The sequence below is a fragment of the Streptomyces sp. NPDC002463 genome (genome assembly GCF_042889835.1).
Classification (GTDB): Bacteria; Actinomycetota; Actinomycetes; order Streptomycetales; family Streptomycetaceae; genus Streptomyces; species Streptomyces nymphaeiformis.
In genome coordinates this window covers 55,632-111,523 of record NZ_JBIARL010000010.1, presented here as the reverse complement: position 1 = coordinate 111,523, position 55,892 = coordinate 55,632, and the positions used below count along the sequence as shown (strand labels likewise).

At 72.8% G+C, this 55,892-nt stretch carries 53 protein-coding genes (1 of these 53 only partly in view); 36 read left to right on the top strand and 17 right to left on the bottom strand.

Features of this window, described 5'->3' with window-relative positions; translation table 11 throughout:
• Together mycP and ACFYX3_RS21220 are read left to right on the top strand one after the other, a co-directional pair.
• On the top strand, positions 1-181 hold the 3' portion of the coding sequence (mycP, locus tag ACFYX3_RS21225) for a type VII secretion-associated serine protease mycosin (RefSeq protein WP_389015958.1). Its footprint begins 1,001 nt before the window's first position; the window shows 181 of its 1,182 coding nt (coding positions 1,002-1,182); the start codon falls outside the window, past its left edge; its stop codon occupies positions 179-181.
• Positions 182-215: 34 nt separating this feature from the next.
• Positions 216-950, top strand: coding sequence for an SseB family protein (locus ACFYX3_RS21220; RefSeq protein WP_389015494.1), 735 nt, complete (start codon positions 216-218; stop codon positions 948-950).
• Between the two features lie 80 nt (positions 951-1,030).
• Here ACFYX3_RS21220 and ACFYX3_RS21215 read toward each other — a convergent pair whose 3' ends face one another.
• A complete protein-coding gene (locus tag ACFYX3_RS21215; protein WP_041128341.1) occupies positions 1,031-1,399 on the bottom strand; it encodes a DUF1844 domain-containing protein in 369 nt (122 codons plus the stop codon).
• A gap of 285 nt (positions 1,400-1,684) precedes the next feature.
• Between ACFYX3_RS21215 and infC the strand changes: the two genes are divergently transcribed.
• The 10 genes from infC to ACFYX3_RS21165 all read left to right on the top strand — a co-directional run bounded on the left by infC (position 1,685) and on the right by ACFYX3_RS21165 (position 12,855).
• Positions 1,685-2,410 (top strand): translation initiation factor IF-3, encoded by a 726-nt coding sequence (gene infC / locus ACFYX3_RS21210; RefSeq protein ID WP_389015490.1) that lies wholly within the window; start codon positions 1,685-1,687, stop codon positions 2,408-2,410.
• Positions 2,411-2,534: 124 nt separating this feature from the next.
• On the top strand, positions 2,535-2,729 hold the full coding sequence (rpmI, locus tag ACFYX3_RS21205) for a 50S ribosomal protein L35 (protein WP_015032399.1): 195 nt from the start codon (positions 2,535-2,537) through the stop codon (positions 2,727-2,729).
• 105 nt (positions 2,730-2,834) lie between these two features.
• Entirely contained in the window at positions 2,835-3,221 is a 387-nt protein-coding gene (rplT, locus tag ACFYX3_RS21200; RefSeq protein WP_056566486.1) for a 50S ribosomal protein L20, read from the top strand.
• A gap of 119 nt (positions 3,222-3,340) precedes the next feature.
• Complete coding sequence (locus ACFYX3_RS21195; protein ID WP_389015485.1) at positions 3,341-4,180, top strand: TrmH family RNA methyltransferase; 840 nt, start codon at positions 3,341-3,343, stop codon at positions 4,178-4,180.
• An 81-nt stretch (positions 4,181-4,261) separates the two neighbouring features.
• Positions 4,262-5,389, top strand: coding sequence for an ATP-binding protein (locus tag ACFYX3_RS21190; protein ID WP_389015482.1), 1,128 nt, complete (start codon positions 4,262-4,264; stop codon positions 5,387-5,389).
• Between the two features lie 156 nt (positions 5,390-5,545).
• Positions 5,546-6,673: a phenylalanine--tRNA ligase subunit alpha gene (gene pheS, locus ACFYX3_RS21185; protein WP_385659736.1), complete on the top strand. Its 1,128-nt coding sequence runs from the start codon at positions 5,546-5,548 to the stop codon at positions 6,671-6,673.
• On the top strand, positions 6,673-9,204 hold the full coding sequence (gene pheT, locus ACFYX3_RS21180; protein WP_382660248.1) for a phenylalanine--tRNA ligase subunit beta: 2,532 nt from the start codon (positions 6,673-6,675) through the stop codon (positions 9,202-9,204). Before pheS ends, pheT begins: the two co-directional genes overlap by 1 nt.
• 322 nt (positions 9,205-9,526) lie before the next feature.
• Positions 9,527-10,594, top strand: coding sequence for a PP2C family protein-serine/threonine phosphatase (locus tag ACFYX3_RS21175; RefSeq protein ID WP_389015477.1), 1,068 nt, complete (start codon positions 9,527-9,529; stop codon positions 10,592-10,594).
• 327 nt (positions 10,595-10,921) lie between these two features.
• Positions 10,922-12,262 (top strand): transcriptional regulator, encoded by a 1,341-nt coding sequence (locus tag ACFYX3_RS21170; RefSeq protein ID WP_389015954.1) that lies wholly within the window; start codon positions 10,922-10,924, stop codon positions 12,260-12,262.
• Between the two features lie 62 nt (positions 12,263-12,324).
• Positions 12,325-12,855 carry an NUDIX domain-containing protein gene (locus ACFYX3_RS21165; RefSeq protein ID WP_181924676.1) on the top strand — a complete coding sequence of 177 codons (531 nt, stop codon included), beginning with the start codon at positions 12,325-12,327 and terminating at the stop codon, positions 12,853-12,855.
• 115 nt (positions 12,856-12,970) lie between these two features.
• On the opposite strand, the gene ACFYX3_RS21160 is transcribed toward ACFYX3_RS21165, so the two are convergent.
• Positions 12,971-13,831 (bottom strand): 3-hydroxybutyryl-CoA dehydrogenase, encoded by an 861-nt coding sequence (locus ACFYX3_RS21160; protein ID WP_382660243.1) that lies wholly within the window; start codon positions 13,829-13,831, stop codon positions 12,971-12,973.
• A gap of 200 nt (positions 13,832-14,031) precedes the next feature.
• Between ACFYX3_RS21160 and ACFYX3_RS21155 the strand changes: the two genes are divergently transcribed.
• Entirely contained in the window at positions 14,032-15,267 is a 1,236-nt protein-coding gene (locus ACFYX3_RS21155; RefSeq protein WP_389015472.1) for a glycoside hydrolase family 10 protein, read from the top strand.
• Between the two features lies 1 nt (position 15,268).
• On the opposite strand, the gene ACFYX3_RS21150 is transcribed toward ACFYX3_RS21155, so the two are convergent.
• Positions 15,269-15,472: a DUF1918 domain-containing protein gene (locus ACFYX3_RS21150; protein ID WP_116161936.1), complete on the bottom strand. Its 204-nt coding sequence runs from the start codon at positions 15,470-15,472 to the stop codon at positions 15,269-15,271.
• 93 nt (positions 15,473-15,565) lie between these two features.
• On the bottom strand, positions 15,566-16,525 hold the full coding sequence (locus ACFYX3_RS21145) for a DMT family transporter (protein ID WP_389015468.1): 960 nt from the start codon (positions 16,523-16,525) through the stop codon (positions 15,566-15,568).
• Between ACFYX3_RS21145 and ACFYX3_RS21140 the strand changes: the two genes are divergently transcribed.
• The 4 genes from ACFYX3_RS21140 to ACFYX3_RS21125 all read left to right on the top strand — a co-directional run bounded on the left by ACFYX3_RS21140 (position 16,524) and on the right by ACFYX3_RS21125 (position 20,447).
• Positions 16,524-17,960, top strand: coding sequence for a PLP-dependent aminotransferase family protein (locus ACFYX3_RS21140; protein WP_389015465.1), 1,437 nt, complete (start codon positions 16,524-16,526; stop codon positions 17,958-17,960). The genes ACFYX3_RS21145 and ACFYX3_RS21140 overlap by 2 nt on opposite strands.
• 103 nt (positions 17,961-18,063) lie before the next feature.
• Entirely contained in the window at positions 18,064-18,525 is a 462-nt protein-coding gene (locus ACFYX3_RS21135) for a GNAT family N-acetyltransferase (protein ID WP_376586081.1), read from the top strand.
• A 69-nt stretch (positions 18,526-18,594) separates the two neighbouring features.
• Positions 18,595-19,170: a histidine phosphatase family protein gene (locus ACFYX3_RS21130; protein ID WP_116165627.1), complete on the top strand. Its 576-nt coding sequence runs from the start codon at positions 18,595-18,597 to the stop codon at positions 19,168-19,170.
• A 113-nt stretch (positions 19,171-19,283) separates the two neighbouring features.
• Positions 19,284-20,447, top strand: a complete 1,164-nt coding sequence (locus tag ACFYX3_RS21125; RefSeq protein ID WP_389015460.1) for a methyltransferase — start codon at positions 19,284-19,286, stop codon at positions 20,445-20,447.
• Between the two features lie 40 nt (positions 20,448-20,487).
• Here the strand turns inward: ACFYX3_RS21125 and ACFYX3_RS21120 are convergent, their stop codons facing one another.
• The 5 genes from ACFYX3_RS21120 to ACFYX3_RS21100 form a co-directional block, all read right to left on the bottom strand.
• Complete coding sequence (locus tag ACFYX3_RS21120) at positions 20,488-20,892, bottom strand: VOC family protein (RefSeq protein WP_382660232.1); 405 nt, start codon at positions 20,890-20,892, stop codon at positions 20,488-20,490.
• A gap of 98 nt (positions 20,893-20,990) precedes the next feature.
• Positions 20,991-21,830, bottom strand: coding sequence for a sigma factor-like helix-turn-helix DNA-binding protein (locus ACFYX3_RS21115; protein ID WP_389015457.1), 840 nt, complete (start codon positions 21,828-21,830; stop codon positions 20,991-20,993).
• A 153-nt stretch (positions 21,831-21,983) separates the two neighbouring features.
• The gene (locus tag ACFYX3_RS21110; RefSeq protein ID WP_389015454.1) at positions 21,984-23,408 is read right to left on the bottom strand and encodes a M48 family metallopeptidase; all 1,425 of its coding nucleotides are present in this window, start codon (positions 23,406-23,408) and stop codon (positions 21,984-21,986) included.
• 153 nt (positions 23,409-23,561) lie between these two features.
• Positions 23,562-25,016: an argininosuccinate synthase gene (gene argG / locus ACFYX3_RS21105; protein WP_359511648.1), complete on the bottom strand. Its 1,455-nt coding sequence runs from the start codon at positions 25,014-25,016 to the stop codon at positions 23,562-23,564.
• Positions 25,017-25,083: 67 nt separating this feature from the next.
• Positions 25,084-26,334 carry a hypothetical protein gene (locus ACFYX3_RS21100; protein WP_389015450.1) on the bottom strand — a complete coding sequence of 417 codons (1,251 nt, stop codon included), beginning with the start codon at positions 26,332-26,334 and terminating at the stop codon, positions 25,084-25,086.
• 370 nt (positions 26,335-26,704) lie between these two features.
• On the opposite strand from ACFYX3_RS21100, the gene argC reads away from it, so the two are divergent.
• Genes argC through ACFYX3_RS21075 form a run of 5 tightly spaced genes read left to right on the top strand, consistent with a single transcriptional unit; the run spans position 26,705 to position 31,532 of the window.
• On the top strand, positions 26,705-27,733 hold the full coding sequence (gene argC, locus ACFYX3_RS21095; protein ID WP_389015447.1) for an N-acetyl-gamma-glutamyl-phosphate reductase: 1,029 nt from the start codon (positions 26,705-26,707) through the stop codon (positions 27,731-27,733).
• A complete protein-coding gene (gene argJ / locus ACFYX3_RS21090) occupies positions 27,730-28,896 on the top strand; it encodes a bifunctional glutamate N-acetyltransferase/amino-acid acetyltransferase ArgJ (protein ID WP_382660222.1) in 1,167 nt (388 codons plus the stop codon). Before argC ends, argJ begins: the two co-directional genes overlap by 4 nt.
• Complete coding sequence (gene argB, locus ACFYX3_RS21085; RefSeq protein WP_116161945.1) at positions 28,893-29,795, top strand: acetylglutamate kinase; 903 nt, start codon at positions 28,893-28,895, stop codon at positions 29,793-29,795. Before argJ ends, argB begins: the two co-directional genes overlap by 4 nt.
• A complete protein-coding gene (locus ACFYX3_RS21080; protein WP_382660220.1) occupies positions 29,795-30,994 on the top strand; it encodes an acetylornithine transaminase in 1,200 nt (399 codons plus the stop codon). Before argB ends, ACFYX3_RS21080 begins: the two co-directional genes overlap by 1 nt.
• A 7-nt stretch (positions 30,995-31,001) precedes the next feature.
• Complete coding sequence (locus ACFYX3_RS21075) at positions 31,002-31,532, top strand: arginine repressor (RefSeq protein WP_030316147.1); 531 nt, start codon at positions 31,002-31,004, stop codon at positions 31,530-31,532.
• A gap of 9 nt (positions 31,533-31,541) precedes the next feature.
• Here ACFYX3_RS21075 and ACFYX3_RS21070 read toward each other — a convergent pair whose 3' ends face one another.
• The 3 genes from ACFYX3_RS21070 to ACFYX3_RS21060 are packed head-to-tail and all read right to left on the bottom strand — an operon-like array spanning position 31,542 to position 34,266.
• Positions 31,542-32,231, bottom strand: a complete 690-nt coding sequence (locus ACFYX3_RS21070) for a L,D-transpeptidase (RefSeq protein ID WP_389015442.1) — start codon at positions 32,229-32,231, stop codon at positions 31,542-31,544.
• Positions 32,232-32,277: 46 nt separating this feature from the next.
• Positions 32,278-32,886: a pyridoxamine 5'-phosphate oxidase family protein gene (locus tag ACFYX3_RS21065; RefSeq protein ID WP_389015439.1), complete on the bottom strand. Its 609-nt coding sequence runs from the start codon at positions 32,884-32,886 to the stop codon at positions 32,278-32,280.
• Positions 32,887-32,925: 39 nt separating this feature from the next.
• Positions 32,926-34,266: a hypothetical protein gene (locus ACFYX3_RS21060; RefSeq protein WP_389015436.1), complete on the bottom strand. Its 1,341-nt coding sequence runs from the start codon at positions 34,264-34,266 to the stop codon at positions 32,926-32,928.
• Positions 34,267-34,414: 148 nt separating this feature from the next.
• On the opposite strand from ACFYX3_RS21060, the gene argH reads away from it, so the two are divergent.
• On the top strand, positions 34,415-35,842 hold the full coding sequence (gene argH / locus ACFYX3_RS21055; protein WP_376586047.1) for an argininosuccinate lyase: 1,428 nt from the start codon (positions 34,415-34,417) through the stop codon (positions 35,840-35,842).
• Between the two features lie 11 nt (positions 35,843-35,853).
• Here argH and ACFYX3_RS21050 read toward each other — a convergent pair whose 3' ends face one another.
• A complete protein-coding gene (locus ACFYX3_RS21050; RefSeq protein ID WP_389015433.1) occupies positions 35,854-36,363 on the bottom strand; it encodes an HAD domain-containing protein in 510 nt (169 codons plus the stop codon).
• Between the two features lie 84 nt (positions 36,364-36,447).
• On the opposite strand from ACFYX3_RS21050, the gene ACFYX3_RS21045 reads away from it, so the two are divergent.
• Both ACFYX3_RS21045 and ACFYX3_RS21040 read left to right on the top strand, forming a co-directional pair.
• Complete coding sequence (locus tag ACFYX3_RS21045) at positions 36,448-36,999, top strand: helix-turn-helix domain-containing protein (protein WP_352024497.1); 552 nt, start codon at positions 36,448-36,450, stop codon at positions 36,997-36,999.
• Positions 36,996-38,528, top strand: a complete 1,533-nt coding sequence (locus ACFYX3_RS21040) for an MFS transporter (protein ID WP_389015429.1) — start codon at positions 36,996-36,998, stop codon at positions 38,526-38,528. The genes ACFYX3_RS21045 and ACFYX3_RS21040 overlap by 4 nt, the downstream gene beginning before the upstream one ends.
• A 66-nt stretch (positions 38,529-38,594) precedes the next feature.
• Here the strand turns inward: ACFYX3_RS21040 and ACFYX3_RS21035 are convergent, their stop codons facing one another.
• Positions 38,595-39,269, bottom strand: a complete 675-nt coding sequence (locus tag ACFYX3_RS21035; protein ID WP_376586038.1) for a lysophospholipid acyltransferase family protein — start codon at positions 39,267-39,269, stop codon at positions 38,595-38,597.
• Positions 39,270-39,511: 242 nt separating this feature from the next.
• On the opposite strand from ACFYX3_RS21035, the gene ACFYX3_RS21030 reads away from it, so the two are divergent.
• From ACFYX3_RS21030 to ACFYX3_RS21020, 3 genes are all read left to right on the top strand, one after another.
• Positions 39,512-40,696: a glycerophosphodiester phosphodiesterase gene (locus ACFYX3_RS21030; protein WP_389015426.1), complete on the top strand. Its 1,185-nt coding sequence runs from the start codon at positions 39,512-39,514 to the stop codon at positions 40,694-40,696.
• A gap of 113 nt (positions 40,697-40,809) precedes the next feature.
• Positions 40,810-41,391 carry a sigma-70 family RNA polymerase sigma factor gene (locus tag ACFYX3_RS21025; protein WP_389015423.1) on the top strand — a complete coding sequence of 194 codons (582 nt, stop codon included), beginning with the start codon at positions 40,810-40,812 and terminating at the stop codon, positions 41,389-41,391.
• A 36-nt stretch (positions 41,392-41,427) separates the two neighbouring features.
• Positions 41,428-41,919: a GNAT family N-acetyltransferase gene (locus tag ACFYX3_RS21020; RefSeq protein ID WP_389015420.1), complete on the top strand. Its 492-nt coding sequence runs from the start codon at positions 41,428-41,430 to the stop codon at positions 41,917-41,919.
• Here the strand turns inward: ACFYX3_RS21020 and ACFYX3_RS21015 are convergent.
• Both ACFYX3_RS21015 and ACFYX3_RS21010 read right to left on the bottom strand, forming a co-directional pair.
• Complete coding sequence (locus ACFYX3_RS21015; RefSeq protein ID WP_382660202.1) at positions 41,916-42,335, bottom strand: hypothetical protein; 420 nt, start codon at positions 42,333-42,335, stop codon at positions 41,916-41,918. The genes ACFYX3_RS21020 and ACFYX3_RS21015 overlap by 4 nt on opposite strands.
• Positions 42,336-42,337: 2 nt before the next feature.
• Positions 42,338-42,700 (bottom strand): hypothetical protein, encoded by a 363-nt coding sequence (locus ACFYX3_RS21010; protein ID WP_073914828.1) that lies wholly within the window; start codon positions 42,698-42,700, stop codon positions 42,338-42,340.
• Between the two features lie 539 nt (positions 42,701-43,239).
• On the opposite strand from ACFYX3_RS21010, the gene ACFYX3_RS21005 reads away from it, so the two are divergent.
• From ACFYX3_RS21005 to ACFYX3_RS20970, 8 genes are all read left to right on the top strand, one after another.
• Entirely contained in the window at positions 43,240-44,349 is a 1,110-nt protein-coding gene (locus ACFYX3_RS21005) for a methionine ABC transporter ATP-binding protein (protein WP_382660200.1), read from the top strand.
• Complete coding sequence (locus ACFYX3_RS21000) at positions 44,346-45,014, top strand: methionine ABC transporter permease (RefSeq protein ID WP_225799536.1); 669 nt, start codon at positions 44,346-44,348, stop codon at positions 45,012-45,014. Before ACFYX3_RS21005 ends, ACFYX3_RS21000 begins: the two co-directional genes overlap by 4 nt.
• 122 nt (positions 45,015-45,136) lie before the next feature.
• Positions 45,137-45,991, top strand: coding sequence for a MetQ/NlpA family ABC transporter substrate-binding protein (locus ACFYX3_RS20995; protein WP_382660197.1), 855 nt, complete (start codon positions 45,137-45,139; stop codon positions 45,989-45,991).
• Positions 45,992-46,199: 208 nt separating this feature from the next.
• Positions 46,200-46,835 carry a GNAT family N-acetyltransferase gene (locus ACFYX3_RS20990; RefSeq protein ID WP_116161959.1) on the top strand — a complete coding sequence of 212 codons (636 nt, stop codon included), beginning with the start codon at positions 46,200-46,202 and terminating at the stop codon, positions 46,833-46,835.
• Between the two features lie 72 nt (positions 46,836-46,907).
• Positions 46,908-48,152, top strand: coding sequence for a precorrin-6y C5,15-methyltransferase (decarboxylating) subunit CbiE (cbiE, locus tag ACFYX3_RS20985; RefSeq protein ID WP_389015412.1), 1,245 nt, complete (start codon positions 46,908-46,910; stop codon positions 48,150-48,152).
• Between the two features lie 307 nt (positions 48,153-48,459).
• The gene (cobT, locus tag ACFYX3_RS20980; RefSeq protein WP_389015409.1) at positions 48,460-51,864 is read left to right on the top strand and encodes a nicotinate-nucleotide--dimethylbenzimidazole phosphoribosyltransferase; all 3,405 of its coding nucleotides are present in this window, start codon (positions 48,460-48,462) and stop codon (positions 51,862-51,864) included.
• 303 nt (positions 51,865-52,167) lie between these two features.
• Entirely contained in the window at positions 52,168-53,400 is a 1,233-nt protein-coding gene (gene cobA, locus ACFYX3_RS20975; RefSeq protein ID WP_389015406.1) for a uroporphyrinogen-III C-methyltransferase, read from the top strand.
• Between the two features lie 64 nt (positions 53,401-53,464).
• Positions 53,465-54,283: a TrmH family RNA methyltransferase gene (locus ACFYX3_RS20970; protein ID WP_389015403.1), complete on the top strand. Its 819-nt coding sequence runs from the start codon at positions 53,465-53,467 to the stop codon at positions 54,281-54,283.
• A gap of 3 nt (positions 54,284-54,286) precedes the next feature.
• Here the strand turns inward: ACFYX3_RS20970 and ACFYX3_RS20965 are convergent, their stop codons facing one another.
• Positions 54,287-55,495 (bottom strand): serine/threonine-protein kinase, encoded by a 1,209-nt coding sequence (locus tag ACFYX3_RS20965; protein ID WP_376586008.1) that lies wholly within the window; start codon positions 55,493-55,495, stop codon positions 54,287-54,289.
• Positions 55,496-55,892 lie beyond the last annotated feature (397 nt).

Sequence of the window (55,892 nt, the reverse complement as noted above, 5' to 3'; positions counted from 1 at the left end):
CAAGGCCGGCGACCCCAAGGCCGTCGCCTCCGGATACCAGGGCCGCTACTTCGGGCCCGGCCCCCTCCCCGCCGCAGAGGAGAGCCGCCCCTTCGGCCTGCTCGCCCCCGTCGCCGGCGGACTCGGCGCCCTGCTGCTCCTCACCGCCGTGATACTCCGCCGCGCCCACCGGACCTCCTAGCCGGCGGCCGGGACCCGGCGGTTAGGCTCGGTGCGTGGCGCTCAAGAACATCCCTGACCCCGGTTTCTCCGAAGACGACGGCACCGCCGACCCGCGGCTCGCCGCGGCCCTCGCGGCCTGGGCGGAGGACAGAACCGCCCACGGCCCGGTCCTGGAGGCGCTCAAGGGCGCCCGCCTGCTCGTCCCCGTGGTCGCCGTCCTCGGCGAGGTCGAGATCGACCCCGAGACGGGCCTCAAGCAGGAGAAGACCAGCGACATGGCCGTCCCCACCCTCACGGCCGGCGACCGGCGGGCCCTCCCGGCCTTCACCTCGATCGCCGCGCTCGCCCTCTGGGACCCGCAGGCCAGGCCCGTCGCCGTCCCCACCCACCAGGCCCTCGCCGCGCTCGTCCACGAGAAGGCCGACACCCTGGTCCTCGACATGGCCGGCCCCGTGCCGTACCAGGTGACCGGCTCCGCGCTGCTCGCCCTCGCCGAGGGCCGCTCCAGCACCGACCCGCTCGACGACCCGGCCGTACGGGACGCCGTCCGCGCCGCCGTGGCCGCCGAGCCCGCGGTGCTCCGGGCCCACCTGGGTCCCGGCACCGCCGACGGCACCCTCGCCCTGGTCCTCGCCCCGGACGCCGCCCCGGCGGAGGCCGCCCAGCGCGTGGCCCGCGCCCTGGCCGCCGACGAAACACTGAGGGCCCGCCTGGTGCGGGGCCTCGACCTGGCACTCCTGCCGGCCTCGGCCACGCCTCCGGGCGAGCCCTTCTACGTAAAGCGGTAGCAGTCCTGGCCGTGCACTGGCCCTGTGACTGTTGTCTTCCGGGGGGGGCGCCCCCCGTACCCCCGGAAGACGATCAGGTCCTAGCCGTACACCGGCCCCGTGTACTTCTCGCCCGGTCCCTGGCCCGGCTCGTCCGGGATCAGGGAGGCCTCGCGGAAGGCGAGCTGGAGGGACTTCAGGCCGTCCCGCAGGGGAGCCGCGTGGAAGGAGGAGACCTCCGTCGCGCCGGCGTCCAGGAGGCCCGCGAGCGCGTGGATCAGCTTCCGGGCCTCGTCCAGGTCCTTGTGCTTCTCGCCCTCCTCGGTGAGCCCGAGCTTCACGGCGGCGGCGCTCATCAGGTTGACGGCGACGGTCACGATCACCTCGACCGCCGGGACCTCCGCGATGTCGCGGGTCATGCTCTCGAAGTCGGGGGTGTCCGTGGACTCGTTCTGGGGCGTCTCGCTCATGCCCACACGATAAGCGGACGTACGGTTCGCGCCGACCGCCGGGTCCTGCTAACCTTGTGTAACGACCGGCCGGACACCTGTGTGCCCGGCCCACAAGTGGAGGCTCCGTACTCCCACCTGACCACCCTCACGGGTGGCGGGTCACCGGTCAGGTGGCGCCCATCGTTCCGTACGGACGATGGAGCCGCCCGATGTGCGCCCCGCGGTTGACCGCGGCGGTGCTCCGGTATTTCCGTGGAGCCCCGCCTGTGTCCCGTCCGGGGCGTTTTTCATGTGCCGGCTCGGTTGGTCAGAAACAGACAGTGCGCGTCCGTCCGCCAGGCGGTCGCGTGGTGCTACCGAGGAGGATCCATCAGCGCCGAGCCCCGCATCAACGACAGGATTCGCGTTCCCGAGGTGCGACTTGTCGGACCCAGCGGCGAGCAGGTCGGGATTGTTCCGCTTGCCAAGGCCCTGGAGCTCGCACAGGAGTATGACCTTGACCTGGTCGAGGTCGCGGCGAACGCCCGTCCGCCCGTGTGCAAGCTCATGGACTACGGGAAGTTCAAGTACGAGTCGGCCATGAAGGCCCGTGAGGCGCGCAAGAACCAGGCGCACACGGTCATCAAGGAGATGAAGCTCCGGCCGAAGATCGACCCGCACGACTATGACACCAAGAAGGGTCACGTCGTCCGGTTCCTGAAGCAGGGCGACAAGGTCAAGATCACGATCATGTTCCGTGGTCGTGAGCAGTCCCGCCCCGAGCTCGGTTTCCGACTGCTTCAGCGGCTGGCGTCGGACGTCGAGGAGCTTGGCTTCATCGAGTCCAACCCGAAGCAGGACGGCCGGAACATGATCATGGTTCTCGGCCCGCACAAGAAGAAGACCGAGGCCATGGCCGAGGCGCGTGAGGCCCAGGCCGCACGCAAGGCCGAGCGCCAGGGCGTTGCCGCCGACGAGGCCCCCGAGGCCGCTGTCGCCGAGGCTCCGGTCGTCGAGGCCGAGGCTCCGGCCGAGACCCCCGAGGCGTGACCCGACGGGCTGCCAACCAGGCAGCCCTGGGTTCCGTCCGGAACCACCAAACGAAGAACTGACGCTCCCGGATGCCCGGTCCACACACCGGGCGGGAGCGCCACTGACGAGGAGATACGGCGCGATGCCGAAGAACAAGACGCACTCCGGTGCCAAGAAGCGCTTCAAGGTCACCGGCTCCGGCAAGATCCTGCGCGAGCGCGCCGGCAAGCGCCACCTGCTCGAGCACAAGTCGTCCAAGCTGACGCGTCGCCTCACCGGCAACGCCGAGATGGCCCCGGGTGACGCCGCCAAGATCAAGAAGATGCTGGGCATCTGATCTGATCTCCCGCCCCCGGCGACGGGGGCATCCGGCAGAGACCGGGATCCATTCGTTTTTCGGGTCGTGTGAGGACCACCACGACCCCGCTACAAGGAGTTAAAAGTGGCACGCGTCAAGCGGGCAGTCAACGCCCACAAGAAGCGCCGGGCGATCCTCGAGGCGGCCTCCGGCTACCGCGGTCAGCGTTCGCGCCTGTACCGCAAGGCCAAGGAGCAGGTCACCCACTCGCTGGTCTACAACTACAACGACCGCAAGAAGCGCAAGGGCGACTTCCGTCAGCTGTGGATCCAGCGCATCAACGCCGCTGCCCGCCAGAACGGCATGACGTACAACCGCCTCATCCAGGGTCTGAAGGCCGCCAACATCGAGGTGGACCGCAAGATCCTCGCCGAGCTGGCCGTCAACGACATCAACGCGTTCGCCGCGCTGGTCGAGGTCGCGCAGAAGGCCCTCCCGGCCGACGTCAACGCCCCGAAGGTCGCCGCCTGATCTTCCAGGCCCGCAGTACTTCCGCCCGGACCCGCAGCGCGCTCGCGCCTGCGGGTCCGGGTGCGTCGGCCCCCGAGAACCCGTAGTCCCCGGCCCCGAAGAGAGAACCGCCGCACCTCATGGTCACCCCCGAGCTGATCTCCCCGCGTTCCCCGCGCGTCGTCGCCGCCCGGCGGCTCGCCAAGCGCAACTTCCGGGGCAAGGACCGCCTCTTCATCGCCGAGGGCCCCCAGGCCGTCCGCGAGGCCGTCGAGCACCGCGGCTCGGGCGGCGAGCCCACCCTCGTCGAGCTGTTCACCACCGTCGAGGCGGCCGAGCGCTACACCGCGATCATCGACGCCGCCCGCGCCGCCGGCGCCCGCGTCCACTTCGCCTCCGACGCCGTCCTCGCCGAGGTCTCCCAGACCGTCACCCCGCAGGGCCTCGTCGGCGTCTGCCGCTTCCTCGACTCGCCGTTCGAGGACATCATCGCCGCCCGGCCCAAGCTGGTCGCCGTCCTCGCGCACGTCCGCGACCCCGGGAACGCCGGCACCGTGCTGCGCTGCGCCGACGCGGCCGGCGCCGACGCCGTCGTCCTCACCGACGCCTCCGTCGACCTCTACAACCCCAAGTCCGTCCGCGCCTCCGTCGGCTCGCTCTTCCACCTGCCGGTGGCCGTCGGCGTCCCCGTCGAGCAGGCCGTCGCCGGACTCAAGAGCGCGGGCGTACGGATCCTCGCCGCCGACGGGGCAGGTCGGGACGACCTCGACGACGAGCTCGACGCCGGCACCATGGGCGGGCCCACCGCCTGGATCTTCGGCAACGAGGCCTGGGGGCTGCCCGAGGAGACCCGGGCGCTCGCCGACGCCGTCGTCCGCGTCCCGATCCACGGCAAGGCCGAGAGCCTCAACCTCGCCACCGCCGCCGCGGTCTGCCTGTATGCCTCCGCGCGCGCCCAGCGCCCCCGAACCTCCGCCTGAGGGGTCCATTCCGCCGTCCCCGCCCAGTAGAGTGACGCACTCGGGGGCCCACTGCACTGCACGGAGGGGTGGGGTACGGGGATGACGGTCGACACGGACAGTCCCGCACAGGCACGGAGTGCCCCGCCGCACGCCCCGGAACCGCCCCTCGGCTTCGCCGGGGTCGATGCCGACGACCTGCCCGACGGTCTCGTCATCGCCGACGAGACCGGTCGCGTCGTCTGCTTCAACGCCGCCGCCGGCCGCATCACCGCCGTCCGCGGCGACCGGGCCCTCGGCCGCCCGCTCGACGAGGCGCTGCCCCTGGAGGACCTCAAGGGACGCCGCTGGTGGGCGCTGACCGATCCGTACGGCGGACTCTCCACCCGCCGCGGCCAGCCCGAGCGCAACCTGCTCCTCCCCGGCGGCCGCGAGGTCCTCGTCTCCGCCCGGTACGTCCGCGAGCACCCCACCGGGCCCGTCCGCCGCGTCGTGGTCTCCCTGCGCGGCACCGAGGCGCGCCGCCGCACCGAGCGCAGCCACGCCGAGCTCATCGCCACCGTCGCGCACGAACTGCGCTCCCCGCTCACCTCCGTGAAGGGGTTCACCGCCACCCTCCTCGACAAGTGGGAGCGGTTCAACGACGAGCAGAAGCGGCTGATGCTGGAGACGGTCGACGCCGACGCCGGCCGCATCAAGCGGCTCATCGCCGAACTCCTCGACATCTCCCGGATCGACTCCGGCCGCCTCGAAGTGCGCCGCCAGCCCGTCGACATCGCCGCCGCCGTCGGCCGGCACATCCAGGTGCACACCACCGGCGGCCAGTCCCCTGACCGTTTCTTCGTACGGATCAGGCCACAGCTGCCCGTGCTCTGGGCCGACCCCGACAAGATCGACCAGATCCTCGGGAACCTCCTCGAAAATGCCGTGCGCCACGGCGAGGGAACCGTCACCATCGAGGTGGCACCCACCACGCTGGGCGACGACGGAGAAGAGGGGACGGAGGTCACCGTGAGCGACGAGGGACCCGGCATCCCCGAAGCGTCGATGGGCCGCGTCTTCACCCGCTTCTGGCGGGGCAGTAAACGCGGCGGCACCGGCCTCGGCCTCTACATCGTCAAGGGCGTCGTCGAGGCCCACGGCGGCACCATCACCGTCGGAAGAGGTCCCCGTGGCGGGGCCGAGTTCCGATTTATCCTGCCCGTCGGCACCCCGGCCCACCTCCTCTGACGTCTCAGCAGTCGAGACCGTACGAGATCAGTGGCCGCGCGGCCTGCCCACGGGCTCATTCGCGTCCCCGCGCCCCGTTAGACTCGTCCTTTGGCACGTTTGCGCCCTTGACGTCGAGCGGGGCCGCCCAGCCAGCCAACGGAAGCACGGGAAGAGATGTCGGCACCCAATAAGTCGTACGACCCGGTCGAGGTCGAGGCCTTGAAACCGGAAGAGATCGAGCGCATGCGGGACGAGGCGCTCGCCGCCTTCGCGGCCGCAGGCGACCTCGACGCGCTCGCGCACGCGAAGACCGCCCACACCGGTGGCACCTCGCCGCTCGCGCTCGCCAACCGGGAGATCGGCGCCCTGCCCCCGCAGGCCAAGGCCGCCGCCGGAAAGATCGTGGGCCAGGCCCGCGGCATCGTCTCCAAGGCGCTCGCCGCCCGCCAGACCGAGCTGGAGGCCGAGCGCGACGCCCGCGTCCTCGTCGAGGAGGCCGTCGACGTCACCCTGCCGTACGACCGCGTCCCGGCCGGCGCCCGGCACCCGCTGACCACGCTCATGGAGCGGGTCTCCGACGTCTTCGTCGCCATGGGGTACGAGGTCGCCGAGGGTCCCGAGGTCGAGGCGGAGTGGTTCAACTTCGACGCCCTCAACTTCGTCCCGGACCACCCGGCCCGGCAGATGCAGGACACCTTCTTCGTCCAGGGCCCCGAGGGCACCACGGGCGACGAGTCCGGTGTCGTGCTCCGTACGCACACCTCGCCGGTCCAGGCCCGCACCCTCATCGACCGGGAGCCCCCGGTCTACGTGGTGTGCCCCGGCCGCGTCTACCGCACCGACGAGCTCGACGCCACGCACACCCCGGTCTTCCACCAGATCGAGCTGCTCGCCGTCGACGAGGGCCTGACCATGGCCGACCTCAAGGGCACCCTCGACCACATGGTCCAGGCGCTCTTCGGCCCGGACATGAAGACCCGGCTGCGGCCGAACTTCTTCCCCTTCACCGAGCCGTCCGCAGAGATGGACATGCTCTGCTACGTCTGCCGCGGCGAGTCCGTCGGCAACCCGGACCGTCCCTGCCGCACCTGTGGCAGCGAGGGCTGGATCGAGCTCGGCGGCTGCGGAATGGTCAACCCGAAGGTGCTCGTCGCCGCCGGTGTGGACCCCGAGAAGTACAGCGGATTCGCCTTCGGGTTCGGCATCGAGCGGATGCTGATGTTCCGCCACAACGTGGAAGACATGCGAGACATGGTCGAGGGTGACGTCCGGTTCACCCGGCCGTTCGGGATGGAGATCTGATGCGGGTCCCGCTTTCTTGGCTGCGGGAGTACGTCGACCTGCCGGCGACGGCGACCGGCCGCGACGTCCAGGCCAAGCTCATTTCGGCAGGCCTCGAGGTCGAGACCGTCGAGCAGCTCGGCGCCGGCCTGACCGGCCCGCTGGTGGTCGGCAAGGTCCTCACCATCGAGGAGCTGACGGAGTTCAAGAAGCCCATCCGCTTCTGCACCGTCGACGTCGGCCAGGCCAACGGCACCGGCGAGCCCCAGGAGATCATCTGCGGCGCCCGGAACTTCGCCGAGGGCGACAAGGTCGTCGTGGCGCTGCCCGGCGCCGTGCTCCCCGGTGACTTCCGGATCGCCGAGCGCAAGACGTACGGCCGCGTCTCCCGGGGCATGATCTGCTCCGGCGACGAGCTCGGCATGGGCGACGACGGCACGCACGGCATCATCGTGCTGCCGCCGGAGCACGAGGTCGGCACGGACGCCACGGTCCTCCTGGAGCTGTTCGACGAGGTCCTCGACATCGCCGTCACCCCGGACCGCGGCTACTGCCTCTCGATGCGCGGCGTCGCCCGCGAGACGGCCACCGCCTACGGCCTGCCGCTGCGCGACCCGGCGCTCCTCGACGTGCCCGCGCCGAACTCGTACGGCTACCCGGTCCAGATCGCCGACCCGCTCGGCTGCGACCGCTTCACCGCCCGTACGGTCGTCGGCCTCGACCCCGAGGCCCGCAGCCCGATCTGGCTCCAGCGCCGCCTGCAGAAGGCCGGCATGCGCCCGATCTCGCTCGCCGTCGACATCACCAACTACGTGATGTTCGAGCTCGGTCAGCCGCTGCACGCCTACGACCGCACCCGGATCGACGGCCCCATCGGGGTCCGCCGCGCCGCCGCCGGCGAGAAGATCACCACGCTCGACGGCGTCAAGCGCGTCCTCGACACCGGGGACCTGGTCATCACCGACAACCGCGGGCCGATCGGCCTCGCGGGCGTCATGGGCGGTGCCGACACGGAGATCGCCGACCCGGTGACCGACCCGGAGACCGGCATCGTCACCGGGACCACCGAGGTCGTCATCGAGGCCGCGCACTTCGACGCGATCTCGATCGCCCGCACGGCCCGCCGTCACAAGCTGGGCTCCGAGGCGTCCAAGCGCTTCGAGCGCGGTGTCGACCCGCAGGCCGCCGCCGCTGCCGCGCAGCGCTGCGTCGACCTGCTCGTGCTGCTCGCGGGCGGCACCGCCGAGGCCGGCGTCACCGAGATCGCCGCCCCCTCCGCGCCGCACACGATCACCATGCCGGCGAACCACCCCGACAAGGTCGCGGGCGTCGACTACGGCCGTGAGATCGTCGTCCGCCGCCTCCAGGAGGTCGGCTGCGACGTCTACGGCCAGGACGAGCTCGTCGTCACCGTGCCGTCGTGGCGTCCCGACCTCTACGTGCCGAACGACCTCGCCGAAGAGGTCATCCGCCTGGAGGGCTACGAGAACCTGCCCTCCACGCTGCCGAAGCCCCCGGCCGGCCGCGGGCTCACCGACCGCCAGCGCGTCCACCGCCGGGTGGGCCGCGCGCTGGCCGGCGCCGGCTACGTCGAGGCGCTGAACTACCCGTTCATCGGCGAGCAGGCCCTCGACCAGCTCGGTCTCGACGCGGACGACGACCGTCGCCGCCTCGTGAAGCTGGTCAACCCGCTCTCCGACGAGGAGCCCGCGCTCCGCACGACCCTGCTCCCGGGTCTGCTCGGCGCGCTCCGCCGCAACGACAGCCGCGGCAGCCACGACCTGGCGCTCTTCGAGACCGGTCTGGTCTTCCGGCCGACCGAGGGCCAGCCGGGCGTCGCCGTCCGCCTGGGCGTCGACCGCCGCCCCTCCGACGAGGAGATCGCCCGCGTCAACGCCGCGCTGCCCGCGCAGCCGCGCCGCGCCGCCGTCGTCCTCGCCGGTGCCCGCGAGCAGGCCGGCTGGTGGGGCAAGGGCCGTCCGTCCGACTGGGCGGACGCCGTCGAGGCCGGTCGGACCGTGGCCGCCGAGGCCGGGGTCGAGCTGATCATCAGCGCCGACCAGCACGCGCCCTGGCACCCGGGCCGCTGCGCCGCGTTCCACGTCGAGGTGGACGGCGAGAAGGTCCTCGTCGGCCACGCCGGCGAGCTCCACCCGCGCGTGGTGAAGGCGTACGGCCTCCCGGCCCGCGCCTGCGCGATGGAGATCGACCTGGACCTCCTGGAGAAGGCGAACCAGGGCCCCGTGAAGGCCCCCCGGATCTCCTCCTTCCCGGTCGCCACCCAGGACGTCGCCCTGGTCGTCGCCTCCGGCGTCCCGGCCGCCGACGTCGAGGCCGCCCTCACCGAGGGCGCGGGTGAACTCCTGGAGTCCATCCGGCTGTTCGACGTCTACACCGGCGACCAGCTCGGCGAGGGCAGCAAGTCCCTGGCGTACGCGCTGAAGTTCCGCGCCCCGGACCGCACCCTGACCGTCGACGAGGCCTCCGCGGCCCGCGACGCCGCGGTGGCCCTGGCCGCCGAGCGCACGGGCGCCGTCCTGCGCGGCGCCTGAGGCACCGCAGCACCACCAGGAGGGCCGCCCCGGGAATCCCCGGGGCGGCCCTCCGCCGTTTCCGGGGCCCGGAAGCCGCTCAGGGGCCCGGAAGCCGTTCGGGGGGCACGGAAACCGCACTCCCGCTCGTGGCTCGGTGATCCGTGCGCGTGGCGCGGCCCTGGCGGAGGGCGGCGCGGCGGGGGCGCTCACTCCTTCGGGTGAGATCGCCGGGGGCTGTTCCACGGCGGACCGCGCGGTCGGCACAATCGACGCGGCCACAGGGGCGGACCTGTGGGCCGCAGGGCCTCCGGGCGCTGTCGGGGCTCGGAAAGGGCCGTGCATGATCCGTACCAGGTCGTTGCTCGCCGATGGCTCCCGGCTTCGCCGGATGGCCCCGCTCGCTCTTCCCACCGCGTGGGGCGCGGTGGCCCTGGCGTGGAAGTACGGCTGTCCCCTGGCCCGGCAGCCGGGGCTGCCCATGCGGATCGCCACCGGTGTCGTCTTCGTCGGCGTCGGTCTCGGCCTGGTGTGGGGTGTCCACCGCGGGCTCGCACGGGAGCTCGCCCGGGTCCGGGCCGTCGCGGCCGCCACCCAGCGGGTCCTCCTTCGGCCCCTGCCCGCCCGACTCGACGGACTCACGCTGGCCGCCGGGCAGTTGTCCGCCTCCCGGGGCGCGTCCGTCGGCGGCGACCTGTACGAGGCGGTGGCCACCCCCTACGGGGTGAGGATCGTCATCGGGGACGTCCGGGGTCATGGGCTCGCCGCGCTCGGCGCGGTGGTCGCGGTGCTCGGCAGCTTCCGCGAGGCCGCGCACGACGAGCCCGAACTCGCCGGGGTGCTGCGGCGTCTCGAGCGGGCCCTGGAGCGCCATCTGCGGGAGCGGGGGCGGGAGGAGCACCCGGCGAGGGCCGGGGCGGAGCCCGAACACCCGGCGGCGGAGGAGTTCGTCACGCTGCTGCTCGTGGAGGTCCGCTCCGACGGGCGGCTGGCCGTCCTCAACTGCGGCCACCCCGGCCCGTACCGCCTCGGCCGGCGGGTGGAGCGGCTCCCGGTCGGGGACCCGCTGCCACCGCTCGGAGTGCTGCCGCTGCCCGCCGGGCTCGTGCCGTACACGGCGGCCCGGCTGCTGCCCGGCGAGACGCTGGTCCTGCACACCGACGGAGCGGAGGAGGCCCGGGACCGCCGGGGCCGGTTCTTCGCGCTGGACGCCGCCCTTTCCGGGGTGCCCCGCGAGGCGCCGGCCGCCCTGGTCCGCCGGGTCCACGCGGCGCTGCTGCACCACACGGGCGGCCGGCTCGCCGACGACATCGCGCTGCTCGTCGTACGCAACGACCGTGTCCGGGTGCCGGCGCAGCCCGCCGAACCCGGGCTGCGCCGCCCCCGGCCCGCCCCCTCCTCCCACTGCTGAGCGGAAGGAACCGGGGGGACCGGCGTCGCCCGCCCCGCCACGGAGTGTCGGGCAGATCAGCGGGGCGGGCGACGCGGACCGGGCGGCCGCACTGTACGAGGGGGAGCCGGCGGCCCGGTCTTCGCCTTGCGGCGAGAAGCACAGTCAACCGGGGCCGGGACGGGTGTGGCAGAGTACGCGGGCCGGGAGAACGGGTACTTCGTTCACACCCCGTGCGAAATCACCGGTACGGGGGGCTTCCGCTCGGTTCGACCCGTATGAATTCGGCCACCGCTAGGCTGAGTTCACCGAGCGAGCGGAGCGGCCATGCGAGCGACCGGAGCGGCCATGCAGCCCAACACCCTGCTCGACGCCCTGCTCGACGAAGCGGGCGTCTCGAACGCCGGCCTGGCCGCCCATGTGAACCGGGCGGGCCGGGCCAGGGGCCTTGCCCTGCGGTACGAACACACCGCCGTGGCCCGCTGGTTGAAGGGCCAGCGGCCGCGCGGCCAGGTGCCGGACCTGATCTGCGAGGTGCTCGCCGTCCGGCTGCGCCGGCAGGTGACCCTGGACGACATCGGTCTCGGGGTGCCGGGAAGTCCGGCGCCGGCCGCCGGTTCGCCGCTGTCCGGCTTCGTCGAGCGGGCGGCGGCGCTGTGGCGCTCCGACGAGCAGCAGCGGCCGCACATCGTGGCGGCCCCGGCCGTGACCGGCACCCAGGCGGTGATGCCGGTGTGGGAGTGGGAGAACCCGCCGGAGGACGTGGACGTCTCCCGTACGGGCCGGGCGACGGTCTCGGCGGCCGACATCGCGGTCCTGACCGCGGCCCGGTCGCACTACGAGCAGATGTACCGCCGGGCCGGGGGCATCGCGACCCGGGCGCGGATCGTCGGCTTCCTGAACACGCAGACGGCGCCGCTGCTGAGGGGCGCGTACGGCGACGCGCTGGGGCGGCAGCTGCACCGGGCCACCGGCGGGCTCGTCGCGGTGGCCGGAATCTGTGCGTACGACGCGGACGCGCACGGTCTCGCCCAGCGCTACTTCCACCAGGCGCTGCGGCTCGCGAAGGCGAGCGGGGACCGGGGACTCGGCGCGTACGTGATCGCGCTCCTCGTCAACCAGTCGCTGTTCACGGGGGAGCACCGGCAGGCCGTGGCGTTCGCGGAGGCGGCGCTGCGGGCGGCGGGGCGGCAGATCACCCCGGCGCTCGCCGCCGATCTGACGGCGATGCAGGCGAAGGCGTACGCGCGTCTGGGCGACGGGGTGGCCGCGCTGGCCTGCATCCGGCGGGCCGAGGCGGAGGCGGAGCGGATCAGCCCGGGGGAGGAGCCGGTCGAGACCGGCTACGTCCAGCCGGGATTCGTCAACGTCCAGGTGGCGGAGGCCCTCCTCGGTCTGGGTGAACTCGACGCGGCCCACGAGCACGCGGCGGCGGCGGTCGGGATGCCCTCGCACGACCGGGGCCGGGTGCACCGGCTCGCCATGCTGTGCCGCGTCGAGCTGCGGCAGGGGGAGGCCGACGGGGCGGCGCGCACGGCGGTGGAGATGACGGAGCGGGCGCGGGGGATGGAGTCGCGGCGGCTGCGGGACCGGCTGACGCAGGTGCGGGGGGATCTCCTCGCGAGTGGCGGCGGGGAGGCCCGGGAGGCAGCCGCTCTGATCGAAGGGGCGCTGCGCGTTCCCCTGTGAGCCGTCAACTGCTGCGATATTGCCACCAAACAAGCACCGACCGATCGGAAGGTGGCAAGAACGTGCAGTGGACGAAACTCAGCGAACGCGCTGTCTATGAGAATCGCTGGTTCCGAGTGAACCTCGCGGACGTCGAACTCCCGGACGGCCGCCGCCTCGACCACTATCTGATCCGGCTCCGCCCGGTCGCCGTCGCGACGGCCGTCAACGAGGCCGACGAAGTCCTGATGCTCTGGCGCCACCGCTTCATCACCGACAGCTGGGGCTGGGAACTGGCCGCCGGCATCGTCGAGGACGGCGAGGAGATCGAGGCCGCAGCCGCCCGCGAGATGGAGGAGGAGACCGGCTGGCGGCCGGGGCCGCTGCGCCATCTCCTCACCGTCGAACCCTCGAACGGCCTCACCGACGCCCGCCATCACCTCTACTGGGCGGAGGGGGCCACGTACACGGGACCGCCCGAGGACGCCTTCGAGTCCTCGCGGCGGGCGTGGGTCCCGCTGAAGGAGATCCCCGGGATGATCGGCCGGGGCGAGATCCCGGCCGCCAACATGGCCGCGGGACTGCTGATGCTCCACCATCTGCGCCTCGGCTGAGACGCGGGAGCGAATGTGCCGGACGGCCCGTGCCTGTGCGGGGGCGCGGGCCGTCCGGCCGGAGGACGGCGTCAGGGGTCGGACGCCGACTCCGGGTCTGGGTGGGGACCTCGGGTCAGTTGTACGGGTAGAAGCCCGAGCCCGTCTTGCGGCCGAGACGGCCCGCGTCCACCATGCGCTGGAGCAGCGGGGGAGCGGCGTACAACGGCTCCTTGAACTCGGAGTACATCGAGTCGGCGATCGACGCGATCGTGTCCAGGCCGATCAGGTCGGAGAGCTTCAGCGGGCCCATCGGGTGGGCGCAGCCGAACTCCATGCCGTTGTCGATGTCCTCACGGCTCGCGATGCCCGACTCGAACATCCGGATCGCCGAGAGCAGGTACGGCACGAGCAGCGCGTTCACCACGAAGCCGGAGCGGTCCTGGGCGCGGATCGCGTGCTTGCCGAGAACCTTCTCCGCGAAGGCCTGGGCCCGGCTGATCGTGCCCTCGGAGGTGGTGAGGGCCGGGATCAGCTCGACGAGCTTCTGCACCGGGGCCGGGTTGAAGAAGTGGATGCCGATGACCTGGTCGGGGCGGGAGGTCGCCACGGCCAGCTTCACCAGCGGGATGGAGGAGGTGTTCGAGGCCAGGATGGCGTCCGGCCGGGTGATCACCTGGTCGAGGACCTGGAAGATCTCGGTCTTGACCTGCTCGTTCTCCACGACCGCCTCGATGACGAGGTCGCGGTCGGCGAACTCGCCCAGGTCGGTGGTGAAGCTGAGGCGGGCGAGCGTCGCGTCCCGCTCCTCCTCGCTGATCTTGCCGCGTTCGGCGGCCTTCGCCAGCGAGTTGTAGAGCCGCGTGCGGCCGATCTCCAGCGCTTCGCCGGTGGTCTCGGCGACCTTCACGTCGAGCCCGCTCCGGGCACACACCTCTGCGATGCCTGCGCCCATCTGGCCGCAGCCCACCACTCCGACGCGCTCAATGTCGGCCATGGAGTCCGTCACCTCGTGCCTTTCGCTCTTCTCCGTCGGCGGAGTGCCCGTGTGATTCCGGGTGCGCCCGCCTCTACCCCCACGACGTTACCGCTCATTAACCGATGATCGATCGTCTGAGGCGGGCATGCTGTCCGGGTGCGTGTGACGTATCCGACAGAGGAGGGGTACAAGTGCGGCCTTTCGGCAGAAGAGGGTTCGTGGCCGGCGCGACAGGAGCGGCGCTCGCCGTGACGGGAACGACAGGAGCGGCACGCCCGGTTGTGGCCGACGCCACTACCGAGGCGCGCGGGAAACCGCACCGCAGGAGGGAGTTCCGCGGGATGTGGCTGGCGACGGTCGCCAACCGCGACTGGCCCTCCCGCGCCGGGCTGACCGCCGAGCAGCAACGCACCGAACTCCTCCGCCACCTGGACACGGCGGTCGACCGCCGGCTCAACACGGTGGTCCTCCAGGTCCGGCCGACCGCCGACGCGCTCTGGCCCTCGCCGTACGAGCCGTGGGCGCAGTGCCTCACCGGCACACAGGGCCGGGACCCCGGCTGGGACCCGCTGGGCACGGCCGTCGACGAGGCCCACGCCCGCGGGCTCGAACTGCACGCCTGGTTCAACCCGTACCGCGTGGCGAACCACACGGACCCGAGCAGGCTCGTCGCCGGCCATCCGGCCCGGCTTCACCCGGAATGGGTACTGCCCTACGGCGGGAAGCTCTACTACAACCCGGGGCTGCCCGAGGTGAGGAGCTTCGTCCAGGACGCGATGCTGGACGCGCTGCGCCGCTACGAGATCGACGCCGTGCACTGGGACGACTACTTCTACCCGTACCCGGTGGCGGGCCAGGTCTTCGCCGACGACGAGGCGTACGCGCGGTACGGCGGGGACTTCCCCGACAAGGCGTCCTGGCGGCGGAACAACACCGACCTGCTGGTCTCGGAGATGTCGTCGCGGATCAAGGAGATCAGGAAGCACACGGCCTTCGGCATCAGCCCCTTCGGGGTCTGGCGGAACGTCGCCACCGACCCGGAGGGCTCGGACACCCGCGCCGGTGTCCAGACGTACGACGACCTCCACGCCGACACCCGGAAGTGGATCCGGGAGGGCTGGATCGACTACGTGATCCCCCAGCTGTACTGGAACATCGGGCTGCCGGCCGCCGACTACGCCAAGCTGGTGCCCTGGTGGGACGCGGTGGTCCGGGACACCGGCGTCGGGCTCTACATCGGCGAGGCGCTCTACAAGGCGGGCGATCCCGCCCAGCCCGCGGCCTGGCAGGACCCGCGGGAGCTCTCACGCCATCTGGACCTGGCCGCCCGGTACCCCTCGGTCGGCGGCCACTGCTACTTCTCCGCGAAGGAGGTCGCCGCGGACCCGATCGGGGCGATGACCACCGTGGTGGCCGACCACTACCCGACCAGGGTCCGTCCGCCGAGGCGGTGACTCAGCCGGTCCCCGCCTCCGGGCGGTGGCGTACGACGGAATCGGGGCCCGGCGACACCAGGGCCTCGTGACCGTCGTCCTCGAACTTCACGCGGTACGGGGGATTGCCGTTCTCCCCCAGTACCTGAAGGACCTTGGCCGTGCGGTCGTGGTGACCCACGGTCCGGCCGTGTACCAGCAGCTTGTCGCCCACGCTCGCCTGCATCGAGCTGACCTCCTCGCGACCGGGCCGGTCCTGCCCTGTACTGCGCAGGGCCTCTGTCTGCCATTGTGACCCGTTCCGCCCGGATTCGTCGCGTCAGCTCTTCGCCCGCTGGGTGACCGCGATGCACACCAGGACCGCCACCGCGGCGACCGGGGCGGCCAGCGGCAGGGTCTCGCCGAGCAGGAAGACCGACCAGAAGAGGGTGAGGAGCGGCTGGGCGAGCTGGAGCTGGCTGGCCTTGGGGATGCCGATCGCGGCCATCCCGCGGTACCAGACGTACAGACCGAAGAAGGTGGAGCCGGCGGCGACCCACGCGAGGCCGATGACGCCGTGCGCGGTCAGGTGCACCGGTTCGATCGACAGCGTCACGGCCGAGGCGACCGCCATCAGCGGAAGGCAGAGGACCAGGGCCCAGCCGATGACCTGCCAGCCCGGCATGAGCGCGGCGAGCCGGCCGCCCTCGGTGTATCCGGACGCGCACACGAGCAGCGCCCCGAAGAGGTACAGGTCGCCCGTGGAGAAGGAGCCGCCGCTCTCCTTGAGCGTGAAGCCGAGCACCACCACGGCGCCGGAGACGGCCGCGATCCAGAAGGTACGGGACGGCCGGCGGCCGGTCCGCAGGGCGGCGACGGTCGCGGTGGTGAGCGGCAGGAGGCCCACGACCACGGCGGCGTGCGAGGTGGTGGAGGTCTGCAGGGCCAGCGTGGTCAGGAGCGGGAAGCCGATGACGACACCGCAGGCGACCACGGCGAGGCCCGCCCAGTGGCGGCGCTCGGGCAGTGGCACCCGGCCCGCGAGCAGGAAGGCGCCGGCGATGAGCGCGGCGAGGGTGGAGCGCACGGCCACCAGCGACCAGGGGCCGAAGCTCTCCAGACCCCAGACGGTGGAGGGGAAGGTGAGGGAGAAGGAGATCACGCCCAGCCCGGCGAGCAGGGTGCCGCGGGTCCGGGGGTCGACGCCGGTGCGGGCCTCTGTCGCGGATCCGTTCCCGGGGGTTCCCGTAGCGGTGACCGCTATCGTGGTCGGAGTAGTAGCGCTATCCTGCGTTCTCATGCATGAGCGTAGCAGTGTCGCGGAATTGGCGAAATCCCTGAGGGCGGAACTGAACCGCTACTCACCTGGTGGAAAGCTGCCGTCGAGCCGGGCGCTCGTCGAGCGCTACCGCGTCTCCCCGGTCACCGTCACCCGGGCCCTCGCGCAGCTCGCCGCCGAAGGGCTCGTCGTCACCCGTCCCGGCGCCGGCGCCTTCCGCGCGGAACCACGCACCCCCACGCCCGTCGTGGGCGACACCTCCTGGCAGGAGGTCGCCCTCAGCGCCGACAACGCCACCGAACTCGTTCCCCGGGCCGTCGACGCCTCCGGCGTCCTCGTCACCCTCTCCGCGCCCCCGCCCGGCGTGATCGAGTTCAACGGCGGCTACCTCCACCCCTCCCTCCAGCCCGAGAGCGCCCTCGCCTCCGCCCTCGCCCGGGCCGGCCGCCGCCCCGGCGCCTGGGGCAGACCCCCCACCGACGGCCTGCCCGAACTGCGCGAGTGGTTCGCCCGCGAGATCGGCGGCAGCGTCACCGCGGCCGAGGTCCTCATCACCGCCGGCGGCCAGTCCGCGATCAGCACCGCCCTGCGCGCCCTCGCCCCGCCCGGCACCCCCGTCCTCGTCGAGTCGCCCACCTACCCGGGCATGCTCGCCGTCGCCCGCGCCGCCGGACTCCGCCCCGTCCCCGTGCCGACCGACGCCGACGGAGTGCGCCCCGAACTCCTCGAAGCCGCCTTCCGGGCCACCGGCGCCCGTGTCTTCGTCTGTCAGCCGCTCTTCCAGAACCCGACCGGGACCATGCTGCGCCCCGAACGCGGCCGCGAGGTCGTCCGCATCGCCCGCGCCGCCGGGGCCTTCGTCGTCGAGGACGACTTCGCCCGCCGCCTCGTCCACGAGGACGCGGGGCCGCTCCCCGCACCGCTCGCCGCCGATGACCCCGACGGGGTCGTCGTCCACGTCCGCTCACTCACCAAGATCACCTCGGCGAGCCTCCGCGTCGGCGCCCTCGCCGCCCGAGGACCCGTCCTGGAACGGCTGCGCGCCATCCAGGTCGTCGACAGCTTCTTCGTCCCCCGGCCCCTCCAGGAGGCCGCGCTCGAACTCGTCGGCTCCCCGGCCTGGCCCCGCCACCTCCGCGCCGTCACCCAGGAGCTCCGGAACCGCCGCGAGATCATGACCGGCGCCCTCGCCCACCACCTCCCCGAACTCGCCCTCCCGCACATTCCCTCCGGCGGCTACCAGCTCTGGCTGCGCCTCCCCGACACCCTCCCGGAGGCCTCCCTCCTCGCCGCCGGCCTGCGCGCCGGGGTCACCGCCGCCCCCGGCCGCCCCTACTTCTGCGCCGAACCCCCCGCCGGCCACATCCGGCTGAGTTTCGCGGGTGTCGCGGGCCCCGCGGAGATCGTCGAGGGCGTACGCCGCCTGCGGACGGCGGTCGACGAGCTCACCGGCTGACCCCCGGGGCGTGCCGCGCCGACACCCCGCACGGCACGCCCCCGTCCCTGGCCCACGGCAAATTCACCTGACAAGCCCGCCGGCCCTCTGGAAGCCTTCGCCCATGAGCGACAGCGCCACCCCCGACACCCCCGGCACCCCCGTCATGCACGGGGCGTACGAGATCTCAGCCGACCCCACCCGGATCGACGCCGCCCGCGTCCACCACTGGCTCTCCACCGACGCCTACTGGGCCCTCGGCCGACCTCGCGAAAAGCAGGACAGTGCCATCGCGGGCTCACTGAACCTCGGCGCCTACCACCGCGAGACCGGCGAGATGAGCGCCTACGCACGCGTCGTCACCGACTACGCCACCTTCGCCTGGCTCTGCGACGTCTACGTCGACCGCCCGGCCCGCGGCACCGGCCTCGGCACCGCGCTCGTCACCGCCGTCCGCGACCACCTCGCCCCGTACGGACTGCGCCGCATCATGCTCGCCACCGCCGACGCGCACGGCGTGTACGAGAAGGTGGGTTTCACGCCACTGCAGAATCCGGACAAGTGGATGGCTCTCGGACAGCAGTGAGCCCGGCCCCCTCCGGTCCCTGCAATCGACCCCTTGACCAGCGGCGCCACCGGCCTCACGATCGCGGCCATGAGTCTTCGGGTGACGCTCGTCACGGCGGCACGCAGCTCCTCCCTGCTCGCCGAACGCTTCGACGACGACCGGCCGCTGGACGAAGCCGGCTGGTACGAGGTCCAGCAGGCCGCGCCCGCGCTCATCCCGCTCGGCGCGGCCGAACTGCGCTACTGCTCCCCGACCCCGCGCAGCCGCGCCACCGGCACCGCCCTCGGCTACGCGCCGCTCGCCCAGCCCGCGCTCCGCGACTGCGACATGGGCCGCTGGCGCGGCCTGACCCTCGCCGAGGTCGCGGCCCTCGAACCGGCCGCCGTCAACGCGTGGCTCACCGACGCCCGCTCGGCCCCGCACGGCGGCGAACCGCTCCTCGCCTTCATCACCCGCATAGGGAACTGGCTCGACACCCGCCCCGCCGAGGACGGCTCCATCGTCGCCGTCGCCGAACCCTCCGTCGTACGGGCCGCCCTCGTGTACGCCCTCAAGGCGCCACCCGCCACCTACTGGAACGTGGACGTCCGCCCCCTCTCCACCGTCACCCTCACCGGCCGCCCCGGCCTCTGGCACCTCCACCTCGACACCGCCCTGCACTGACACCGGGACACCCGCCCCACGCCGGCCCTCGACACCGCCCCGTACCGGCATCTCCACACCGACCGGCGCCGCGGCGGGAACCGGCGGTCCCGACCGGCTAGCCTGAGAGCACGATGAACCGTTTGACCACGTCATGGGGCGCCTTCACGCTGACCCGCTTCCCCGAGGACCCGCGCGACCAGCTGCGCGCCTGGGACGCGTCCGACGAGTACCTCCTCGGGCACCTCGCCGAGGCCGGGACCGACCTCTCCGGCACCGTCACCGTCCTCGGCGACCGCTGGGGAGCCCTCGTCACCGCGCTGCAGGCCGCCGGACCCCGCGAACTCGTCCAGATCACCGACTCGTATCTCGGCGAGCAGGCGACCCGGGCCAACCTCGCGCGCGCCGGGGCCGCCCCGGACGCCGTGCGGCTGCTCACCACCCAGGACACGCCGCCCGAGCGGATCGACGTGCTCCTCGTCCGGGTCCCCAAGAGCCTCGCGCTCCTGGAGGACCAGCTGCACCGGCTCGCACCCGCCGTGCACGAGGGCACGGTGATCGTCGGCGCCGGCATGGTCAAGGACATCCACACGTCCACGCTCAAGCTCTTCGAGCGGATCCTCGGCCCCACCCGCACCTCGCTCGCGGTGAAGAAGGCCCGGCTCATCCTCACCACCCCCGACCCGGCCGCCAACCCCGGGCCGAACCCGTGGCCGTACCGCTACGACCTCCCCTCGGACACCCCCGCGCCCGGCCTGCCCGGACTGACCGTCACCAACCACGCCGGGGTCTTCTGCGCCGACCGCCTCGACATCGGCACCCGCTTCTTCCTCGCGAACCTGCCCGGCGGCCTCGGCCGGGCCCGGGTCGCCGACCTGGGCTGCGGCAACGGCGTGGTCGGCCTCGCCATCGCCCTCCACGAACCCGAGGCCGAACTGGTCTTCACCGACGAGTCGTACCAGGCGGTCGCCTCGGCCGAGGAGAACTTCCGCGCCCACGTGGGCACAGACCGCAAGGCCGAGTTCCTCGTCGGCGACGGGCTCACCGAGCTCGCCCCCGGCTCGGTGGACCTCGTCCTCAACAACCCGCCGTTCCACAGCCACCAGGCCACCACCGACCGCACCGCCCGCCGGATGTTCGCGGACGCGCGGCGCGCGCTGCGGCCCGGCGGCGAGCTGTGGGTCATCGGCAACCGGCACCTCGGCTATCACGTCACGCTCCGCCGGATCTTCGGCAACAGCGAACTCGTCGCGAGCGACCGGAAGTTCGTCGTCCTGCGCGCGGTGCGCAGGGACTAGTCCGACCGACCGGTCCGGCCGGCCGGTTCGGAGGACCGGTTCATATGGACCAGCTCCGGGAGCACAGCACGAGCCGGTACCCGTCGGGGTCGGCGACGGTGACGCCGTACTCGTCCCAGTACGGGTTGTGCGAGGGCACCCGCGTCCCGCCGGCGGCGAGCAGCCGCTCCACCTGCTCCTCCTCGACGGGCGCGCCGAGGTAGACGACGAACAGGTCGTCGACGGTCGGCGTGGGTTCCATCGGGCGCTCGGGATCGAAGGTCAGCTCGAAGTGCCAGCCCCCGCCCGGGGGTCCGACCATGAGCAGGTCGTGCTTCCCGGGCACCCGCTCGGTGCTCCGCCACTGGACTGCGAGGCCGAGCCCGTCGACGTAGAACCGCTCGGCGGCGGCGAGGTCCCGCGAAGGGCGGGCGACCCGTACGTGGGTCTTCGCATCGATGATCATGCCTCCAGGCTAGAGCGAGCCGCCGGCGGCGTCCCTCGGGGATCTCCCTCTCCCGTCACGGACTTGACCCCGACGTGAGGCTCGGGGTTCCCCGTGCCTCAGATGTCGGGAAAGGCCACGTCGAGCGCGCGCACCCGGTCCTCCCCGAGGGTCAGGGACACGGTGACGATCCGGTCCCGGCGGAGGGTGGCCGCGACTGCCGACACCGGCCGGCCGGCGGCGAACCCGACCGCGCCGACCGCCCCGTCGACCAACGCGGCCCGCGACACGTCCGCGCACCGCGCGAAGGCGGCGGCCGTCTCGGCGACCGCCGCGACCCCGTGCACCGGGCCGCCCTCGGAGTACGCGACGACGTCCGGGTCGAGGACGGCCACCAGCGCTCGGGCGTCACGCGCGCGTGCGGCCGCCAGGAAGCGGTCCACCACCGCGCGCTGCCGCCCCCGCTCGCCCTCGGTGCAGGCCGTCCCGCCTCCCCGGATCCGCTCCCGGGCCCGCCGGGCCAGCCGGGCGGCCGCGTCGGGGGAGCCGCCGATGATCCGCGCGGTCTCGTGCGCGGGCAGCCCGAACAGATCGTGCAGGACATAGGCGAGCCGCTCCTCGTCCCCGAGCCGCTCCAGCATCACGAGCAACACCAGCCACAAGGAGCCGACCCCGTCCGGGAGAGACCCCCCGGACCGTCCCGCCCCCTCGGGCCCGCCGCGCCACCGCCCCTCCGCTCCCCGTCCCTGGAGACCCCGTACGCACGCCTGCCCCACGGCCGCCGTCAGCAAGGCGCGTACCGTCGCACCGTCGTCCCGCCCGAGGTCCGCCCGCGCCGCCGCGAGCGCTTCCTCGGCCTCGGCCGGCGACCCCGTGATCCGCAGGGCGACGGCCCGCAGCTGCTCCTCGTGGGCGTCGAACCGCCCGGTCAGGGCGGTCAGAAACGTGTCGTCGTGCATGGCGCCTCACTCCTCTTCGATTCCCTCACCGCGTTGACGCGAGGACCCGCCGGTATGTGACAGCGACCGGCCCGAGGAGATGCGCGGACGTGACGGCGACCGGGCCGGGGATCCGCAGGGATGCGGCAGCGGCCGACCAGGGAGCCCGCCGGATCAGCGCCGGATGAACTCCCGCGCCACGCTCCGCATGGCCCCGGCGAGCTCCGTGTCGACCTCCGAGGTCCTCGCCTCGTCCAGGACGATCAGGGCTCCGCCAGGTGTGCCCCGCGTCAGCAGGCGGCGCCGCAGACGGGTGGGCGGGTGCGTCGAGTCCACCTGGTGACCGCGCCGCTCGGCGACCCGCCGCAGCCGCTCGTACTCGCGCTCCGGAATCGACGCGGCATGCGCCGCCAGGCGCTCCCACAGGCCCGCGGCCGGATCCTCCCGGCGCGCCGCCGTGCCACCACCGATCCGGGTCTGCGCAGCCACGGACTCCCGGCGCAGCTCGCCCGCGATGTCCCCGGCGACGAGGAGCCGGTCCATCAGTCCGGCCGCCGCCTCCGTGCCCGCCGTGCGGGCGGCGGAGGCGTCGGCGAGGTACTCGGCGCGCTGCGAGTCGCGCAGGGTCAGGTGCTCCAGAAGGATGAGGATGCCCTCGACGAGCAGCCGGGGAAGCGCGGTCACCAGGTTCACGAAGTGCTCCATCAGGGTGTGCGCCGGGGCCGGGGCGAGCGTGTAACGCCAGGTGGCGAGCGAATGGAACGCACTGCCGACCAGGAGGGAGTGGCGGGTGTCCCCGTGGGCGTAGTGCCCGAACTCGTGGCCGAGAAGCGCGATCCGTTCCTGCGGGGAGAGGACCTGCCACAGGCCGAGGCCGATGCGGAGCACGCGGTGCTGCCGGATGCCGTACGTGCTGACCGACGCGTTCACGTCGGCGTCGACGACCACGGCCCGTACGCCCGTCGTGCCGACGGTTCCGGCGACCTCGTCGAGCAGGGCGAAGAGCCGGGGCGCGTCGGCACGGCTCAGGACCGGCCGGTGGCTCTCGTCCTTGGGGAGGCGGCTGAACCGGGGCCGGAGCACGACGGCGAGGGCGATCAGAAGGGCGCCGAGCACGGGCTGGACGCCTGTGCTCCATCCCGCGACGACCAGCCAGAGGCCGCCGGAGAGCAGGGCGAGGGTCACACCGTGGACCGCCACCGCAAGGGCCGCGGCGAGCCCGCCGGCCACCCCACGCCGAGGCCGGACGGTCCCGCCGCCCGCCGCGCCGGGCCCTGTCCCGCCGGCCGGATCCGCGACACCCGCCGCGTCCGCGACACCGGCCGGGTCCGAAAGGCCGCCAGAGGCTGCAGGGCTGCCAGACGCTGCGAGGTCGCCCGAGGCGGCAAGATCGGCGATGAGCTGCTCCCCGTACCGCTCCGCGAGCCGCCGGCGGAGTCTCTCGATCCGCCCCGGCGGTGTCTCGTCCCGCACCTCGGGGTCCACGTTCCAGTCGCACACGGTGCACCAGGTGACGTACCGCCCGCCGTCGGCCAGGTGCTCCCCGCACTCGGGGCAGTCTTCCCGCGCCGTCCGGACCGCGTGTGCCGTCTCCGTCATGCCGTACTCCCCACCCCGGGCCCGCCCCGACGGCGCGCCCCACGTCGTTTCGCGCAGACGGTATCGGGCCCGCAGCGACCCGTGCGAACCGCTCCGAACAGCGGAAAGGCCGGTCCGACACGAAGGTGTCGAACCGGCCTCTCACGTGGGGCGTCAGTCCGTGCCGAACTCCATCGCGGCCCGGTCCAGCATCTCCTCGTCCTCGGAGACCTCGCCGCGGGAGGCGATGGCCTCGGCGCCGCCCTCGGGCAGCTGCGGCATGGTGCCGATCAGTCCGGTCGCGGCCGCCTGGGCGGCACCGATGGTGGGGCTGCCGGTGCCGATCAGGCCGAGGCCCGCGTACTGCTCCAGCTTGGCGCGGGAGTCGGCGATGTCGAGGTTGCGCATGGTGAGCTGGCCGATCCGGTCCACCGGGCCGAAGGCCGAGTCCTCGGTGCGCTCCATGGACAGCTTGTCCGGGTGGTAGCTGAACGCCGGGCCCGTGGTGTCGAGGATCGAGTAGTCCTCGCCGCGCCGCAGCCGCAGCGTCACCTCGCCGGTGATGGCCGCGCCGACCCAGCGCTGGAGCGACTCGCGGACCATGAGGGCCTGCGGGTCCAGCCACCGGCCCTCGTACATGAGCCGGCCGAGGCGGCGGCCCTCGTTGTGGTACTGGGCGAGGGTGTCCTCGTTGTGGATCGCGTTGACCAGGCGCTCGTACGCGGCGTGCAGCAGCGCCATGCCGGGGGCCTCGTAGATGCCGCGGCTCTTGGCCTCGATGATCCGGTTCTCGATCTGGTCGGACATGCCCATGCCGTGGCGGCCGCCGATGGCGTTGGCCTCCATGACCAGGTCGACGGCGGAGTGGAACTCCTTGCCGTTGATCGACACCGGGCGGCCCTGCTCGAAGCCGATGGTGACGTCCTCGGTGGCGATCTCGACCGACGGGTCCCAGAACTTCACGCCCATGATCGGGTCGACGGTCTCGACACCCGTGTCCAGGTGCTCCAGCGTCTTCGCCTCGTGGGTGGCGCCCCAGATGTTGGCGTCGGTGGAGTACGCCTTCTCGGTGCTGTCCCGGTAGGGGAGGTCGTGGGCGAGCAGCCACTCCGACATCTCCTTGCGGCCGCCGAGCTCGGTCACGAAGTCCGCGTCCAGCCAGGGCTTGTAGATCCGCAGGTGCGGGTTGGCGAGCAGGCCGTAGCGGTAGAACCGCTCGATGTCGTTGCCCTTGAAGGTCGAGCCGTCGCCCCAGATCTGGACGTTGTCCTCGAGCATCGCCCGGACGAGGAGCGTGCCGGTGACGGCGCGGCCGAGCGGGGTGGTGTTGAAGTAGGCGCGGCCGCCCGAGCGGATGTGGAACGCGCCGCAGGTGAGCGCGGCCAGGCCTTCCTCGACCAGCGCGGCGCGGCAGTCGACCAGGCGCGCGATCTCGGCACCGTAGGTCTTCGCGCGGCCGGGCACCGAGGCGATGTCGGGCTCGTCGTACTGGCCGATGTCGGCGGTGTAGGTGCACGGGATGGCGCCCTTGTCGCGCATCCATGCGACGGCGACGGACGTGTCGAGGCCGCCGGAGAAGGCGATGCCGACGCGCTCGCCGGCGGGCAGGGAGGTGAGGACCTTGGACATGGGAAGAGTATGCATCATTGCGCATGGTCATGCAAAGGGTGGTTTTCCGGAGGCGGCTCTCGGCCGCTCAGAGACCGGGAACGCCCGCCCGGTCCAGGAGCGCCCTCATCTCCGGGACCGGCAGCAGCGGATTGCGGGCGGCCGCCCATCCCACCTTCGGATCCTCCGGCAGTTCCAGCAGTCGGGCCACCGGAAGCCGCCGATCGAGCGCGGCCGCCTCCCGCACCCGTACCGCCGGATCCCGGCTCAGCCGTTCGGCGAGTGCGGGTGTCGCGCCTGGATCGCGCAGGGCCGGCCGACGGGCCTCCGGCTCCGACGCGTCCCCGAATCGCGCGGCGAGGCCCGCGGCCGGGAACTGCGGCCGGGAGGTCAGTGAGCCGACGGCCCTGTGGGTGCCGTGCAGGAACAGGTCGAGCAGCAGCTCCGGCGGCGCCGTCGGGTGGAACTCGGCGAGCAGCAGGTGTACGGCGAAGTCCGCGTCGCCCGCCAGCGGCTCCACGCAGTCCTCCGGCAGCTTCGGGCACACCGCGGCGCTTCGCCGCAGCCAGGTGTGCGCGGATGTCGCGCGGCGGCGCAGGAGGTCCGTGTCCTCACGCGCGTCCCACACCCACCGCAGGGTGTCGAGCCGGTCCTCGGGGCGGACCGTCCAGTCGATCGCGGCCCGCTCCTCCTCCGACAGCTCGGGGCGGGCGGAGACCGCGAGCCGCACGGCGGGGGCCTCGTGGCCGGCGAGCCCCGCCGCCAGATCGGAGGGGAACGTGGGGTTCGACGCGAGTCGGGCGAGCCGCTCCCCTTCGCCGAGGAGGCGCTCGGCGAGCGGACGCCCGAGCCGGCCCCGCTCCATCACGTCCCCGAGCCGCCGGTAGTCCGCGAGCGCCTCGACGAGCTCGGCCGTGCGCTCCTCGTCCTCGTGCATGACCTGAAGGGACGCCATCGTGCGCACCGCCGGGTCCGCGTCGCCGAGGAGCGCGGCGCGTACCTCGTCGGTGAGCTCGCTCCAGACCCGACGGCAGGCGGCCACCCGGAACAGCGGGTCCTCGTGGCCGGCGAGCGGCACCAGCACGTGCGCCGGGGTGCCGGCGGACTGCACCGTCTCGTACCGGACCATTCCGCGTTCGTGGTTCAGCAGCCGTTCGTACGCCCGGTCGGGCAGCGGCGGCACCGGGGTCCGGTGGGCGATCGGGCCGACGGCGACCGCCGTGGCGTCCGACGCCGGGCCGTCGAGGAGGCGGGCACGCAGCTCGGGGGTGGCTGTTGCGCTGTCCGCGAGCGCGGTCCGTACCCGGCGGCGCGGGTGATGGAGCACGGCCTCGGCCACGCTGTCGGGCAGCGCCGCGCGCCGCGCCGGGACGGCAGGCGCGCGATCCAGTCGTCGTCCAGGGCGAGGAGCCGCAGCAGCACGTCGGCCGGAGCCGCCGGATTGCTCGCCAGTCCGTTCACCGCGTGATGTGCCGCCATGAGTTCCCCCGTCCACCGCTCCCCGCGCGTCCCGCCGCAGCGTACGTTCGGCGAGGGGTCGCGGACCCGCTCGCGCGGGGCGCCCCGTCGGGCCCCGCCACGACGGGCGCCCCGTTTCGAACGGATGTAGACCGGAGGTGCAGGCCGGCGCCGGCGGCGCGTAGATCGCGGAATCGTTGCATAAAAGTTCGGCGACACGTATAGTCATGCCATCCATGAGGAGGGTTTCGATGACGGTACGAGTAGCAGTGGCGGGTGCGAGCGGATACGCGGGCGGGGAGCTCCTGCGTCTCCTCATCGCCCACCCCCACGTGGAGATCGGGACGCTGACCGGCCACTCCAACGCCGGACAGCGACTCGGGGCCCTCCAGCCCCACCTGCTCCCGCTCGCCGACCGCGTCCTCGCGCCCACCACCGCCGAGGAGCTCGCCGGACACGACGTGGTCTTCCTCGCGCTGCCGCACGGCCAGTCCGCCGCCGTCGCCGAGCAGCTCGGGCCCGACGTGCTCGTCGTCGACATGGGCGCCGACTTCCGCCTCAAGGACCCGGCCGACTGGGAGACGTACTACGGCTCCCCGCACGCCGGGACCTGGCCCTACGGCCTCCCCGAACTGCCGGGTGCCCGCGCCGCCCTGGAGGGGTCCAAGCGCGTCGCGGTCCCCGGCTGCTACCCGACGGCCGTCTCGCTCGCCCTCTTCCCGGCGTACGCGGCCGGTCTCGCCGAGCCCGAGGCCGTGATCGTCGCCGCCTCCGGCACCTCCGGCGCCGGCAAGGCCCTCAAGCCGCACCTGCTCGGCAGCGAGGTCATGGGCAGCATGTCCCCGTACGGCGTCGGCGGCGGCCACCGCCACACGCCCGAGATGATCCAGAACCTCAGCGGACCGGCGGGGGAGCGGGTCACCGTCTCCTTCACGCCCACCCTGGCCCCGATGCCCCGCGGCATCCTCGCCACCTGCACGGCCACCGCGAAGCCCGGCGTCACCGACGAGTCCGTACGCACCGCGTACGAGAAGGCCTACGCGGACGAGCCCTTCGTCCACCTGCTGCCCGAGGGCCAGTGGCCGGCGACGTCGTCCGTCTACGGTTCCAACGCCGTTCAGGTGCAGGTCGCGTACGACGCGAACGCGAACCGGATCATCGCCATCAGCGCCATCGACAACCTCACCAAGGGCACCGCCGGCGGCGCGGTGCAGAGCATGAACATCGCCCTCGGGCTGCCCGAGGACACCGGACTCTCCACGATTGGAGTCGCTCCATGAGCGTCACCGCAGCGAAGGGATTCACGGCCGCGGGCATCGCGGCCGGGATCAAGCAGAACGGCAACCCGGACCTGGCCCTCGTGGTCAACACCGGGCCCCGCCGCGCCGCCGCGGGAGTCTTCACCTCCAACCGCGTCAAGGCCGCCCCGGTCGTCTGGTCCCAGCAGGTCCTCGCCGACGGCGAGCTGACCGCCGTCGTCCTCAACTCCGGCGGCGCCAACGCCTGCACCGGCCCCAAAGGCTTCCAGGACACCCACGCCACCGCCGAGAAGGTCGCCGAAGTCCTGAGCGAGCGGGGCACGGAGGTCGGCGCCGGCGAGGTCGCCGTCGCCTCCACCGGCCTCATCGGCGTCCTGCTCCCCATGGACAAGCTGCTCCCCGGCGTCGAGACCGCCGCCGCCGAACTCTCCGAGCACGGCGGCGAGAAGGCCGCCATCGCCATCAAGACCACCGACACCGTCCACAAGACCGCGGTCGTCACCAAGGACGGCTGGACCGTCGGCGGCATGGCCAAGGGCGCGGGCATGCTCGCCCCGGGCCTCGCCACCATGCTCGTCGTCCTCACCACCGACGCCGACGTCGACGCCAAGGGCCTCGACGCCGCCCTGCGCAGCGCCACCCGGCTCACCTTCGACCGGGTCGACTCCGACGGCTGCATGTCCACCAACGACACCGTCCTCCTCCTCGCCTCCGGCGCCGCCGGAGTCACCCCGGAGCAGGACGAGTTCGCCGAGGCCGTACGGGCCGTCTGCGACGACCTCGCCCGCCAGCTCATCGGCGACGCCGAGGGCGCCAGCAAGGACATCCGCATCGAGGTGATCAACGCCGCGAGCGAGGACGACGCCGTCGAGGTGGGCCGCTCCATCGCCCGCAACAACCTCCTCAAGTGCGCCATCCACGGCGAGGACCCCAACTGGGGCCGGGTGCTCTCCGCCATCGGCACCACGTCCGCCGCCTTCGAGCCGGACCAGCTGAACGTCGCCATCAACGGCGTCTGGGTCTGCAAGAACGGCTCCGTCGGCGAGGACCGCGACCTGGTCGACATGCGCTACCGGGAGGTCGTCGTCACCGCCGACCTCGCCGCCGGCACCGAGTCCGCCGTCATCTGGGCGAACGACCTCACCGCCGACTACGTCCACGAGAACAGCGCGTACTCGTCATGAGCAACACCGCGCGGAAGCACACCGCCCTCCCGAAGGCGCAGATCCTCATCGAGGCCCTGCCCTGGCTGACCCGCCACCACGGCAAGACCGTCGTCATCAAGTTCGGCGGCAACGCCATGATCGACGAGGACCTCAAGGCCGCCTTCGCCCAGGACGTCGTCTTCCTGCGGCACGCCGGCCTCAAGCCGGTCGTGGTGCACGGCGGCGGCCCCCAGATCAACCGCGCCCTCGACCAGGCCGGCCTGGTCAGCGAGTTCAAGGCCGGTCTGCGGGTCACCACCCCCGAGGCCATGGACGTCGTGCGGATGGTGCTCGCCGGCCAGGTCCAGCGCGAGCTCGTCGGACTGCTCAACCAGCACGGCCCCTTCGCCGTCGGCATGACCGGCGAGGACGCCCGCACCATCACCGCCACCAAGCACCAGCCGGTCATCGACGGCGAGCGGGTCGACATCGGCCGGGTCGGCGAGATCACCGCCATAGAGACCGGAGCCATCGAGGCGCTCCTGGAGGACGGCCGTATCCCGGTCATCTCCTCCATCGCCCGCTCCCAGGACGACGGACATGTCTACAACGTCAATGCTGATACGGCGGCTGCGGCACTCGCTGCGGCGCTGGGTGCCGAGACCCTGATGGTCCTGACCGACGTCGAAGGCCTCTACGAGGACTGGCCGAACAGCGACGAGGTCATCAGCAGGCTCACCGCGACCCAGCTGGAGAAGCTCCTGCCCGACCTCTCCAGCGGCATGGTCCCCAAGATGGAGGGCTGCCTGCACGCCGTACGCAACGGGGTCACCACGGCCCGCGTCATCGACGGCCGAGTCCAGCACTCCATCCTGCTGGAGATCTTCACCGACGAGGGCATCGGCACGATGGTCGTGCCGGACGGACAGGGGGACTGATGACCGGCAACACCGAGCTGACCCAGCGGTGGCAGGGCTCGCTCATGAACAACTACGGCACCCCCCGGCTGCCGCTCGTCCGCGGCGAGGGCGCCAAGGTCTGGGACGCCGACGGCAAGGAGTACCTCGACTTCGTCGGCGGCATCGCGGTCAACGCCCTCGGCCACGCCCACCCGGCGGTCGTCGACGCCGTGTCGAGGCAGATCGCGTCCCTCGGCCACGTCTCCAACCTCTTCGTCGCCGAACCGCCCGTCGCCCTCGCCGAGCGGCTCCTGGGCCTCTTCGGCCGGCCCGGCAAGGTCTTCTTCTGCAACTCCGGGGCCGAGGCCAACGAGGCCGCGTTCAAGATCGGCCGACTCACCGGCCGCTCCCACATGGTCGCCACCGACGGCGGCTTCCACGGCCGCACCATGGGCTCCCTGGCGCTCACCGGCCAGCCCGGCAAGCAGACCCCCTTCCTGCCGCTCCCCGGCGACGTCACCCACGTCCCGTACGGGGACGTGGAGGCGCTGCGGGCCGCGGTCACCGAGGACACCGCCTTCGTCATCATCGAGCCCATCCAGGGAGAGAACGGCGTCGTCGTCCCGCCCGCCGGCTACCTGAAGGCCGCCCGGGAGATCACCCGCGCCACCGGCACCCTGCTCGTCCTCGACGAGGTGCAGACCGGCATCGGCCGCTGCGGCCACTGGTTCGAGCACCAGGCCCACGACGGCGTCGAGCCGGACGTGGTGACCCTCGCCAAGGGCCTCGGCGGCGGCCTCCCGCTCGGCGCGACCGTCGCCTTCGGCGAGGCCGCGGAGCTCTTCGCGCCCGGCCACCACGGCACGACCTTCGGCGGCAACCCGGTCGCCTGCGCCGCCGGACTCGCCGTCCTGGACACCCTCGCGGCCGACGCCGCCCTCGACCACGTGAAGTCGGTGGGGGAGCGGCTGCGCCAGGGAATCGAGGGTCTGGGGCACCCGCTGGTCTCCCACGTCCGTGGTGCCGGCCTCCTGCTGGGTATCGTGCTCACCGGGCCCCTCGCACCCCAGGTGCAGCAGGCGGCCCAGGACGCGGGCCTCCTGGTGAACGCGCCCGCCCCCGACGTCGTACGGATCATGCCTCCGCTGGTCCTCACCGACGCCGAGGCGGACGCCTTCCTCCAGGCGCTGCCCGGGGTCCTGGACGAGGCGAACGGGCAAGGACGAACCGGAGAATGAGACGACGATGACCGACGCGCAGGAGAACGAGCACGGCGGGCCGTCCGTTCCGCAGACCCGCACCGCACGCCACCGCAGGATCGTCGACATCCTCAACCGGCAGCCGGTGCGGTCGCAGAGCCAGCTCGCCAAGCTCCTCGCGGACGACGGACTGAGCGTCACCCAGGCGACGCTCAGCCGCGACCTCGACGAGCTCGGCGCGGTGAAGATCCGCAACACGGGCGGCGAGCTGATCTACGCGGTGCCCAGCGAGGGCGGCTTCCGCACCCCGCAGGCGCCGCTCGGCGAGTCCGCCAAGGAGGAGCGCATGCGCCGCCTCTCCGGCGAACTGCTGATCTCCGCCGAGGCCTCCGCCAACCTGGTGGTGCTGCGGACCCCGCCGGGTGCCGCACAGTTCCTCGCCTCCGCCATCGACCAGGCCGAACTCCACGCCATCCTCGGCACCATCGCGGGCGACGACACCCTGCTCCTCATCAGCCGCGACCCGGCCGGCGGGCAGGCGCTCGCCGACCACCTCCTGAAGCTGGCCCAGAAGTAGCCTTCGGGCTCAGTACCGCGTGATCGCCGTCGGACCGCCCCGCGTTCCGACGGCGATGTGCGGTCGGCGTACGGGATCCGCCCAGGCGAGGACCGCGCGCATCGCGTCGGCCGGCACGGAGACGCAACCGGCCGTCGCGCCGCGTCCGTCGACGTGCAGGAAGATCCCGGCCCCGCGCCCGCGCACCGGACGCTCGTAGTTGAAGCCGATGACGAGCGCGTACGCGTACTGCGTGCCGTACGAGGCGAGATGCTCGGACTCGGCGGCCCGGCAGTCCCGGGGCAGCCCCTCGACCCAGCGGTTGTACGCGCGGGAGGCGTTGTCCTGGCACCACCAGGACCGCTCGGTGATCCGGGCGTACGGGAAGCGGGTCCCGGCGGGCCTCGCCCGCACCCCGAAGGCGTACGGCAGCCGGTAGAGCCCGGTGGGCGTCGTGTTCGTGCCCTGGCGGCGCGAGGCGCCCTCGGCGAGCCCGCTCGCCCCGAACCGCGCGGGCGCGGACCCCGCGGCGACCCACCGTCCGTCCTTCCGGTCCCACCAGGTCAGCGTCCCCGTGGTGGCGCCCGGCTCCGCGGCCTCGGCGGTGATCAGCTGGGAACCCCCGCCGGTGTCGGCCATCCGCTCGGGCAGCGGTACGGGGGCGGGCGCGGCGCCCAGGCAGGAGAGCAGGGCGGCGCCGAGGACGATGAGGGTGCGCATGTCGCGACGCTAGGACCGCGCACGGGTCCCCGCCCGTCGTACGGGGCTATTCGGCGGGCAGCGGGGGCAGCGGGGGCAGCGGGAGGGGCAGCCCGGGCAGCCCGTCGAGGCTGGTCGCGATGTGGTCCTTGCTCTCGCAGTAGTCGCTGAACTCCTGGTCCGTCTTCCGGTTGAAGTACTCGGCGTGCAGCGTCCGGTCCTCCCGGTACTCCATCAGCGGGACGGCGAACCCGCACGCGTCGCTGATCCGCCGCGCGTGCACGAGGACGATCGCCCGCGCGCTGCCCTGGCCCTCGACGGCCTCGGCCGGGAACCGCGCGTACAGCTCGCCCCACCGAGGATCGTCCCGCAGCACGGCCTCCCCGGTCCCGTGCACCCGCACCACGGTCGGCGGGCCGGAGAACGCGGTCCACATCAGGGTGATCCGCCCGTTCCCCGGCTCCCGCAGATGCGCGATCGTCTCGGCACCGCTGCCACCGAAGTCGATGTAGGCGAGCGTCAGTTCGTCGAGCACGACGAGCGTGCCCCTGCGGCCTTTGGGGGAGAGGTTGACGTGTCCGTCGCCGGCGAGCGGCGCGGTCGCGGTGAAGAAGACCGGCTGGTCCTCGATGAAGGTCCGGAGTCGTCCGTCGATACGCTCATACGTTTTTGCCATGGCCTGATTCTCTCCCACCCGGATCTGGTCGGTCGGACGTCAGTTCCGGAGCAGTGCCCGGGAGTTGGCGCGCAGCTTCGGCTCGGCGTCGTCGATCAGCGACCAGGCGACCTCCCGAAGGTCCGGGCCGCCGTGTGCGATCAGCAGCCGGAACGCCGCCACGCGCACGTGCCGGGGGTGTTCCGTACCGAGCCGCGCCCGCAGCCGCTCGACCGGCAGCCGGTGCGCGTACGGAGCGAGGGCGGCCGTCGTCTCCCGTACGACCCCGGGCGCCGGGTCGTCGAGGAGCGGCGTCAGACGCGCCGAGTCCGTCGCGTCCAGGACGCGCAGTCCGGCCACGGCGTGGGCGCGCACGCCGGGGTGCGGGTGCTCCGTGAGGCCCCACAGCAGGGCGACGTCGTCGCGCGCGCCGCACTCGGCGAGTCCGAGGGGCGCGGCCGGGGGCACCGGCCCGCCCGCGCACAGGGCCCGGTAGAGCGGGGCGGCCTCGGTGCCGTACTGCCGCAGCACGTACCGCGCGCACGCCCGCACCAGGGGCGACCGGTCCGCGAGGAACGCCTCGGCCTCCCCGGGGCGCCCGGCCCGGCGCAGCGCCGTCACGCCCGCCGCGCGCACCCGGGAGTACGGGGAGCGCAGCAGTGGGGCGAGGACCTCGTCCCCGCTTCCCGGGCCCACCCCGGCGACGGCGCCGTCCGCGCAGATGTCCTGGACCACCCCGTCCGGGTCGGCGGCCGCGGCCGCGGCGAACCGCTCGGAGGAGAAGTGCCGCCGCTCGGCCGCGATCCGGTACGCGAGGCGCCGGCTCGCCCGGTCCGTGCTCGCGAGGACGGCATCGAGGACGGGCCCCGGACCTTCCCTGAGTGCCGTCTCCAGCATCGTCCGGGCGGCCCCGCCGTGCCGGCGGTCCGTGATCCGCAGGACGACGGGGGCCAGGACGGCGATGGCGTCGGGGCCGACGCCCGGGAGCGCGGCTCGCAGCAGGCCGCGTGCCGGCTCGCGTACGGCCTCCGCCCAGTCCGCGCAGCGGATCGCCACGAGGGGCAGCAGCGGCCGCAGGTCGGGGGCGGGAAGGCCGGCCGCGCGCCGGAGGGTCGCCTCGCGTATCCGGCCGTCGGAGTGGCAGAGCGCGACGGCGAGTTCGGGCTCGTCGGGGCGGTGGCGCGACAGGTCGAAGGAGGGCAGGGGTGCGTCCCACGGCCACCGGAAGCGCCGGCCGGTCGCCCATGCGTGGGTGGGCAGCGCGGACGGGCGGGTGCGGGCGAGCTGTCGGACGGCGAGGTCGAGACCCGTCCAGGCGGCGGCGTCCGACGTGTCGATGGCCGAGGTGAGTGGTGTTCTCCCGGCCAGTCGGGTGGGTGCTGCGGTGTGGGTGTCGTCCATGGACGGAGCGTAGGGACAGGGTGGAGGGGGACGCCCCCGAATTTCACCGCCCACGGACGGCGATTGACAAAACATACGGCCATCCGCATAGTTATGCCTATCAACGTCGACCTTGCGTCATCCGCCCACGTTCGATCGAGGAGCAGCAGTGAGCAGCAACAACGGTGACGTCCGGCTCTGGGGCGGACGGTTCGCCGACGGCCCCGCCGAGGCCCTGGCGAAGCTCTCCGCTTCGGTGCACTTCGACTGGCGCCTCGCGCCGTACGACATCGCCGGCTCCCGGGCCCACGCGCGCGTGCTGCACAAGGCCGGCCTGCTCACCGAGGACGAGCTGACCCGCATGATCGCCGGGCTCGATCAGCTGGAGGCGGACGTCGCGGACGGCTCCTTCGTCGGCACCATCGCCGACGAGGACGTCCACACCGCCCTGGAGCGGGGCCTCCTGGAGCGCCTCGGCGCCGAGCTCGGCGGCAAGCTGCGCGCGGGCCGGTCCCGGAACGACCAGGTCGCCACCCTCTTCCGAATGTACCTGCGCGACCACGCCCGGATCATCGGCGGGCTCGTCGCCGACCTCCAGGACGCCCTCGTCGGCCTCGCCGAGGCCCACCCGGACGTCGCCATGCCCGGTCGTACGCACCTCCAGCACGCCCAGCCGGTGCTCTTCGCCCACCACGTGCTCGCCCACGCCCAGTCCCTCTCGCGGGACGCCGAGCGGCTGCGGCAGTGGGACACCCGGACGGCCGTCTCCCCGTACGGCTCCGGCGCCCTCGCGGGTTCCTCGCTCGGGCTCGACCCGGAGGCGGTGGCGAAGGACCTCGGCTTCGAGCGGGGCTCGGTCGGCAACTCGATCGACGGGACGGCGTCGCGTGACTTCGTCGCCGAGTTCGCCTTCATCACGGCGATGATCGGCGTGAACCTCTCGCGGATCGCCGAGGAGATCATCATCTGGAACACGAAGGAGTTCTCCTTCGTGACCCTCCACGACGCCTTCTCCACCGGCTCGTCGATCATGCCGCAGAAGAAGAACCCCGACATCGCCGAGCTGGCCCGTGGCAAGTCCGGCCGCCTCATCGGCAACCTCTCCGGCCTGATGGCCACCCTCAAGGCCCTCCCGCTCGCCTACAACCGGGACCTCCAGGAGGACAAGGAGCCGGTCTTCGACTCCTGCGACCAGCTGGAGATCCTGCTGCCCGCCTTCACCGGCATGATGGCCACCCTCACGGTCAACCGCGACCGCATGGAGGAGCTGGCCCCCGCCGGCTTCTCCCTCGCGACCGACATCGCCGAGTGGCTGGTCAAGCAGGGCGTCCCGTTCCGGGTGGCGCACGAGGTGGCCGGCGAGTGCGTGAAGGTCGCCGAGTCCGAGGGCAAGGAGCTGGACGGGCTCACGGACGAGCAGTTCGCCAAGATCTCCGAGCACCTCACCCCCGAGGTCCGCACCGTCCTCAACGTCCCCGGTGCCCTCGCCTCCCGCAACGGCCGCGGCGGCACCGCTCCCTCGGCGGTCGCCACCCAGCTCGTCGAGGTCAAGGCGGACCTGGTGATCCAGCACGCCTGGGCCGAGGCCAAGAAGTAGCCCTCGGTCCGTCACAGCGCCGCCGCCCACTGCGCGAGCGCGTCGAAGTCCGGTCGGATCAGTCCGATCCGGGGATCGACGTGCAGCAGCAGGGCGGCGGCGAGGTGTTTCTGCTCCACGTACTCGTGGTCGTACGGCGTGATGTCGTCGTCCACCCATGCGAACGGCCGCCCCGCCGCGTACTCCAGGATGTACTGGGTCTTCCAGAACGTCCCGCGCGGGGCGGCCCCGTGCATCTTCGGCCAGTCGACGAACGGCAGCTCGGGCAGCCCGAGGCGGGGCCCGATCCAGTCGTTCGCCTCGCCCTTCCAGGTCGTCGCCCACACCAGCTCGTACGCCTCCGCCAGCGCGAGCAGCTCGCTCCCGTGGTCCGGGTTGAGCCACACCCGCAGCGGCTTCGTCCCGAACCAGCCGCCGGGCCGCATCCGGTGCGTCGTGTACCCCGCCGGACGCCGCTCGCGCTGCGCCGCGTACGGATTCAGCGGTCCGTCGACATCGATCAGCAGCAGCGGCTTCTCCATGATCACAGCATTCCGTTCCCCGCCTGATGAGGCATTGATTTATCGAATGAGACATTGATGTCTCATCGGGTGTATGGTCGTCTCATGTCAGTCGATCGCACCCAGGTGCTCCGAGCCGCCGCCGCCCTGCTCACCCGGAAGGCGACCGCCACCATGGACGAGGTCGCGCGGGCCGCCGGGATCGGGCGGGCGACGCTGCACCGGCACTTCGCCGGGCGGGACGCCCTCGTGCGGGCGCTCGAGGAGCTCGGGCTGCAGGAGCTGGAGGCGGCCCACGACCGGGCCCGCACCGAGGAAGGGCCCGCCGACGAGGCCGTGCGGCGGCTCGTCGCCGAGGTCGAGCCCGTCGCCCCCCTGCTGTCGTTCCTCGTCACCGAGAACCAGCTCTTCGAGGGCGACCAGCAGAACGAGGGCTGGGCCCGCCTCGACGCCCGCGTCTCCGCGCTCTTCCGGCGCGGCCAGGAACAGGGCGTCTTCCGCATCGACCTGACCCCCGCCTGGCTCACCGAGGCCTTCTACGGGCTCATCGGTTCCGGCGCCTGGGCCGTGCAGGACGGCCGGGTCGCCGCCAAGGACTTCCAGTACATGATCGTCGAGCTGCTGCTCGGCGGAGCGCGCAGGAGCGTGGAGAAGTGACCACCGACAGCATCAGGACCGAGAGCCATATCGAGGGCGTGCGCCGCCCCGGCCGGTGGCTCGCCCTCTCCGTTCTCGTCCTGGCCGTCCTCCTCGTGGCGGTCGACGCCACGGTGCTCGGCCTCGCCACGCCCTTCCTCACCGAGGACCTCAAGCCCTCCGGAACCCAGCTCCTCTGGATCGGCGACGTCTACTCCTTCGTCATCGCCGGACTCCTCGTCTCCATGGGCAGCCTCGGCGACCGCATCGGCCGCAAGAAGCTCCTGCTGATCGGTGCCACCGCCTTCGGCGCCGTCTCGGTCCTGAACGCCTACGCGACCAGCCCCGAGATGATGATCGTCGCCCGCGCCCTCCTCGGCGTCGCCGGCGCGACCCTGATGCCGTCGACCCTGGCCCTCATCCGCAACCTGTTCCACGACGCGCGCGAGCGCAGCCTCGCCATCGGCATCTGGGGCGCCATGGCCTCGGCCGGCGCCGCCGTCGGCCCGGTCGTCGGCGGATTCCTCCTGGAGCACTTCTGGTGGGGCTCGGTCTTCCTCATCAACCTGCCCGTCATGGCCGTCCTCGTCCTCGTCGGCGCCAAGCTGATCCCCGAGTCGAAGAACCCGAACCCCGGCCCCTGGGACCTCCCCAGCGTCGCCCTCTCCCTCGTCGGCGTCATCGGAGTCGTCTACGCCGTCAAGGAACTGGCCTCCCACGGCCCGACCCTCGACGCCGGTGCCGGCGCCGTCATCGGTGTCGCCGCCCTGACCTGGTTCGTCCGCAGGCAGCTGACCCTGCCCGCGCCGCTCCTGGACATGCACCTCTTCCGCCACCGCGGCTTCTCCGGTGCCGTACTCGCCGACCTGCTGACCATCCTCGGCCTCTCCGGCCTGGTGTTCTTCCTGTCCCAGTTCTTCCAGCTGGTCCAGGGCCGCCAGCCCCTGGAGGCCGGACTCGCCGAACTCCCGGCCGCGATCGGCGCCGTGACGGCCGGTCTGGTCGCCGGTGTCGTGGCCCGCCGCTTCTCCGTACGGTCCGTGGTGGCCGGCGGCCTCGCCGCGGTCGGCATCTCCCTCGCCGTCCTGACGACGCTCGACCAGCACACCGGCTACCCGCTGCTCGGTGCGGCCCTGCTCGTCGTCGGCGTGGGCGCGGGCTTCTCCTTCACCGTGACCGCCGACGTGATCCTCTCCAGCGTCCCGAAGGAGCAGGCCGGAGCCGCCTCCGCCGTCTCCGAGACCGCGTACGAGCTCGGCGCCGCGCTCGGCATCGCCATCCTCGGCTCCATCGTGACCGGCGTCTACCAGAGCTTCACCACTCCGGCCGGCGTCCCCTCGGACATCGCGTCGGCCGCCCACGAATCGCTCGGCGGCGCGGTGGAGGCCTCCGGCGGCCTCGCCCCCGAGACGGCGACCGCCCTGGTCGCCTCCGCCCAGGAGGCCTTCGTCGACGGCCTGCGGATCGCGTCCGGCGTCGGCGCGGCGGTCCTCCTGGTGACGGCCGTCGCCGCCTGGTTCCTCCTCAGGGGCCAGAAGCTGGAGAAGTAGGCAGCAGCGAGCGATCGGGGGCGGCGTCCTGTCCAGGACGCCGCCCCCGTCGATGCCGCACCGCGGCTACGCCGCTTCCTTCGCCTTCGTGGCGTACATGTCCACGTACTCCTGCCCCGACAGGCGCATCACCTCGGCCATCACCGAGTCCGTCACCGCCCGCAGGACGTACCGGTCGCGGTCCATCCCGTCGTACCGCGAGAACTCCATCGCCTCGCCGAAGCGGACCGTCACCCGGCCCGGGCGCGGGAAGCCCGCACCGCCCGGCTGGATCTTGTCGGTGCCGATCATCGCGAACGGCACCACCGGCGCCCCGGTCATCAGCGTCAGCCGCGCGATGCCCGTACGGCCCCGGTACAGCCGGCCGTCGGGGGAGCGGGTGCCCTCCGGGTAGATCGAGAAGATCTTGCCCTCCTCCAGGACGCGGCGGCCCGTCATCAGCGCCGCCACACCGCCGCGGCCGCCGTCCCGGTCCACCGGGATCATGCCGACGCTGGTGAAGAACCAGGCCATCGCCCGGCCCTTGACGCCCTTGCCCGTCACGTACTCGTCCTTGCCGATGAAGTGGACCGGACGGTCCAGGCAGATCGGCATGATCATCGAGTCGATGAAGGTCAGGTGGTTGCCCGCGAGGATCACGGGACCCGTCCCGGGGATGTTCTCGACGCCCTCCACGCGGGGGCGGAACATCAGGCGCATGACCGGCCCGAGCACTGCCTTGATGATCGCGAGACGGGACAACGGTTCCTCCGGTGGGAAGCGGGTCGGTCGAGTCCGTCGAGACGACGGCTGCAGCTGGCGACGATACTCGCGGGTCACCCTCACGCGCACATCGGGTTCACCGAGTGGATACGCAGTGTTGACGTGTGTTTCCGCCATGTTCCGCCCAGGTCTGCCGCCCGTAGGGCCCCACTGCCTAGCGTCGGGGACAACAGTTGACAGGTGCGGGACATCACACCGCGGCTCACACAGGAGGATCCCTCATGACCCAGGGCGAACGCCGGACCCCGGCACGGCGGACGGTTCTCGGAGCGGCGGGCGCCACCGTCCTCGGCGCCTCCACGGCCCTCGCCGCCGGCACCGGCACCGCGCAGGCCGCCACGGCGGACCTGGGTACGGACCGCACGCCCGGCCGCGGCCACGGCTACCGCTCCCTCCCCGTCCCCCTCGTCATCGGCCACCGCGGCGCCGCCGGCTACCGCCCCGAGCACACCCTCGGCTCCTACCGGCACGCCCTCGACCTCGGCGCCCACGTCGTCGAGCAGGACCTCGTCCCCACCCGGGACGGACACCTGGTCTGCCGCCACGAGAACGACATCACCGGCACCACCGACGTCGCCGACCACCCCGAGTTCGCGTCCCGGAAGACCACCAAGACCGTCGACGGCGTCGCGCTCACCGGCTGGTTCACCGAGGACTTCACGCTCGCCGAGCTCAAGACGCTGCGGGCCAAGGAGCGCATCCCCGGCACCCGCCAGGAGAACACCCTCTACGACGGCCGCTGGACCGTCCCCACCTTCGAGGAGGTCCTGATCTGGGCCGAGGAGGAGGGCCGCCGCCGGGGCCGCGAGATCTGGCTCCACGTCGAGACCAAGCACCCCAGCTACTTCCGCTCCCTCGGCCTCGGCCTCGAGGAGCGGCTCGCGAAGCTCCTGCGCCGGTACGGACGCCACCGCGCGAACTCCCCGGTGTTCCTCCAGTCCTTCGAGCCCAGCAGCATCCAGCGCCTGGCGAAGCTCGTGGACGCCCCGGGCGTCGTCCTGCTCTCCGGCGCGACCAGCCGCCCCTGGGACTTCGTCGAGGCCGGGGACCCGCGCACGGTCGCCGACCTGGTCACGCCCGAGGGCCTGCGCTGGATCGCCTCGTACGCCAAGGGCATCGGCCCCACGCTCGACCTGGTCATCCCGAAGGACGCGACCGGCCGGCTCGGCGACCCGACCACCCTGGTCCGCGACGCGCACGCCGAGGGGCTGATCCTCCACCCGTACACGCACCGCAACGAGAACACCTTCCTGCCCGCGGACTTCCGCAAGGGCACGGACCCGACGGCGTACGGCGACGCCTTCGGCGCCCTCAAGCGGTACCTGGGGACGGGGATCGACGGCATCTTCTCCGACAACCCGGACACCGCCCTGCTCGCGGCCCAGGACCTCACCGCCCGCGACTGACCGATCGCCCGACCGCTCCGAAGGAGGGGGCCGTACGGCTCGTACGACCCCCTCCCGGGTGGTTTACGCCCCGCCCCGCAACCGCGGCCGGACGCCCCGGCATCGTGCCGGTCATGACCACCCCCGAGACCACCCCCGAGACCATCCCCGCCGCGGAAGCCCACGCCCCCGGCCTCCTCGCCGCCCTCGCCCCGCTGCTCTCCGCCGAGTCCGACGCCGAGGCCCCGGCCGCCGGTGTCGACCCGGGCGACCTCGAACAGGCCGTCTGGCTGCGCCTCCTGGAGCAGCTCCGGGAGACCGGCACCGCACCCGAGCGGCCCGCCGAATGGCTGCGCCGCGCCGTCCGCGCGGAGGCGCGCCGCGCCCGCAGGACCCACGACCGCGAACGCCCCTACCGGGACGAACCCGTGCACGAACCGGGCGGCGCCGTGCCCGAGGGCTCCCCGGAGCACTCCCTGCTGGTCGCCGAGGGCCGTCGCACCCTGCGCGCCGCCGTCACCAGGACACCCGGCCGCTGCCCGAAGGTGCTGACCGCGATGCTCGACCCACAGGACCCCACCTACCGGGAAATCGCAGGAGAGTTGGGTATCTCACAGGGCAGTCTGGGGCCGATGCGTTCCCGTTGCCTGGGATGCCTGCGCAGAATGCTGGCTGCAGAGGTTCCCGCCCCCGGTCGACGGGGAAGGGTGCGGTAAACCGATGATCGACAGTTGAGCGGGAGGCGTGCACACATGGGCCTGAGTGTGACCATCTCAGCGGCGGACGCGCAGGACGCGGAGCACATCCTGAAGCTGCAGTACCTCTGCTACCAGAGCGAGGCGGAGCTGTACGGGGACTGGTCCATCGAGCCGCTCACCCAGTCGCTCGACGCCCTGCACACCGAACTGGCCGAGGGGCACGGGCTCGTGGCCCGGCTCGGCGACGAGGTCGTCGCCTCCGTGCGGGCCCGCCTCGACGAGGACGGCACCGTACGGATCGCCAAGCTGATCGTCCACCCGCGCATGCAGCGCCACGGCCTCGGCGGCCGCCTCCTCGACGGCATAGAGCGCCACTTCGCGGCGGACACCGCCGAGGCGACGGCGTCCGCCAAGCGCTTCCAGCTCTTCACCGGCCACCGCAGCGAGGGCAATCTGCGCCTCTACCGCAGCAAGGGGTACGCGCAGGTCTCCACCCGCGAGATCGGCCCGAAGCTCACCCTGGTGACCCTGGAGAAGGCCGCCTAGGCGGTCCTGGACCTCCGCAGCCACCAGATGCCGGTCAGCGGCAGCAGCACCGGGATGAAGACGTAGCCGTAGCCGAAGTCGGACCAGACCGTGGCGTCCGGGAAGGCGGACGGCTCCACCAGCGTCCAGGTCCCCACGATCAGCACGCCCGCGAGCTCGGCGGCGCAGCAGACCAGCGCCGCCCTGCGGGCCTTCTCCCCGCCGCGCACCAGCGTGTACGTGATGAACACGTAGACGACGGCAGCGACCGCCGACAGGCTGTACGCCAGCGGCGCACGGTCGAACTCGCTCGCGATCTGGTAGATCGAGCGGGACAGCGCGCCGACGGACATCACGCCGTACAGCCAGACGAGCAGCATGCCCGGGCCGGTGACGAGCCGGGTCTTTCCCTGGGTCTCGGTCTCGGTCGCGGTCATGGTCAGCCCACCGTCCAGATGTCGTAGAGACGCACTTCGAGCACGGCCAGGACGACCGCGCCGGCCGCCACCGTCGCCGAACCCCACCGGCTGCGCTCCGCGAGCGACATGAAGCCGGCGATGGGCACCGCGCACAGCGCGCCGAGCAGATAGGCGACGAAGATCGTCGCGCCCTCCTCGGCCTTCTCGCCGCGCGCCAGCTGCACGATGCCGACGATCAGCTGGACCAGGACCAGGAAGGTCACCACGGCCATGCCGATGAAGTGCCAGTCCTTGGTCGACTGGTCCCGGAAGGCGGCGAAGCCGCACCAGGCGGCGAGGGCGAGCGCGGCCACGGAGACCGCGACCGTCAGGGCGTCAAGCATGCGCCCGAGGGTATTACGGCCCGAATGACCCGATGCCCTCGCCCCCGGCTTGCGAGAGCGCGTGGCGCCCGCCCCCCCTCCTCTACCTGCACCCCGCCCACCGCGTGGCCTTGGCCACATCCCGCACCCGGGAGCCGTCCCCGACACGACCGGCCCCGGAGCCGTTCCCTCCAGGCCACACAGGGAAAGGCGCTCCGGCGACCGCCCCGGGCGCGTCCGCAGGGCGTCTCAACGATGTCCGCTATTCGGACACCCCGCTTCCCTTCGCAGCTGCGCATGTTTTACTGGGCGACATGACCACGACGAGCAGCCGCACCCTTGCGACCGAGGCGAACACGACGCCCGGTGCTCGTTGTACGTGTCGAATGTGCGCCATCTGAGGGCCCCCGCCTGAGCCTCGCGCCCCGAAGCGAGACCCCGACGGCCGAGCCGATCCGCCCGCCACCCGGCGCCGGACCGTGCCTGCCCCGCGCACCACTGTTCCCCGGCCACCAGCCGGCCGGAACGGCCTCCCGTGCGCCTGACTGTCCGAATGACGAATGCCCGTGCACGACGGACCCCGCGTCGCGCACTCGACAGTGACGGAAACCCCTGTGATCACCACTTCGGGCCTGACCAAGGTCTACGAGTCGCGCGGCCGGCAGGTCACCGCTCTGGACGGCGTCGACCTCCACGTCCGCGAGGGCGAGGTGTTCGGAGTCATCGGCCAGAGCGGCGCCGGCAAGTCCTCGCTCATCCGCTGCGTCAACCTCCTGGAGCGCCCCACCTCCGGCACCGTGACCGTCGACGGCGTCGACCTCACCGCGCTCGCCGGAAAGGGCCGCCGCGCCGGGAAGGACCTGCGCCGGGCGCGCAGCAGCATCGGCATGGTCTTCCAGCACTTCAACCTGCTGTCCTCCCGCACGGTCAAGGACAACATCGAGCTCCCCCTGGAGATCCTCGGCGTCTCCGGCGCCGAGCGCTCCCGCCGCGCCCTGGAACTCCTCGACCTGGTCGGCCTCGCCGACAAGGCGAAGTCCTACCCGGGCCAGCTCTCCGGCGGCCAGAAGCAGCGCGTCGGCATCGCCCGCGCCCTCGCCGGCAACCCCAAGGTCCTGCTCTCCGACGAGGCCACCAGCGCCCTCGACCCGGAGACCACCCGCTCCATCCTCCAGCTCCTGCGCGACCTCAACCGGCAGCTCGGCCTCACCGTCCTGCTCATCACGCACGAGATGGACGTCGTCAAGACGATCTGCGACTCCGCCGCCCTGATGCAGCACGGCCGCGTCGTCGAGTCCGGCACCGTCGGCGAACTGCTCGCCACCCCCGGCTCCCAGCTGGCGGCCGAGCTGTTCCCGGTCAGCGGCGCCCCCACGGGCCCCGACCGCACCGTCGTCGACGTCACGTTCCACGGCGAGGCCGCGACCCAGCCGGTCATCTCCCAGCTCTCCCGCACGTACAACATCGACATCTCGATCCTCGGGGCGGCGATGGACACCGTCGGCGGGAAGCAGATCGGCCGGATGCGGATCGAACTGCCCGGACGGTACGAGGACAACGTCGTCCCGGTCGGCTTCCTGCGCGAGCAGGGCCTCCAGGTCGAACTCGTGGAGGACGAGGACACCGTGCGGGACATCGCGCACGCGCTGGTCAAGGAAGGTGCCAAGTGACCTGGTCGGAGATGCAGCCCCTGCTCGAACAGGGCACCGTCGACACCCTCTACATGGTCCTGTGGGCCACCGTCGTCACCATCGTCGGCGGCCTGCCGCTCGGCATCCTCCTCGTCCTCACGGACAAGGGCGGACTGCTGCAGAACCGGCCCGTGAACAAGGTGGTCGGTGCGATCGTGAACGTCGGCCGTTCGCTGCCGTTCATCATCCTGCTGATCGCCCTGATCCCGTTCACGACCTTCGTCGTCGGCACCTTCATCGGCCCGACCGCGATGATCGTGCCGCTCGCCATCGGCGCCATCCCCTTCTTCGCGCGCCTCGTCGAGACGGCGATCCGCGAGGTCGACCACGGACTCGTCGAAGCCGTCCAGGCCATGGGCGGCGGCATCCCCACCATCGTCCGCAAGGTGCTGCTCCCGCAGGCCCTGCCCTCGCTGGTCTCGGCCGTCACCACCACCGTGATCGTGCTCATCGGGTACTCCGCGATGGCCGGAGCGGTCGGCGGCGAGGGCCTCGGCTCCAAGGCCGTCACGTACGGATACCAGCGCTTCGACACCACGTTCATGCTGGTCACCGTCGTCGTCCTGGTCCTGATCGTGACCGTCGTCCAGCTCATCGGCGACGGGGTCGTCCGACTCCTCGCCCGCCGGGGCCGCACCGCCTGACGACCCCGCCGGGGGCCGTACCGCGTCACGGCCCCCGGCCCCCCAAGACTTCGATTCTCGAAGAACAGCCCGGACTTGTTGTCCAGGCAAAGAATCCGCTCCACCGGAAAGAGGCACTCTTCGTGCGTAAGAACATCAAGCTCACCGCCGGTATCGCCGCCACCGCCGCCCTGGCCCTCGGCCTCACCGCCTGCGGCACCTCCTCGGACCCGTCCTCCTCCAAGGACGCGGCCGGCGCCGCCGACAAGCCCCTCGTCGTCGCCGCGTCCCCGACGCCGCACGCCGACATCCTCAACTTCGTCAAGGACAACCTGGCGGCGAAGGCCGGCCTGAAGCTGGAGGTGAAGGAGTTCACGGACTACGTCCTGCCGAACACCGCCACCCAGTCCGGCCAGGTCGACGCCAACTTCTTCCAGCACAAGCCGTACCTCGACGACTTCAACAAGAAGAACAAGACCACCATCGTCCCGGTGGTCAACGTCCACCTGGAGCCGCTGGGCCTCTACTCCAAGAGCCTCAAGTCGGTGAAGGACATCAAGGCCGGCCAGACCATCGCCGTCCCGAACGACACCACCAACGAGGGCCGCGCGCTCCACCTCCTCGCCGAGAACGGCCTCATCACCCTCAAGGACGGTGTCGGCACCGACGCCAAGCTCTCCGACATCACCGACAAGAAGGGCCTGGAGTTCAAGGAGCTGGAGGCCGCCACCGTGCCCCGCGCCCTGAACGACGTGGACGCCGCCGTCGTCAACGGCAACTACGCCATCGAGGCCAAGCTCTCCCCGGCGAAGGACGCCCTCGTCCTGGAGAAGGCGGAGGGCAACCCGTACGCCAACTTCCTCGCCGTCAAGGCGGGCAACGAGAAGGACGCCCGCGTGCAGAAGCTCGCCAAGCTCCTCAACTCGCCCGAGGTGAAGAAGTACATCGAGGACACCTACAAGGGCTCGGTCATCCCCGCCTTCGGCGCCGCCGAGTAAGGCCCGCCGAGCGAAACCCGTGTCCGAGGGACCGTCAGACCGGTTCCCCCGTACAGTCCTTGTGACGAAGGCCCCCCGCACCCCGTCCGGTGCGCGGGGCCTTCGTCGCCCCCTCCCCACACCCGACCCGGCCATGCGCACCGGCAGTCGCATGCTGCATGCTGTGCGTTCACGGTCGATTCGGACGGTCCACGGCATGGAGCTGCGCATGACTACCACCTTTCCGGACATCTCCATCAACACGGACCGGCTGGTGCTGCGCGCGCTCGAGGAGGCGGACGCCCCCGCCCTCGCCGAGATGATGAACGACGAGATGGTCGCCGCCTGGACGGCCGTGCCCCAGCCCTACACCGAGCCCGCGGCACACCGCTGGATCACCGAGTACGCCCCCACCGAACGCGCCGCGGGACGAGGCCTCGACCTCGCCGTCACCGAGTTCCTGACCCAGCGTCTGGTCGGCATCGTCCAGCTGAGCAACACCGACTGGCGCGTCCGGTCCACCGAGATGTCGTACATCATCGCCCCCTGGGCCCGCGGCGAGGGCTACGCCTCCGAGGCCGCGCTCGCCACCGCCCAGTGGCTCTTCGGCGACCAGAAGTTCGAGCGCCTGGAACTGCGCACCGCCGCCGACAACACCGCCTCCCAGCAGGTCGCCCAGAAGATCGGCTGCATCAGCGAAGGCGTCCTGCGCAACGCCTGCATAGCCCGCACCCGCACCGAGGACGGCAGCTGGACCGAACTGCGCACCGACTTCATCGTCTGGGGCCTCCTCCCCGAGGACCTCGACGGCGTCGCCGACCAGATGGCCGAGGCCGGCTACTCCTCGTACACCGACTGGAGCTGAGCCCCCGGAAAGCGATCCCGGGGTACGCTCGGCACGCCCCCGACCTGCGACGACACAGGGAGACAGACGACGATGGCCGACCGCGTCACGGTGATCGGCTGGGACGGCTCGCCCCTCACCGCGGCGGCCAGGGCCGCACTCTCCGCCGCCACCCTCGTGGCCGGCGCAGCCCACCACCTGGCGCTGCCCGAGGTGCCCCCCGCCGCCGAACGCATCCGCCTCGGCAGCGTCGACCTCGCCGCCCGCCGCATCGCGACGCACCGCGGCACCGCCGTCGTCCTCGCCGACGGGGACCCCGGCTTCTTCGGCGTCGTCCGCACCCTGCGCGCCCCCGAACACGGCCTCGAGGTCGAGGTCGTCCCCGCCGTCTCCTCCGTCGCCGCCGCCTTCGCACGGGCCGGCATGCCCTGGGAGGACGCCCGGATCGTCGTCGCCCACCAGCGCACCCTGCGCCGCGCCGTCAACGTCTGCCGCGCCCACCCCAAGGTCGCCGTCCTCACCTCACCGGGCGCGGGCCCCGCCGAACTCGCCCTCCTCCTCGAAGGGGTCCACCGCACCTTCGTCGTCTGCGAGGAACTCGGCACCGACCGCGAACAGGTGTCCGTCCTCACCTCCGACAAGGCCGCCGACCACGCCTGGCGCGACCCGAACGTCGTCCTCGTCATCGGCGGCGCCGTCGGCGGCACCCCCACCGCCCCCTGGCTGATGGGCCAGGACCCGGCCGCGCGCACGGTCCGCGGCTGGGGGCTTCCCACCGAGGAGTACGACTCCGAGGGCGAGGGCCCGGGAACCGGACCGGCGCACACCGGCGCGGGCACGGACCCCGCCCTCCGAGCCGCCCAGCTCGCCCGCCTCGGCCCCCGCACCGGCGACCTCGTCTGGGACATCGGCTGCGCGGGCGGCGCCTTCTCCGTCGAGGCCGCCCGTTTCGGCGCCGCCGTCATCGCCGTGGACACCGACCCGGCCGCCTGCGCCCGCACCGAACGGGCCGCCCGCCGCCACGGAGTCCCCCTCCAGACCGTCCAGGGCCGCGCCCCGCACGTCCTGGAGAGCCTGCCCGAACCCGACGTCGTACGGATCGCGGCCGGGGGCGTCCCCGTCGTCACCGCCTGCACCGACCGGCGCCCGGAGCGGATCGTCGCCCACGCCTCGACCCGCGACGAGGCCGAGGCGATCGGCGCCGCCCTCGGCGCCGGCGGATACGCCGTCGAGAGCCTCCTCCTGCAGACCGTCGGACTCGACCCGGAGGACTGGTCGGAACGCGAGCGTTCGGTCGTGTTCCTGCTGTCCGGACGCAGGATCGAACGCGCCCCGTGACCAGGCCGCCCCACCGGGGCAGGGTAGGCTGGCCGATTGTTGTACCGCACCGGGACGTTCGGCGGTCTGTTCGTCAATGTCCCGAATTGGTGGCCGCTTTGTGTCACTGATGTGGTACGTGACAACGGGGGGACCGCGCGACGTGGCGCAGTCCACAGCGCACCGTGGCAGATCTCCCTGCCACGATGGCCGAAGGCCGCGACAATGTGTGGGTGTCAGCGCGTGCTTCGTGCCGCGCGGCGCGCACGCTCGTTCTTGTCGACGGGCGCAGGTCTGAAGGAGCACAAGCGATGGGCGAGGGGTACGCATGACGGACACCGGCCAGGTCCCGGGCGAGGGGCTGCCGGAGAACGCAGGCATGGTCGAGCAGCCGGGCATCCCCGCTCCGGACGCGTACACCTTCCTGGACCCCTCCGGTCACACCACCGAGGACGACGACATCCTGCTGATGCCGGGCGCCCAGGGCGCCTGGAGCGAGCACCCGCCGGGTGTCGTGCCCGCGCCGCCGGTCGCCGTACCGGCCCCCGTCCTTCCGCCTCAGGGAGCGCCGCAGGCGGGCGTCCCGGCGCCGCAGGTCCCGATGGGCGACCCGCTCACCGACCCCCTGCCGGACCCCCTCACGGGCCCGCTCCCCGACGGCGTCGCGCTCGCCGACGTGCTGACGGCCCCGCAGGGTCAGACCCCGCCGCAGGGCGTGCCGCTCGGCACCCCGGCGCACGGCGTCCCCGTGGTCACCGACCACGGCTACGAGCCGGGCATCCTCGACACCGGCGCCCACGAGGCGGCAGGCCGCGACACCGGCTCCGTCGACCTCGGCGGCGTCCGCGTGCCCTCGCCCGCTCCGGCCCCGACCCCGCAGCCGGCCCGCCGCCCGCTGCACATGGGCCCGCCGGTGCCCGACGCCACCGGAGGCGTCGTGCTCTCCCTCGCCGACCGCGGCCCGGCCGCCGCGCCCGCGCCGGCCCCGCAGCCCGTGCCGGCCCCCGAGCCGGTCGTGGCCACGGCCCCCGCCCCGATGCCGGTGCGGAACCCGGGCCCGCCGACCACCGGCCCCGAGTACTTCGAGATCGCGCAGGACCAGCAGCTCGCCCCGCAGGGCGCCGAGCCGTGGGTCGCGCAGCCGCAGGAGCCGGCCGCGCCGCAGGCACCCGCAGAAACGGTCGTCCCGCAGGCGGCCCAGTTCGTCCAGGTCGAGGGCTCCGTCCCGACGACCCCGCACCTGGCCCCGATCCCGGCGGCCGAGGTGCCCCCGCTCGCCGAGCAGGCGCCGATCGCGGAGCAGCCCGCCCCGGCCGAGGTGCCCGTGGCTCCTGCGGCTCCCGTGGCGGAGGTCCCGGCCGAGGCCGTGGAGACAGCCGCCCCGGAGACCCCGGAGGAGACCCCCGAGCCCCAGGCCGTGGTCCCCGCGCCCCGCGAGGCCGAGCCCGCCGCCGAGGCGGTCGTCCCGGCGCAGGAGCCCGAGCCGCAGCCGGCCGAGCCCGTCGCCGAGGCCCCGGTCGAGCCGGCGCAGCCCGTGGAGGAGCCGGTCCAGGCCCTGCAGCCCGCCGTCGAGGAGCCCGCCCAGGCCGCCGAGGCCCAGGAGGAGCCCGCTCCGGAGGCCCCGGTGGAGGCCGTCGCGGAGCCGGTGGCGGAGGCGCTCGCGGAGCCCGCCGTCGAGCAGCCCGCAGCGGTCGAGGCCGTGGCGGAGGCTGCGGCCGAGGAGATCCCCGTAGCGGCCGAGGCCGTAGCGGCCGAGGCCGTACCGGCCGTCGAGGTCGCGCCGACCGAGGCGCAGGCCGACACCGAGGCTCAGCCGGCCGCCGCCGAAGCCCCGGCAGCGGAAGCCCCGACCGCCGACGAAGCCCCGGCAGCCGAGGCACCGGCAACCGAGGCACCGGCAACCGAGGCACCGGCCGCCGAAGCCGTAGCCACCGAAGCCACCGCCGAAGAGCAGCCGGAACCGGAGCAGGAGGCGGAGCCGGAGCCGGAGGCGCGCCCTGACACCCCGGCCCCCGGCTACGACGACGCCGAGCGCGAGGCCGTCCTCCGTGTGATGCGCGAGCGCCGCGACATCCGCAACGGCTTCCGCAGCGACCCGATCCCGCACGAGGTGCTCCTCCGCGTCCTCGAAGCGGCCCACACCGCACCCAGCGTCGGTCACTCGCAGCCCTGGGACTTCGTCGTCATCCGCTCGGCGGAGACCCGGCAGACGATGCACGAGCTGGCGCAGCGTCAGCGCGAGGCGTACGCGAAGTCGCTGCCGAAGGCCCGGGCGAAGCAGTTCAAGGAACTGAAGATCGAGGCCATCCTCGACACCCCGGTGAACATCGTCGTGACCGCCGACCCCACCCGGGGCGGCCGCCACACGCTCGGCCGCTACACGCAGCCGCAGATGGCCCCGTACTCCTCGGCGCTCGCCGTCGAGAACCTCTGGCTCGCGGCCCGCGCCGAGGGCCTCGGTGTCGGCTGGGTCAGCTTCTTCGACGAGCGCGAGATGGTCCGCGCGCTCGGCCTTCCCGAGCACCTGGAAGTGGTCGCGTACCTCTGCGTGGGTTACGTGGACGAGTTCCCGGAGGAGCCCGAGCTGATGCAGGCGGGCTGGTCCAAGCGCCGTCCGCTGGCCTGGGTCGTCCACGAGGAGACGTACGGCCGCCGTGCGCTGCCGGGCGAGGAGCCGCACGACCTCCTCCAGGAGACCGTCGCCAACATCCGTCCGCTGGACGCCAAGGCGCTCGGCGAGGCGTGGGAGCGGCAGAAGCGCATGACCAAGCCCGCCGGGGCACTGGGCATGCTGGAGATCATCTCCGCACAGCTCTCGGGCCTGTCCCGCGTCTGCCCGCCCCCGATCCCGGAGCCGGCAGCGGTCGCGATCTTCGCGGGAGACCACGGTGTCCACGCCCAGGGCGTGACCCCGTGGCCGCAGGAGGTCACGGGCCAGATGGTGGCCAACTTCCTGGGCGGGGGAGCGGTCTGCAACGCCTTCGCGAACCAGGTCGGGGCGGAGGTCTGCGTCATCGACGTGGGCGTGAAGTCGGAACTCCCGGCGACACCCGGTCTTCTCCCCCGCAAGGTCCGCCCGGGCACGGGCGACTTCACCACGGGCCTCGCGATGACCCGCGAAGAGGTGCTGGCCGCGATCGAGGTGGGCATCGAAACGGCCCGAGACCTCGTGGCGGCGGGCAACAAGGCCCTGCTCACGGGCGAGATGGGCATCGCGAACACCACGGCCTCCGCCGCACTGATCTCGGTCTACACGGGCGTGGACGCCGCCGAGGTCACGGGCCGGGGCACGGGCATCAACGACGAGACGCACGCCCGCAAGGTGGACGTGGTCCGTCGCGCCCTGGACCTGCACAAGCCGGACCCGGCGGACCCGATCGGCGTCCTGTCGGCGGTCGGCGGCCTGGAGCACGCGGCCCTCGTGGGCCTGATCCTGGGCGCGGCCTCGCTCCGTACCCCGGTCATCCTGGACGGCGTCTCCACGGGCGCGGCGGCCCTGGTCGCCCGCGCCATCGCCCCCGAGTCCCTCGCGGCGTGCATCGCGGGCCACCGCAGCGCCGAGCCGGGCCACGTGGCGGCCCTGAACAAGCTGGGCCTGCGCCCGCTGGTCGACCTGGACCTCCGCCTCGGCGAGGGCACGGGCGCGCTCCTGGCCCTCCCGCTGGTCCAGAGCGCGGCACGCGCGATGCACGAGGTCGCGACCTTCGACTCCGCAGGGGTCACCGAGAAGTAGCACCACCGGCGCGTCCCCCACCCACACACGGAAGTGGGGGACGCGCAGGAACCGGGTTCGGGGCGTGAAGCGTGATGTGTGGCGCGTACGCGCCTCGAGTGCCGATGCTCCCGAGGGCGCCGTAAATCATGCAGTCCCGAACCCGGTTCCGGAGCGTCCCCCACGAACCGAACCGCCGGCGGGGGACATCCGTCACACCCAGCAACGTCCAGGTCACCGCTATCGTGACCATGAACGAGCCGCTCCACCGCAGCAGCGGCACCCTCGCCCGCACCGCCACGCTCTCCGAGGAGCCGCTCACCCATGGCAGAGAACGCCGAGCACCCCGCCTACCCCGTCGGACTGCGCCTCGCCGGCCGCCGCGTCGTCGTCCTCGGCGGCGGTCAGGTGGCCCAGCGCCGACTCCCGGCTCTGATCGCCGCGGGCGCCGACGTCACGCTGATCTCCCCGTCCGCGACCCCGTCCGTGGACGTGATGGCGGAGACGGGCGAGATCACCTGGATCAAGCGCCGGTACGAGGAGGGCGACCTGGCGGACGCCTGGTACGCCCTGGTGGCGACCACGGACGCGACCGCCAACGCGGCGGCCTCGGCCGAGGCGGAGCGGACCAGGACCTGGTGCGTACGAGCGGACGACGCGGAGGCGGCGACGGCCTGGACCCCGGCGACGGGTCGGGGTGAAGGCGTCACGGTGGCCGTGCTGACGGGCCACGACCCCCGCCGCTCGGCGGCAGTACGGGACGCGATCCTGGAAGGCCTGAGGGACGGTTCGATCGCCGCGCCGACGCACCGCACCCGTACCCCCTTCGTGGCCCTGGTCGGCGGCGGCCCCGGCGACCCGGACCTGATCACGGTCCGCGGCCGCCGGCTGCTCGCGGAGGCGGACGTGGTGATCGCGGACCGGCTCGGCCCCCGCGACCTCCTGGACGAACTGCCGCCGCACGTCGAGGTGATCGACGCGGCGAAGATCCCGTACGGCCGCTTCATGGCCCAGGAGGCCATCAACAACGCGCTCATCGAGCACGCGAAGCAGGGCAAGTCCGTCGTGCGCCTGAAGGGCGGGGACCCGTTCGTCTTCGGCCGGGGCATGGAGGAGGCCCAGGCGCTGGCCGCCGAGGGCATCGCCTGCACGGTGGTCCCGGGCATCTCCAGCTCGATCTCGGTCCCCGGCGCGGCCGGCATCCCGGTGACGCACCGCGGGGTGGCGCACGAGTTCACGGTGGTCAGCGGCCACGTGGCCCCCGACGACCCGCGCTCGCTGGTCGACTGGGCGTCGCTGGCGAAGCTCACGGGCACGCTGGTCATCCTCATGGGCGTCGACAAGATCGGCAAGATCGCCGAGGCGCTGATCGCCCACGGCAAGTCCCCCGAGACCCCCCTCGCCCTCGTCCAGGAGGGCACCACGGCGACCCAGCGTCGCGTGGACGCCACCCTCGCCACGGTCGCCGACGTCGTCAAGGCGGAAGAGGTGCGTCCCCCGGCCGTCATCGTCATCGGCCCGGTGGTCGCGGAGGGGCCGGACAAGCTCACGAAGTAACCCGGGGTAACGGAACCCCGTCGCACACATTGGCACCACACCCCGGACAAGGCAGTATCACCTCGTGGCCGAACTCATCACGATCGACGACCCCGACGACCCGCGCCTGCGCGACTACACCGGCCTGACCGACGTCGAGCTGCGCCGCAGACGCGAGCCGGCCGAGGGCCTGTTCATCGCGGAGGGCGAGAAGGTCATCCGCCGGGCCAGGCAGGCCGGGTACGAGATGCGGTCGATGCTGCTCTCCGCCAAGTGGGTGGACGTCATGCGCGACGTCATCGACGAGGTCCCGGCGCCGGTGTACGCGATTCAGCCGGAGCTCGCCGAGCGCGTGACCGGCTATCACGTGCACCGGGGCGCGCTGGCCTCGATGCAGCGCAAGCCGCTCCCCGAGGCCGGCGAACTCCTCGCCGGCGCCCGCCGTGTGGTGGTCATGGAGTCGGTCAACGACCACACCAACATCGGCGCCATCTTCCGCAGCGCCGCCGCGCTCGGCATGGACGCGGTCCTGCTGTCCCCGGACTGTGCGGACCCGCTGTACCGGCGCTCGGTGAAGGTCTCGATGGGGGCGGTGTTCTCCGTCCCGTACGCCCGTCTGGAGAGCTGGCCCCGGGGCCTGGAGACGGTACGGGAGGCGGGCTTCAAGCTCCTCGCGCTCACCCCGGCGGAGAAGGCGACCTCGATCGACGAGGCCGCCCCGCACCGCCTGGACCGGGTGGCGCTGATGCTCGGAGCGGAGGGCGACGGCCTGTCCACGCAGGCCCTGCGGGCCGCCGACGAGTGGGTCCGCATCCCGATGGCCCACGGCGTCGACTCGCTGAACGTGGGCGCGGCGGCGGCCGTCGCGTTCTACGCGGTGGCGACGGGCCGCCCGGAGGCCTGAGCCTCAGCTCTGAAGTGCCTGGGCGGCGGCGATCCCGAGGGCCACGATGAGCGTCACGACCACGAAGACGAAGAGCCGCTGCCGCAGCAGCCGGGGATTGGCGGGCCGGCGCCCCGTAGAGGTGGAACGGGCGCCGGGCCGGGTCCCGGGACGGGACTGAGGCCCACGCGAACCACCGGTCCGGGGCCCGGCCGAGGGCCGCGACGCGGCCCCGGTCCCACGCTGCCCCCGATCGGCACCGCGCTCGCCGCCCCGCTCCGTACCCCGCTCGCCGCCCCGCTCAGCGCCACGACCGGGCACGTCCCGCTCGGTGTACCGCTCGGTGGGCCGGACGGTGCTCCGCTCCTCGGCGCGCTCGCGCTGCACCGGCGGCCGGGAGACCGGCAGCCCCTGGGCCTCGCGCGCCGCGATCTCCTTGAGCCGCATCGACAGCTGGAGCGTGCTGGGCCGGTCCTCGGGGTCCTTCGCGAGGCAGGCCCGGATCAGCGGCGCGAGGGCGTCCGGCACTCCGTGGAGCTGGGGCTCCTCGTGCACGACCCGGTAGAGCATGACCTCGGAACTGCCGTGCCCGAAGGGGGAGTCGGCCATCGACGCGTACGCGAGGGTGGCGCCGAGCGAGAAGACGTCGGTGGCGGGGGTGACGGCCGCGCCGCGCACCTGCTCGGGCGCGAGGAAGCCGGGCGAGCCGACGGCCGTGCCGACATGGGTCAGGGTGCTGGCCCCGGTGGCCCAGGCGATGCCGAAGTCGATGATGCGGGGGCCCTTGGGGGACAGCAGGATGTTCGAGGGCTTGAGGTCACGGTGGACGACCCCGGCCTCGTGGACGGCGACGAGGCCCTCCGAGAGCGCCGCCCCGATGGAGGCCACGTCGGCGGCGCGCAGCCCGCCCTCCTCGGCGACCCGGTCGTGCAGCGAGGGGCCGGGCACGTACTGGGTGGCGAACCAGGGGCGGTCGGCCTCCAGATCGGCGGCGACGAGACGTGCGGTGCAGCCGCCGCGGATGCGCCGGGCCGCCGACACCTCGCGGGCGAACCGCGAACGGAACTCCTGGTCCTCGGCGAGGTCGGGCCGGATCACCTTCAGCGCCACCCGCTGGCCGCGCCGGTCGGACCCCAGGTACACGACGCCCATCCCGCCGGCCCCCAGCCTGCGGTGGAGCCGGAACGACCCGACGATCCGCGGATCCTCGCGCCGGAGCCGCATCATCGCCATGTCCGTCCCCTCGTCCGTTCGACGTGGCACAGCTTACGTAGTGGCGCCCGTAGGCGCTCATAGGCCGCGCCCTCGCACCGGGATCGATTGTCAGTGCTGAGGGGGACACCGGGGGACCGGCGGCAACGGAGCCGGGCGCCAACCTCCCATCGGGGAAACCCACTTGACGTGCGGACGTGAGCGCGGCAGGACACCCCGGAGGGCGCCTCCCGGCCCCTCGGCGGCCGGCCGGCGCACCGGGCCGCAGCCCCGGCACCCGGGGAAGTGACCGATGTCACTCTTGCGCACCGTCCCCTCCGGGAAGACCCCGGCTTCCGGACCGCCGTCTCCACCCAGGGGAGTACGCCGCACGGGCGGGCGTCATCCTCCGGGAGGCCCGGAAGTCGGTACGCGGGCA

Coding starts and splice junctions, on each gene's coding strand:
- rpmI (WP_015032399.1), top strand. CDS start 2,535: ATGCCGAAGAACAAGACGCACTCCGGTGCCAAGAAGCGCTTCAAGGTC.
- ACFYX3_RS21135 (WP_376586081.1), top strand. CDS start 18,064: ATGAGCGACAGCGCCACCCCCGACACCCCCGGCACCCCCGTCATGCAC.
- ACFYX3_RS21115 (WP_389015457.1), bottom strand. CDS start 21,830: ATGCACGACGACACGTTTCTGACCGCCCTGACCGGGCGGTTCGACGCC.
- ACFYX3_RS21160 (WP_382660243.1), bottom strand. CDS start 13,831: ATGGCCGACATTGAGCGCGTCGGAGTGGTGGGCTGCGGCCAGATGGGC.
- pheT (WP_382660248.1), top strand. CDS start 6,673: ATGCGGGTCCCGCTTTCTTGGCTGCGGGAGTACGTCGACCTGCCGGCG.
- ACFYX3_RS21070 (WP_389015442.1), bottom strand. CDS start 32,231: ATGCGCACCCTCATCGTCCTCGGCGCCGCCCTGCTCTCCTGCCTGGGC.
- ACFYX3_RS21025 (WP_389015423.1), top strand. CDS start 40,810: ATGACCACCCCCGAGACCACCCCCGAGACCATCCCCGCCGCGGAAGCC.
- ACFYX3_RS21150 (WP_116161936.1), bottom strand. CDS start 15,472: ATGCAGGCGAGCGTGGGCGACAAGCTGCTGGTACACGGCCGGACCGTG.
- ACFYX3_RS21125 (WP_389015460.1), top strand. CDS start 19,284: ATGAACCGTTTGACCACGTCATGGGGCGCCTTCACGCTGACCCGCTTC.
- argB (WP_116161945.1), top strand. CDS start 28,893: ATGAGCAACACCGCGCGGAAGCACACCGCCCTCCCGAAGGCGCAGATC.
- ACFYX3_RS21005 (WP_382660200.1), top strand. CDS start 43,240: ATGCCCGTGCACGACGGACCCCGCGTCGCGCACTCGACAGTGACGGAA.
- ACFYX3_RS21140 (WP_389015465.1), top strand. CDS start 16,524: ATGCATGAGCGTAGCAGTGTCGCGGAATTGGCGAAATCCCTGAGGGCG.
- ACFYX3_RS21130 (WP_116165627.1), top strand. CDS start 18,595: ATGAGTCTTCGGGTGACGCTCGTCACGGCGGCACGCAGCTCCTCCCTG.
- argC (WP_389015447.1), top strand. CDS start 26,705: ATGACGGTACGAGTAGCAGTGGCGGGTGCGAGCGGATACGCGGGCGGG.
- ACFYX3_RS21060 (WP_389015436.1), bottom strand. CDS start 34,266: ATGGACGACACCCACACCGCAGCACCCACCCGACTGGCCGGGAGAACA.
- pheS (WP_385659736.1), top strand. CDS start 5,546: ATGTCGGCACCCAATAAGTCGTACGACCCGGTCGAGGTCGAGGCCTTG.
- cobT (WP_389015409.1), top strand. CDS start 48,460: ATGACGGACACCGGCCAGGTCCCGGGCGAGGGGCTGCCGGAGAACGCA.
- ACFYX3_RS21050 (WP_389015433.1), bottom strand. CDS start 36,363: ATGGAGAAGCCGCTGCTGCTGATCGATGTCGACGGACCGCTGAATCCG.
- ACFYX3_RS21120 (WP_382660232.1), bottom strand. CDS start 20,892: ATGATCATCGATGCGAAGACCCACGTACGGGTCGCCCGCCCTTCGCGG.
- ACFYX3_RS21190 (WP_389015482.1), top strand. CDS start 4,262: ATGACGGTCGACACGGACAGTCCCGCACAGGCACGGAGTGCCCCGCCG.
- ACFYX3_RS21080 (WP_382660220.1), top strand. CDS start 29,795: ATGACCGGCAACACCGAGCTGACCCAGCGGTGGCAGGGCTCGCTCATG.
- ACFYX3_RS21010 (WP_073914828.1), bottom strand. CDS start 42,700: ATGCTTGACGCCCTGACGGTCGCGGTCTCCGTGGCCGCGCTCGCCCTC.
- ACFYX3_RS21170 (WP_389015954.1), top strand. CDS start 10,922: ATGCAGCCCAACACCCTGCTCGACGCCCTGCTCGACGAAGCGGGCGTC.
- ACFYX3_RS21215 (WP_041128341.1), bottom strand. CDS start 1,399: ATGAGCGAGACGCCCCAGAACGAGTCCACGGACACCCCCGACTTCGAG.
- ACFYX3_RS21065 (WP_389015439.1), bottom strand. CDS start 32,886: ATGGCAAAAACGTATGAGCGTATCGACGGACGACTCCGGACCTTCATC.
- ACFYX3_RS20990 (WP_116161959.1), top strand. CDS start 46,200: ATGACTACCACCTTTCCGGACATCTCCATCAACACGGACCGGCTGGTG.
- ACFYX3_RS21015 (WP_382660202.1), bottom strand. CDS start 42,335: ATGACCGCGACCGAGACCGAGACCCAGGGAAAGACCCGGCTCGTCACC.
- ACFYX3_RS21045 (WP_352024497.1), top strand. CDS start 36,448: ATGTCAGTCGATCGCACCCAGGTGCTCCGAGCCGCCGCCGCCCTGCTC.
- argG (WP_359511648.1), bottom strand. CDS start 25,016: ATGTCCAAGGTCCTCACCTCCCTGCCCGCCGGCGAGCGCGTCGGCATC.
- ACFYX3_RS21020 (WP_389015420.1), top strand. CDS start 41,428: ATGGGCCTGAGTGTGACCATCTCAGCGGCGGACGCGCAGGACGCGGAG.
- argJ (WP_382660222.1), top strand. CDS start 27,730: ATGAGCGTCACCGCAGCGAAGGGATTCACGGCCGCGGGCATCGCGGCC.
- cbiE (WP_389015412.1), top strand. CDS start 46,908: ATGGCCGACCGCGTCACGGTGATCGGCTGGGACGGCTCGCCCCTCACC.
- ACFYX3_RS21195 (WP_389015485.1), top strand. CDS start 3,341: ATGGTCACCCCCGAGCTGATCTCCCCGCGTTCCCCGCGCGTCGTCGCC.
- ACFYX3_RS21175 (WP_389015477.1), top strand. CDS start 9,527: ATGATCCGTACCAGGTCGTTGCTCGCCGATGGCTCCCGGCTTCGCCGG.
- ACFYX3_RS21110 (WP_389015454.1), bottom strand. CDS start 23,408: ATGACGGAGACGGCACACGCGGTCCGGACGGCGCGGGAAGACTGCCCC.
- ACFYX3_RS21145 (WP_389015468.1), bottom strand. CDS start 16,525: ATGAGAACGCAGGATAGCGCTACTACTCCGACCACGATAGCGGTCACC.
- ACFYX3_RS21030 (WP_389015426.1), top strand. CDS start 39,512: ATGACCCAGGGCGAACGCCGGACCCCGGCACGGCGGACGGTTCTCGGA.
- ACFYX3_RS20965 (WP_376586008.1), bottom strand. CDS start 55,495: ATGGCGATGATGCGGCTCCGGCGCGAGGATCCGCGGATCGTCGGGTCG.
- cobA (WP_389015406.1), top strand. CDS start 52,168: ATGGCAGAGAACGCCGAGCACCCCGCCTACCCCGTCGGACTGCGCCTC.
- ACFYX3_RS21075 (WP_030316147.1), top strand. CDS start 31,002: ATGACCGACGCGCAGGAGAACGAGCACGGCGGGCCGTCCGTTCCGCAG.